The following is a 57671-nucleotide window of genomic DNA, read 5'->3' as shown; positions in this document are numbered from 1 at the left end:
GGGATGAGGTAGTGGATGAACGCCATGATGGCCACGGCACCCAAAAGGTTCGACCCGAGAACAGTGGCGCCATAGAGCGGCCACGCAGTTCCCCAGAGCCATGTCAGTGCCCGTGCCAATCGATTCATAGTCATTACTTTAATCAGTTGATCTCCGTTTCGGTGAGCTACGCTAGTTTGTCGTGAGCTCCGAAGTATTCAACCGCCTCGCTGGGGCGACGAGCGTGGCACGGGCGCTTGTCGACGCCGCCTCGCACCCCGAGCACATGACCCATGCGTGGCTCCTCACTGGCCCACCCGGATCTGGACGATCAGTGGCCGCGCGAGCTTTTGCCGCCGCGCTCGTCTGTGACACCCCCGGCGGCTATGGCTGTGGGCAGTGCGAGGGCTGCCGGATGGTATTCGCCGATACCCACCCCGATGTGTTCCACCTCGTGCCCGAGGGCGTGGTGATCCCCGTGGCCCAGGTCCGCGACCGCATCATCCCGCTGGCCAATACCTCGCCCACCCACGGGCGGTGGCGCGTGATCATCATCGAAGACGCCGACCGGCTCGGATCGGAGTCCTCCAATGCCTTGCTGAAGACTGTGGAGGAGCCGCCGGAGCGCACCGTCATGATCTTCTGCGCGCCCTCCACCGACCCCGAGGACTTCTCGGTGACGCTGCGCTCGCGCTGCCGCCACCTCTATATCCCCATGCCCAGCCCCGAGGACGTGGCCGAGCTACTGATGAGGGAAGGGGTGGCCAACGAGCAGGCCGCGCACCTGGCGGCGGCAGCCTCCAGCGGGCACATCGGCCGCGCCCGGCACCTCGCCACCGACACCCAGGCGCAGAAACGACGGGCACGAGTGCTGCAGCTCGCGGAACTCGTCAACCACGGCTCCAGTGCCTTCCAAGACGTGGCGGCGCTGGTGAAAGTGATCGAAGACGAAACCGAGAGCACCCTCGCCGCCCACAATGAAAAGGAAACAGACGAGCTGAAGCAGTCCCTCGGCATGGGCTCGCGGGGCAAGGGCACCGCCGCGGCGCTGCGGGGCAGCAGGGGTGAGCTGAAAGAGCTCGAAAAGCAGCAGAAGCGGCGCCGGACCCGCTCCACCCAGGATGCGCTCGATCTGGCTCTCACCGACCTCGCTGGACTGTATAGGGATGCGATCATTGTGGCGAGCGCGGCGTCGACAAGCCTGACGCACCCAGATTTTGCGGGGCTCTCGCGCGATCTCGCCGAACAGGTGGGGGTGGCGGGGCTGCTGCGCTGCATCGATGCGATTGCGGAATGCCGGGAGATGCTGACATTTAATGTTCGCCCCACGGTGGCGTTGGATGCGATGATCGGGAAATTCCGGCTGGCGTATGGGGTGGAGCAGTAGCCGACGGGCGGATTTAGGAATGTGCGCTGTGGTGCGCTACACTTCCAGTCGGTAATGGCGACGCCTCTGGCGTCGTGATACCGGCCGCCTTAGCTCAGTCGGTAGAGCATCTCACTCGTAATGAGAAGGTCGCGAGTTCGATTCTCGCAGGCGGCTCCACTGAAAAAGCAGGTCAGCCCCACTTTCTGGGAAAGGAAGGTGGGGCTTTTCCTTATGGCTGGTGGCTTTGATCTGCGGTGGTGGTCGTTTCTTGCCCCTCCTCCCAATCGCCCAAGGTCTGTCCTGTCTGCGTCTTCCACGCGATCCGCCCATTCGTGGATGCCCAGCCATTGACGATGGCCCCGGCGGCGGAGGGGGAGGTGAACACGACGTCTTTTTGCAGCTGGACTAGATCCGGCGTGGGGCCGGGCGTGGAGGCCTCCACGATCGTCGCATGCTGGGCCTGGCGCTTGGCGAATTGTTTCCTCGTCGTATCGGACCAAGCGGGGTTGTCCTTCATGGTCGCGGGGATGATGGAGCCTGCCAAGAGAGTGAACTCGCCATCGATGAGCTGTGCCTGGGCGTCGGCCCCTTTTTGGTTTTTGATGTAGAAGACGGGGCTGTCCGAAGACTCAGCGGCTTCATCAGTCGGCGAAGCAGCGACCGGGGCAGTGGATCCCTCAGCGGCGGGGAGTGGGGTGGTGCGGCCCCGGAAGATATCGAAGCCGAGAACCGGCATGAGAATCCGTATCTGGGAGATGAAGTACTGCATGTCGGATTGATCAGCCTCGGGCAGGTCAGCTCCGCCGCTCGGGGTATCGGCGTTGTAAAGGGAGATCCGACCGATGGACTTGGCGAGTGTGATCAGCTCCGACTCGAGGTACCTCACGTGGGCCTTGGTGAGGTTCATGTCCTTGGAGGTGATGATGACGACGTCTTCCCAGAAGTCCTTGCGGGCGTTGTGATTCTCCAGCCGTTTGATGACATTGTCGCTCTCTCCGATATAGGCGGCCGGCTCACCGTCCTTATTAGTGCCGAAGAGGACGTACACGCCAGTTCTTTGGGCTTGCTTGCGGCTTTTGAGCCGAGCGAGGTCCTTGCGGCGTGCCCGGTGCATGTGCCCAGTCCAGTTGAGAATCTCGGCGGTCATCAACCCGCCGACGGTGCCGTCGACGAGGTAGAGCCGAACTTGCTTGCCATTCATCGAAACATCCTCCGATTTTTATCCCAGCCGGATTCGGTACAGGCTCTCCAGGGGCTCTGCCGGGGCTGGGGTTGCGTACAGATCTGTTGTATAAGCCTATCGGGACGCGAAGCGGAGCGGACTCTTCTCCACCAGTGACAAGAGCCGATTTGATGGAGTGCCCAGTGGACAGAGGGCCGAGCTGAGCACAATCGCTGTGGCACAGGCGCAGGGGTTGCCAGCTTAGACTGGAGATACGTGGTGTCCGTGTGGCGGTGGGGTCTGTGGAGGAGATGTCATGGCGGTATCGCAGAAAGCTCTGAGGGCTGCTCTCGCTGTTCTGGGCGCACCGGAGGAGGCTGTATCCCCAGAGACCGTGTGGGAGCAGACAGTCCGCTTTTACCCCGCATCGTGGAAGAAGAAGTGGCCGGTGGAACTTCCCCTACCGTGGTTCTTGGAGAGAAAGGAGCCGGCTCTTTCGGTGTCTCGGCAGAGGCTGTTCGAGATCGGGCAACCCGTGGAGACCGAAGAGGACGCCGTGAACTTCTACGTCGCTGTGTGCTCCTGGGGTGCTGGGACGAGTGCTCTGCAGATTTCTCGAAGTGTTCGTCCCCTCCACGAGCCCGGCGCGCCCGGCAGGCTCGTGGAGGGGATCACAGCTGCGTCGACAGTGCCGGCGGCCGAGGGCTATGCACTGTTCTATCGTTCGGGGCCGGCAAAGATTACAGGGTTGGGGCCTAGCTTCTTCACCAAGCTGCTGTACTTCGCTGCGGGGCAGCCTAGCCCGAGCGATACCCGGCACCCGCTCATTCTCGATAGGAGGGTGGCGCAGTCCCTGGGGTGGACGACAACGACAGGCTGGACACCTGCTGGCTACACCTCATATCTCGATGTGGTGGAGGCAGCGCATGAACGATGGCGGCCGGATCTTCCTACTGACGTCATCGAGTTCACCCTTTTCCACGGGCATGCTTCCGAGACTCCCCCGTCCATATAACCGGTGCAGCCCCACGGGTGTGGCGCGCCATCTCTTGCGGGGCTAGGCGGCGCCCGCGGGTGTTTCTTGGTGGGTGTCTTTTCGGCAGCTACTGTGTATGACACGCTACTAGGTTGGGCGAGGGGGCTATATGGCGGAATCGCAATTGCGCAAGGGAGCTATCGAGCTGGTTGTGCTTGGGTTGCTGCAGGAACGAGCATCCTATGGCGGCGAGGTGCTCGAGCGGCTGCGCGTGGAGGCGGGCCTCGAGGTCTCCTCCGGCACGGTCTATCCGCTGCTCGCTCGACTCCGCAAAACCGGAATGGTGGGCACCTCGTGGGAGGAGTCTCCTCTAGGGCCGCCGCGCAAAATCTATGAGCTCACTACTTCTGGGCGCACCCGCCTCGCGCGGCTGGCAGAGGAATGGGAGCAGCTCGCGGCGGCGGTGGCGGCAACAACACGGAAGGCATGAGTGGTCACAATGAACTGGTGGACTCTTGACGAGGATGGGCAGAGGCGCGTGTGTGGGCTGCCGGTGTCCTCGTTCTGGGCGGGGGATCGAGATGCGGTGCTCGATAACTTCGAGCCGGAAAATCCGCGTCTATGTGTGCCCCGCACCTTGGGGTTGGGCTGGGATCTCAACCTCGGGGCGGTGGCGGTGAAGGCGGGCTGGATTCGCCCCGATGATTCCTTGCCGGATCTCGCCGAGCATATTCCTGCTCGGTGGCGTCGCGTGCTGCAGCTCGGGCCGCGTATCGGCGGTGTTGGCGTGGCTGCTGGTGCCCTCGCGGTGGCGAGTCTCAAGACGGCGCCCGTCCAATGGTCGCTGGGTGGGCAGCCGAAGAAGTGGGGGCCGGGGATCGTGGCGGCGGCCCTGCCGGCGGGGATCGTCGGTGTCATCGCAATGCTGCCTTATGTGACGCAGCGTCGTGGCTCGGAGGCACCCCAGGAGGCAGATCTCTCGCAGGCGTTCTCGGTGGCCTCGCGGGCGGAGCTATGTGGCGCACAAGCCATGGCACTGCTGGCGCTGCATGCCACGTTCTGGTCGGCGCTGCGGCCCGAGCGACGCCAGATTGTGGGGGCAGCCGCGCCGTGGGCGTGGCCGGTGATCAGCGGTGGGCTCAAGATCGCGTGTGTGCGCAGCGCCTTGACGGCGCTCGATGCCCAGCTGCGGGCGGCGGACTGAGCAGGGCTGAGCGAGGCTGAGCTGGGCTGAGCGCTCGGCCATCCATCCTGCCCCGCGTCGGCAGTGCCGAATGACGCCTAGGATGGCCCTATGAGTACTACACACACATCACAATCCACCCCTGACTCCACCGATCGCGCTGCACAGCAGCGGCGCACAGTGCGCGAGCTCATTCGCTCGGCGCGTTTTGCCATGGTCACCACCACGGATAGCGCTGGCTCGCTGGTGTCTCGTCCCATGACTGTCCAGGCGGTCCGCGACAACGGCGAGATCGTATTTATCCTGCCCCAGGAGGGCGATGCCGCCCAGCAGGCAGATGGGGCGCAGGTGAATCTGGCCTTCAACGATGACATGTCTTTCGTCTCCGTGGCGGGAGTGGGCGAGATTTCCCACGACACCGAGCTACTCGCCGAGCTCTGGGGCCCGGGCACCGATGCTTTTTCGGAGGAGGGCGAGCACCCCGAGAACACCGACAAGGTGGTTCTGATCGTGCGTGGCGAGTCCGCCCAGTACTGGGAAAGCCCCTCGCGCCCCTCCCTGATGGTGCAGACCTTTGCCGGTCTCGTCTCCGATGAGCGCCCCTCGGGCGATAGCGGCACCGTCGAGCTGTAGATTTCTTCCCCCAACCCTAGGAGCACACCGCCTATGACCACTTATGATGTCATCGTTATTGGCGCCGGCGTGGCCGGTTTGGCCGCGGCCCGCGCCGTGCAGGACAACGGCCACAGCGTCATCGTTCTCGAGGCGAGCGATCGCCTTGGCGGCCGCATCACGACCGAGGAGGTCGATGGCTTCCTGGTCGACCGCGGCTTCCAAATCCTCAACCCCGCCTACCGGCACCTGCGGGCGAGCATCGACACCACACGGCTCGGGCTGCGTTCTTTCCCCCGCGCGCTCCGGGTGCGCACCGGCTCCGACCTAGTGGAGCTCAACGATCCCACGCGCCGGCCGCAGACGCTGCCCGCCGTGCTGAAATCTGGCTTGGTGGCCAAGGAGGATCTCGCCGCGTTGCGCCTGCTGAAGGGGATTCCCAGCGCCGATACCACGCGCGCCGAGGCCTTCGATAAGGCCGGTTTTAGTGGCGCTTTACGACGCCACGTTCTCGATCCTTTCCTCGCTGGCGTGGTGGCAGAACGAGAGGGCAGTACCTCCTTTAGGCACACCGCGTGGCTGCTGTCGATGTTCATGGCCGGCACTCCTGGCCTGCCGAGCGGCGGCATGCGCACCCTGCCGCGCATCATGGCTGAGGGCCTCGATGTGCGGTTGAACCAGCCGGTGAGCCGAATTGATACCACCACGGCCACCGTGTGGGTGGGAGAGACAGAGCTGCACGCGCGCAGCATTGTGCTCGCTGCTGGACTGGAGTCCTCGGCTGAGTTGATGGGTACTGATACCCCGGCGATGCATGGCACGCGCACCTTCTGGTTCGCCGCCGATGAGGCCCCCAGTGATAGCGCTGCGGTGCATATCGACGGGCGCGGCACCTCCGGAGAATATGGGCCTGTGACCACGACCTGCGTGCTAAGCCATGTCGCGCCCGAGTATGCGCCGGCCGGCCAGCATCTCATTGCCGCGCTGACGCTCAGCGACGATACCGAGCCGAGCGAGGAGGATACGCGCCGCCACCTGGGTGAGATCTACGGGGTGGACACCACCGCGTGGCGCTGTGTGGCCACCCACGATGTGCCCGATACTCTGCCCGCCGTGGCCCCTGGCGAGCCGGGCGGCGACCGCGCGCTACGGCACGAATTGGTGGTGGCCTGCGGCGATCAATTCGGCAATGCGTCCACAGATGGCGCTATCGCCTCCGGCCAGGCGGCCGCGGAGATCGTGGAGGATATTCTCGCCGCTCAGTAGTGCGGAGCGGCGGGCTCGTGGCGTCGATAAGCGGCGTCGCGAACCTACCCCCAGAAATAATAAAGGGATCCCACGCACCCGTCAGAGCTCGCTGACCCTTGCTGCATTCCTGCCCTGGGGGAGTTCACAAGATGGACGCCGCGTGGAATCCGTGTACCACTGTAGCAATAGCCAGCCGCGAGAAGCAATAAGGCAGGCGATCTCGGCGGGCGCTGGGGAGGCTGGCGCGCCGGGCTGCTGTTTGAGCGGCGAAAAGAGGGCGGCTGACAAGGCGTTTTTGGCTTTGTGGTCGAGTGTGTGTAGTGTATCTACCGAACAGAGGCGCTCTGCGCTTGTGTTTGGCATGGAGGATTCGACTAGCGGCCTATGTCACACGCCTGGAACGCGTGCGGGGTTCACGCCCCTCGTGGGTTCAAATCCCACATCCTCCGCCACTGACAAATCTCCCGACGCATCCTGATAGATGCGCCGGGAGATTTTTTTATGTCCTGCAGAGGGGCGGCGCGGTGCTTAAGCGAGCTCGCAGCGGTTGAATCTGTAGATTCCCCACAGGAACACCACGAGTACTAGGCCCAGTGAGCTCCCCACGGGAATCAGCCAGGCCCCTACCGCGTCTTGGCTCGAGATCTCAGTGCTCAGGCGCGACAGGCCCAGTGGGCTATAGGCGGCAATTCTGTCGAATGTTCCGCCGATTGCAATTAGAAGATAGAGCCCGACTCCGGCCAGTACTGGGGCTCCGATACCCGGTTTTAGTGTGGTGGCGAGGAGCTGGACTGCGCTGATGAGCGTCATTTCTAGGCCCCACACCAGGCTGGCAACGAGGACTGGGAGATAGGGGGCATCAGAAAATACCAGTGCGGTGCCTGCCCAGGTGACTGTCGCCCCGATGAACGCATAAGCAAAGATGGCGCACCACGTAGAGATAGCCCCCGTCGCTAGGTAGTAGGAGCGGCGCAGGTTCTTCGTCAGAATAAAAGGAATATCGCCGTTGCTGCTCAGCTGCGCGTATCCGAGTGCGTTGATGGTGAGCAGCCCGAGCGTGATGATTTGTGCCAGGTTTTTCATCCATCCTGCATAGGCGTGGTGCCACGATGGTTCAGGCATCGTGGCGGCAAGAAGCTCGGTCATCTCTGGCCCGGCCAGACTGCTCATGATCTCGGGCAGGTGCGAGCTCATCACGCCTTGGGTGCCTGCCATCGCCACGATGAGCGCGAGCATCACCCACGTGCTGGTTGAGCGCAGTAGCCGCACACCGTGGTAGCGCCATAGGGGTAGTAGCTGCTGAGACGCCATCACTGCTCCTCCTTTCCCTTGGTGAGGCGGGCGTAGAAGTGCTCGAGTCCCTGGTGTTGCGGTTCGATGCGTGACTGCGGGTCGATTGCGTGAATGGCTGCGGTGATGCGCTCGGCGTGCTCGGCGCGGGTGCTGAGGGCAAAGTGCGCCCGCGGCATCCCGCGTGATTCGAGGAGCTCGTCGATCTGCCCCTGGGCGAGAAGCCGGCCGCGATGGAGCACTCCAAGGTGGGTGGATACTTTTTCGACATCCGCCAGAATGTGGGAGGAAAACATGATGGTTGCGTGCCCTCTGAGCTCCTGAATGATCGCCAGTACGTCCGCCCGCCCCATGGGGTCCAGGGCGCTGGTGGGCTCATCCATGATCAGCAGGCTCGGTGCAGTAATCAGTGCCGCGGCGATCCCTAGCCGTTGCTTCATTCCCCTCGAAAACGCGCCGACTGTGCCCGGCGCATGTGTCAGCCCTACGAGTTCTAGTAGCTCAGAAGCTCTGTGCGACGCCACCTCCGAGGGCACATTATCGAGGCGGGCAAGGGTGATGAGGGCGTCTGTGGCGCCGAGCCACGGACTGAGCTGTGGCACATCGGGAAGATATGAGACCCCTCCTCGTGGTGTGGGCGGCAACGTGCCGCGAGGAGTGCCCAGCACTGTGGCTTGGCCGCTGCTGGCAGCGGCAAGGCCTAATAAGATCCGGATTGTGGTGGTCTTTCCGGCCCCATTCGCCCCGACGAAGCCATAGACAGCGCCCCGTGGTACCCGCAGCTCCACGTCCGTGAGCACGCGGTGGCTGCCATAGCTCTTGCACAGCTTCGTCGTCGTTATAGCCCATTCCATGGTGGTTTATTCCTTATACATACCGTCGATCACAGACGAGACGTCCGTGCCGCGGCCACGTGGTTGCTGTTTCTGGGCGCGATGGAAACGCTTTTGCTCAGCCATCGCCCGCTCTTCCCTGATGTGCATGATGAGGAACACAACAGGGCCGAGAAGCTGTCCCATAAGGATGATGGCTGTCCAGATCGAGCGAGGCAGCCCGGCGATACGCTCGCGCTTATCTTTCCAGAGCCGGAGCAGGGCCCACGCCATCGCGCCGAGCTGGCACACGATGAGAAGGGCGAGAAGGACCAGCAGGTACGTGGGCAGATCCTGCACAGCGTCGAATGTGTTCATGATGTCCTCGATTGTTCTTCTGGGATGTACTTGCTGTACATAGTAGCTTGTAATACATACTAGCAGGCGGCAAAGGATCCGCACCGTGATTGTATGCGGCGCGCGGCGAGGCGATGATGGCATCTTTGCACCCGCGACGAGAAGCTCCCTGGCCCGAGACAGGACTAATCCCCCGCAGGATATGTCCTGCAGGGGATGGAAGGCCTCAGATTAACGCAGCGTCAACGGGGTGGTAGCGGTGCTGCCGTCGAAGTGGATGACCTGGATGCTGCCGTCGATGTTGGGGTAGGCGGCGCAGCCGGTGAGGGTCTGGAAGTCACCCGCGAAACCGGCCTGGCCATCGCAGACCACCGCGGTGGTGCCGTCGATCTTGACCATGGTGTCGGGGCCAGCGATGCCGATGGCGAGGCCCGGCTGAACGCCGTGGGCCTCTACTACTGCACCCTCGCCCACAGCGATAGCGGCGGGGCCGGAGAAGTTGGAGGCGTGGGCGGTGGCGGAGCCATTGAGCACGGAGATGCCGAGGGCGATGGCGTCATCAGCCTTGGCGTGCGCGTGGCCGTTCTCAACATCCCACTGGGGAAGAGCGCCAGCGACGTTAAAGCCCGGGAGGGCGGGCTGGAGGGCATCCTCGAGGGTGCCGGCCTGGGCCGCGGCCGGAGCGAGAATCATGGAGCCACCCAGTACGGTCATGGCGGCACATTTGGTGAAGCGTTTCATAGGGGTTTCTCCTTTGAGAGAGTAAAAAGTTAGTTGTTCGGGATCAGGACGGTATCGATGATGTAGACCCGAGCGTTCTCGGTGGGCACGTTTGCGCAGCCCACGGTGGCGTCGTTCACCATCATCGGCTCGCCGTCGGTGACGGTCAGCATGGAGCCTCCAACTGTGGTGTGCTCGCCTACGATCGCATCCATGCCGGCCTGGCCTTCCACGGCGTGGTAGGTAAGAATGCTGGTCAGCATGTTGGAGTTGGTCTTCAACTCCTCGATGGTCGCTGGGTCAAGCTTCTCGAAAGCGCCGTTGGTCGGGGCGAAAATGGTCCACTGCCCGCCCTCAATGGTGCTCACGAGATTGACGTCAGGGTTGAGCTCTCCGGTCAGTGCTGCGGTGAGCGTGGAGAGTTCCGGAATATTCGGCAGTGCCTCGACGATGTTCTGGCCGGCAATGACCTCGAGAGAGGCGGGGCCGTCCGGGTGGGCGTCGGCATATGCCTGGCACAGCGGGCCGCTCGGGGCCTCGGCTGCAGCTGCGGCCTCAGTCTCCTCTGTCTCAGTCTCGGACTCAGCCTCGCTGGAGGGGCTGTCTTCAGAGCTGGTCATGCTGGAGGTGCTGGACATGCTGTCCTTGGCCTCAGTGCTATCGGAATCATCAGCATTACAGCCGCTGAGTACAAGTCCGGTGGCGCCGAGAATGGCAGCTGCCGTGAAAATTGGGTGGCGATTAAGTCGCATGTATATCCACTTCGTTTGTTGAAAAACAGGCAACTATTTTGTTGCCCTCACAAAGTGTTCGGAGCCAAAGAAGGATCGGGTGGGTGCAGCTCGAAATATTATTTTCGTGTGTAGGCTTAGCCCTGTGCCTAACGTCAAATCTCACCTCGACGCTCTGCTCGAGGCCACCTCGCGGGGGGACGTACAGGCTTTTGAGCAACTTTTTACACTTCTGCATAAGCGCGTCTATGGATTAACGCTGCGCATTCTCACTGACCGTAATTTGGCGGAAGACGCCGCCCACGAAGCATGGCTATCGGTATGGGAAAACTCTTCGTCTTTCGATCCACATAAAGGATCTGCCGAGGGCTGGGTGCTGGCCATGGCCCATCGCCGGGCAGTTGATGTCGTACGCAGCAGAGAAGCCCACCATCGCCGCAGCGCTGAATATGCCCAGTCCATGAGCCTTACTGAGTCCGTGGATGCGGCAGATGCTCATCTGCTTCGTATTGATGAGCATGCAGAGTTAGCCGAGTGTTGTGAACAACTCACCGCAAAACAGCGTCAGGCACTTGCTCTGACCTATTTTGAGGGGCTGACCTATCAAGAAGTAGCTGATCGACTCGGAGTATCTCACTCTGCGATCAAAACCCGTCTACGAGATGCAATGAAAACCTTAAGGAGGTGTATGGACTCGTGACTACACAACAACCATCGCGGGAGGAACTCGAGGCGCTTGCCGCTCTCTCGGCCGTAGGGTCGCTGCCACTCGATGAGCAAAAAAATCTGGGCGTTGCAGATAATGACGAGTTCATTCATCTCCAGCAGCAGTACCGTGATGTCCTCGCCGGCCTCAGCGTCGATGTCGACATGCCTGATGCCCAGACTGCCTGGGAGCGTCTGCGCCGAGATATTGCCCCTGTGGCCACGGTGGACACCGTGGCGTCTCGACGGCGCCAGCTGCCGCTGTGGCTGGCGAGCGCCAGTGCCGTGGTGGTGCTGGCCAGCGGCGCTATTACCTTCACCACCATGAATGCCTCCTCCGATCGGGCAGAGACTGAGCAGGCCGAGGTGAGCACTAGTGAACGCCAGGTAGCTGGCGGCACGGTGACTGTGGAGCATGCCCCAGGCGCTGACACGGCGAAGGTGATGTTGCGCGATGTTCCCGCACCGCCACCGGATCAGGCCTATCAGATGTGGCTTGTGGAGGATTCCGGTCCCCGTTCCGTTGGCGTGATGGAATCCGCCGAGGTACTGCCCGAGATGGACGTGGAGATCGACGGCGTCGCGCAGGCGCAGTCAATCATGATTAGCCAAGAACCTGCGGGTGGATCGACGACCCCATCGACGTCGCTGCTCGACATTGCTTTGCCATAGTGCGCCTCGACGTTGTCGCGCGGGCGAGGATCAGACAGCCGGCTACCGCGCCCTGCAGGGCTAGAATCCGCTGCTCATCTGTGCGCGATCATAGAAAAACGACAGGCCGAGCAGTAGAGTAAGGGCGGAAATGATCGCCCATGACTATCACCTGTGGCGTGACTGACCACGAGAACAACCAGAAATACAGAAGGGCGGGTCGCGACGTGACCGAACTGAAGGATATGAATCAACAGGACTTCGAGGAGATTGCCGCCGATGCGCGCAATCGTTATGAGGAGCTCGTTCAGCGTGACCTGCAGCTGGATCTGACCCGCGGTAAGCCCTCCGCAGAGCAGCTGGACTTCGCGGAAGAGCTGCTGGCTCTGCCCGGGAAGGGCGACTATCGCACCGCCGATGGGGTCGATGTCCGCAACTACGGTGGCCTCAACGGCATCGTCGATATCCGTGAGATCTACGCCGAGCTGCTCGGACTCGATGTCTCCCAGGTATGCGCCGGCGATTCCTCCAGCCTCAACATCATGTTCGACATCATGAGCTGGACCCACACCTTCGGTAACTGTGATTCCCCGCGCCCGTGGTCGCAGGAGGAGAAACTGCGCTGGATCTGTGTGGTGCCCGGCTATGACCGCCACTTCTCCATCACCGAGCACTATGGCTTCGAGATGGTGACCGTGCCCATGCTCGAGGACGGCCCGGACATGGATGCCATTCGCGAGCTGGTGAAGGATCCGAGCGTGAAGGGCATGTGGGCGGTGCCGGTGTACTCCAACCCCACCGGCGTGACCTTCTCCGAGGAAGTGTGCCGTGAGCTCGCCGAGATGGAGACCGCGGCACCCGATTTCCGCATCATGTGGGACAACGCCTATGCGGTGCACGTATTCGATGAGTTCCCCGAGAACCACAATGTGCTCGAGATGGCCAAGAAGGCCGGCAACCCCAACCGCTTCTGGTATCTCACCTCCACCTCGAAGGTGACCTTCGCCGGTTCGGGCGTGGCTATCTTCGCCTCCTCCGCCGCCAACCTGGAGTGGTACGCCTCCCATGCGGGTATTCGCGGCATCGGCCCGAACAAGGTGAATCAGCTGGCCCACGCCCGCTATTTCGGCTCCGCTGACGGGGTGCGCGAGGTGATGCGCAAGCAGGCCGGTTCTTTGGCGCCGAAGTTCCACAGCGTGCTGGAGATCCTCGAGCAGCGCCTCGGCGGGCTCGGCATCGCCACCTGGACGAAGCCGGAGGGCGGCTACTTCATCTCCCTCGACGTGGTGGATGGCACCGCCTCTCGCGTGGTGGAACTGGCCAAGGAAGCCGGCATCAAGCTCACCGCCGCTGGATCGACCTTCCCGCTCAAGCAGGACCCCAACGACCGCAATATCCGCCTCGCCCCCTCGATGCCGCCGCTGAATGAGGTCGAGGTAGCCATGGATGGTGTGGCCACCTGTGTGCTGCTCGCCGCGGTAGAAAAGCTCGCGCAGTAAATCTTCCTCTTTTCAGGTACTCCCTCGTTCCCGCATCGCGCGGGGCGGGGGAGTTCTGCGCTGGGCAGCCGCCAGCAGCTGCGCTTATGCCCGTGCAGATGCCGGTTCGGCTGCGGTGGATGTGTCACACTGGAGGAATGAACACAGCAGAGATCAGTGTCTGGTTTGCGCAGCTCTTCCAGCTGGGCGAACAACCCGAATGGCAGGAATACAGCGTCGCCGGCCATCGCGCCGCCAGCTTTTCTTATGAGGACCGGGCCACCGCAGTCACCCTAGATATGTCCACGGTGGATACGGGCCTGCGGGCGGTGGCCCCGCCCGAGGCACAGAACCCGCTGAGCGAGGCAGATATTCGGGTGGAGCTGATTCTGCAGACCACGGAGGCCCACCGAGAGCAGTTGCCCGAGGCGCTGGGCCGCGCTCTAACGGCACTGAGTGATACCGACTCCCAGGTGGCACCCCAGCCGGGCGCTATCCTCGCCGATCTCATGCCGGAGCTGTCCACCCGCCACGGGCTTCTGGTCGCGCCGCAGCTATGGGAGAAGGGCGTGCCCCATCTGTGGGAAGAACCCGAGCAGACCGGACGCTCTCATGGCCAGCTCACCCTGCCATTGCAGCTGCTGCTGCTCACGCCGGAGGAGCTGGAATATGCGATCACATATTCGCCGGAGGAGCTGCAGGAGCAGATGCCGGCCCAAGGGATTGATGTGCATGAGTGGAACCGCTGATGCCCGTATCGCCGGTGCTGGCCGCTACGCGCCGTCGCCAAGCGGAGAACTGCACTTCGGTAATCTGCGCACCGCGCTGATCTCGTGGCTGGTGGCCCGCTCGCACGGGCTGCCTTTTCTGCTGCGCGTTGAGGATGTCGATACCCAGCGCAGCTCGCTGGAATCAGCGGCGGCGCAGCTGGAGGATCTCGCCCGCCTCGGCCTCGACTGGGACGGCGATGTGCTCTACCAGCACCAGCGCTTTTCCGCCTATGAGCAGGTGGTGGAGACCCTGCGCGGGCGGGGGCTGGTGTATGAGTGCTATTGCTCGCGCAAGGATATCGCGCACGCGGCCTCGGCACCGCACGCCATCCCCGGCCATTATCCGAGCACCTGCCGTGATCTGGATGAGGACCAGCGTCGTGCGAAGCGGGAGCAGCTCAGCGCCGCAGGTCGGCACCCCGCGCTGCGGCTGCGTAGCGACGCCACCTCCGCCACAGTGGAGGACTATTGGGCCGGCAACTATCGCGGCGATGTGGATGACTTCGTGCTGCGGCGTGGCGGCCAGGCCCCCGACTGGGCCTATAACCTCGCGGTTGTGGTCGACGATCACTACCAGGGCGTGGGCCATGTGGTGCGCGGCGATGATCTCTTGTCCTCTGCCCCGCGGCAGGCCTATCTCGCCAGGCTGCTCGGCTATGAGCCGCCGCTGTATCTGCATGTGCCCTTGGTGCTCAATGAGCAGGGCCAGCGGCTGGCGAAACGCGATGGCGCGGTGACTCTGCGTGAGATGGAGCAGCAGCGCTCTACCGCTGATGTGGTGCAGGCGCTCGGTGCATCGCTCGGGGTCCCTGGGGCCTGTTCCACGGCGGAGATTCTGGAGCGCTGGGAGTTGGAGCAGTTGCCTGCTGAGGCGGTTACTTTTCGCAGCTAGCGGCCTGCGCGGCCGCGGCTGTGGTGTGCTCGGGAAGGTGGCGGGCAAAGCGGTGGCTGAGGCGCTCGACCACGAGGCCTGAGACCACCCCCAGCACCATGCCGGAGACCAAGCCGATCAGCGGCTGCTCCCGAAATACCCAGCCGCCGAGATAGCCGAATAACGTGCCCTGGACCGACCAAATAATCACCCCGATGGCGTCGAAGAAGGCGAAGCGGGCGTGGGAGTAGTGGCCGGAGCCGAGCATCACGGTGACTACCCAGCGCGCCCCTGGGATGAAGCGGGCGATCACGATCACCGAGGCATCGCGGCGGTAGAGATTATCGTTCACCCAGGTGATGGCCTTCTGCAGGCGGCTGCGCTTGCGCAGATAGCCCATGGCGCTGGTGAGGCTGCGGCCTAAAACGAAGCAGATATTATCGCCGATGATCGCCCCGGCGGCGCAGCAGATCATGATGAGGATGAGATGCGGGAAGCCGAAGATACCGGAGTAGGCGCCGGCGAGGTTCATGGGCAGCTCGCCGGGGATCACCGGCACGATCGCATCGCCGAGGGTGACGCCCCCGAGCAGCAGATAGATCCAGGGGGAAGCCATCAGTGGCTCCAGCCACTGGAATACGATCTCTTCCACGGTAGGCTGCTCGCCCCCTTTCTCGGACTCGGTGCGCCAGCATGCGCGGGTGCGGTGGGCACCTCGCGTTCTCCTAGCGAGCTTAGCGCGTGAATAGATTGCCTCCTGCCACGAGGGCGGGCAGCTGCTGGCGGCGCTATCGCCTTTGCGCGCCGAAGAGTACTACGATTTTCAGCATGAACACTCTTGTTACTGGCGGCGCTGGCTTCATCGGCTCCCATTTGGTGGATGCGCTCGTGGCCCGCGGCGATACCGTGGTTGTGGTGGATAATCTCTCCCATGGCCGACGGGACAACCTGCGCGATGCGCTGGAGACGGGGCAGGTGACACTGCTCGAAGATGACGTGCTCAGCTGTGATTTTCTTGCTGTGTGCAGGGAGTATCGTCCCGAGGTGATCTTCCACTTGGCGGCGCAGATCGACGTGCGTTCCTCGGTGGCTGATCCGGTATTCGATGCCGAGATGAACACCATTTCTACGATCCGGATTGCTGAGGCGGCGCGCCAGACCGGGGTGCGCAAGGTGGTCTACACCTCCTCGGGCGGTGCTATCTATGGCCGCCCGGAGTCTTTCCCCGTCAGCGAGGAGGAGCCGGTGCGCCCGATGTCTCCCTATGCGGCCTCGAAGGTGGGCGGCGAAACCTATTTGAACATGTATCGCCGCCTCTATGGGCTGGACTGCACGCATATCGCCCCGGCGAATGTCTACGGCCCGCGGCAGGATCCCCACGGCGAGGCCGGGGTGGTGGCGATCTTCAGCAAGAATCTGCTGGCCGGTGCCCCCACCGTGGTATTCGGCGAGGGCAGCAACACCCGCGACTATGTGTATGTGGGCGATCTGGTGCGCGCCTTCGTGGCCGCCTCCGGGGAGCAGGGCTCGGGCATGCGCTTCAATATCGGCACCGGGGTAGAAACCACCGACCGTGCCCTGCATAGCCTCGTGGCCCAGGCGGTGGGCGTGGCGGATGAACCCCGCTTCGAGCCGGCCCGGGTGGGCGATGTGCCCCGCTCCTGCCTCGATTCCAGCCGTGCCCAGGCGGTGCTCGGCTGGCGGCCCGAGGTGGATGTGGCCGAGGGTATCGCCCGCACGGTGGAGTATTTCCGCAGCCGCTAAGGCCGGGGCCTATGCGTGACGACGCCACCCTCTATTCCCCTGAAACGCTGGGGCGAGGGTGGCGTCGATAAGCATGCGAAGCGCGGTTACTCGCTGTTCTTGGCGGGAACCCGCACGGATTTATAGGCCAGCACCATAGCGACGATGCTGAGGATGAACAGCAGCACCATGGCGCCATTGATATTCATCAGCAGCGTGGCCACGCGCAGCTGGATGGCGGACTGGGTCTCGGTGGAGAGCAGCCCGCCGAGGCTCGTGGTGGCGTTGGTGGCCATGTAGAGCACGCCGAGGATGATGAAGAACACCCCGGCGAGCATATTGGTGGAGTTCAGCGTGAGCGGGCCGAGCTGTACCTGCGTGCCCCGCAGCCAGGAGGCCTCGCCGATGTTGAATTTCTCCCACAGTGCGGCCAGCAGGAATAGCGGCAGGGTCATGCCGAAGGCATAGGCGGCCATGATGGCCAAGCCATAGAGCACGCTGGAGCTGACGAAGGCGGTGGTGAGCACCGCCCCCAACATGGGGCCGGCGCAGAACCCGGCGAAGCCATAGACTGCGCCGAGCAGGAAGGTGGGGACCCATCCCGCGGCGCTCATGCCCACCCTGCCCGCGAGGGAGGACAGGCCCGGGATCTGGAAGCCGCCGCCGAAGAAGATGAATACGCCCAGCGCAATCATGATGATGCCGCCGACCATGATGAGGGTGCCGCGTTCGCTGCTGAGCCACTGTCCCAGCGCACCGGCGCCCGCCCCGATGGGGGCGAGGACGGCGACGAGGCCGAGGAAGAACACGACGGTGCGGGTGATCAGCTCCGTGCGGGAGCTAAATGCGTAGGCGAAAAACGCCGGAAGCAACAGCGCCGAGCAGGGGCTGAGAATAGAGAGCGCCCCGGCGACGATGGCGCCGAAGAGTCCGATAGAGATCATTGCGGAACGCTCACCTCGCCGGCAGCCACCTTGGCTAGCTCCACATTGATGACCTCAACGAAGGTCTCAGTGGGCTGGGCGCCAGACACAAAGCGGGTGCCCACCACGAAGCTCGGGGTGCCTTGGATCCCCAAACCAGTGGCGTAGCTCTGGGCCTGTGCCACCGGCTCGGCGTAGGTGTCATTGTCTAAAGCCTCGGTGAAGGCGTCCATGTCCTCCACCCCGGCCTCCTTGGCGAAGCGGATATAGTCCTCCCGGCCGAACTCGGGGTGGCCGGTGATATCCTTCGACGCGGTATAGAGCGCATGCTTGAAGGCGAAGAACTTGCCTTGGGCGGCCGCGGCACGTCCCGCCTGGGCGGCGCTGACGGCGTGGGGGCCGTTGATGGCATAGTCATTCCACTCGATGCGCACCAAGCCATCCTTGACGTACTGGTCAATGAGTTCCGGCTCGGTGGTATTGGCGTAGCGGGAGCAGAAGGGGCACTCGAAATCCGAGAACTCCGAGATCACCACGGGGGCATCCACGGCGCCATAGGCGAAGGGATCGGCCGCATCGCGGCGAGCCACCTTCACGATGTCCGCCACGGACTGAATCTCCCCACCGGGGCCGTAGATGGTGGCGTCGAAGGAGCCGTCCTCGGACTCCGCGTCGAGAGAGCCCGTCCCTGGCTTCACCTGGGCCACCAGCTCCGCGATCTCCTCCTTGCTCAACTTCTCCACCGCAGACTCCTCTGGGGCGGCGGCAGTACCCGAGTCCTGCTGCGCGGAGGAGGGCGCGGCCTGGGTGGCGGCGCTATCGGTGGTCTGCGTGCCCACGAGGTAGCCGCCGAGACCGGCGATCACCAGCAGCACGCTAAACAGGGCCCACACCACGGTGGGCACCTGGGAGATCGGGGAGGCGGCTGTAGCCTCGGCGTCCTCGGCATCCTCGGTAGTCTCGGCTGCTGCAGTGTCCGCAGTGGCTGCGGAATCAGTCGCGGAATCGGCCGTGGAGTCGGCGTCGACACGCGTCGCGTCGGCAGCGTCGGCAGCGTCGGGCGCCGCGGGAGTCACGGCCTCGGCGTCCTCGGGGTTGGGGGTGTGGTCCGGTCCGTTTTTCGGGGCCTTAGGCATAAATGTCGTCGTCTCACTTTTCTGCACGGCCGCTGGCCGTGGGGTCGGTGCCATCGCGGGATGGATCAGGTGTCTCGGGTCGGATCGCCGTTTGTAGGGCGACGGCGCGAGCTAGCCTAGCGTAGCGCAGTTCCTGCTCGCGGAAGCGAATGTAGCTCGAGATCGTGGTGAACATGAAGGCCACCACCAACAGGTAGAGCAGCAGATCCGTGCCGCGGGACACCCCGAGCCAATTGGCCACCACGGTGAGGTCATCGGGGCGCACAATCGCCCAGATGCAGGAGATAAAGAACACCACAAAGCCGAGTTTCACCCAAGCCTTGGCGCGGGCCTTTTTGCGCTTGCTCACAAAAAAGATGGCCAAACCGATGGTGGCGAGCAGCAGCACCACCTGAATAATGCTTTGTCCCGAACTCATGACAGGTTCCTCGCTATAAATCCATCGGCCAGAATATTGACTCCATTAAAGAGAGATTGGCCCTTGCTCATCGAATACTCGGTGTAGAGAATATCCACCGGCTGCTCGCTCACTCGCCAATTATTGGTGTCCATGAGCGTGACAAATTCGCTGGCATGGCTCATGCCATTCATGCGGAGATTCAGCTGCTCGGCCACCGTGCGATTGAATACGCGCAAACCATTATGGGCGTCGGTGAGCCCCAGCTTGCGGGTGCGCCGCGAGAGCAGCACCACCGTTTTCAGCACGATGCGTTTGATCAGTGGCACCTGATCATCGGCGGCGCGGGGCCGGCCAAAACGGGTGCCCACGATGATGTCCACCTCTTCGCTGCGCAGCCGGTCGATCATGGCCACCACGTCTTTGACCTGGTGCTGGCCATCGGCGTCGAAGGTGACAAAGTTCTGCGCGCCGGGTTGAGCGCGGGCGTATTCCACACCGGTTTGAATGGCGGCGCCTTGGCCAAGATTCACGGGGTGATTCACCAGATGCGCGCCGGCGGCGTGGATAGCTGCAGCGGAGTCATCCTTCGAACCGTCATTAACCGCCACGATATTGGGAAAAGTCTGGCGGGCATGTCGGATCACATCACCGATGACGGGTCCCTCATTAAAACACGGGATCACCAACCACGTATCCGCATAGTCGCCGGGGTGACGGCAGGCGTCATCGGCGGGGCGGGGAGTATCAACAACGGGCATGCCTGTCATGCTAGTAACTTCTCGGACAGACACAGCGGCAGCCACGCGCGGCAGACAGTGAATGAAAATCGGCGCCCGTGCCCAGCGCATGCGTGACGACGCCGCCCTCGCGTCCCGTCGACCCAGCTAGCGGCGGTGGAACAGGAGGCGATAGACCCGCCCGAGCAGGCGCTTGGGGAGCAGCCGGTAGAGGGAGCGAAGAAGGAAATTGCCCACCGCGCGAAACGCGCCGACGGTCCCATAGTCCACCAGGTTGCGCTGCATGCTCAGCTCGGCGCGGATCATATCCAGCCCCGTACGCCGCGATAGCTGCTCCTCGCCGACCCGGAAATACACCAGCTGCTCCGGCATATTGGCCAGCACTTTGTCTCCAGCCACGAGCCGTGCCATGAGGTCATAATCCTCCATCAAGTGCACCGGCTGATAGCCGCCGACCTCACGGATGGCCTCTACCCGGGCCATGATTGTCGGGTGGTTGATGGGGTTATTGATGGTGAGATAGCGGTTGATCTCCGCGGGGCTTTCCGGCAGCGTGCGCACGCCCACCGGCTCGTCCGGGGAGTGAACAAACTCCGTCATGGCCGAGCCCACCAGATCCACCCGAGGATGCTCGGCGAGGAAGGCGAGCTGGCGCTCGAAGCGCTCTGGATAAGAGATATCGTCGCTGTCCTGGCGGGCATAGAACTCGGTGGTGAGGGTGGCAAACCCGGCGGCCGTGGCCACCGCATTGCCCTCGTTCTTCTCTCGCCGCAGCACCCGCACCTCGGGGCGGGTGGCCTCGGCAGTGCTGAGGATGGCCGCCACATCCTCGCCAATGGGGCCATCCTGGATCAGCAGGATCTCCTCCGCTGGCCGAGTCTGGTCGTAGAGGCTCTCCAAAGCCTGGCTTATGTGCGTCGCGGTTGTCCCGTGATACACCGTCATCAGCACCGTCAGGCTTGGACCAGTCACCGTGAGTACACCTTTCAGCTCGGAAGAATTCAGCGGCCCTAAGCCTAGCCTGCTGGGCTGAGAACTAGCTGTGATCCATCCAGAACTTCAGTGTGTCTGAACTCAAGGAGGAAAAAGCGAAGACGCAGGGGTCGGCGTGGGCCCGTAGCTCCTCGCGCGGTTGGGCGCGCAGCCAGGTGAGATACTCCTCCTTGAAGAAGGACTCATCCAGCCCGGACTCTTCGCGCTCCTCGGGGCTGAGGCTCTCTAGCTGGGCGGCGGTAGCCACGCCCAGGAACTGGCAGGCATCGCCGTCCGCGCTTTGCCACTGCTCCTCCTGGAAGGAGGCGAAGGAGGGGGTGCGCTTGATGAGCTCCTCCGCGCGCTCCGGCGGCATGCCCTCGGGAGCGGTGGGGACAAAGCGGGCATCGTATTTCTCGGCGGCGGCACCCGAGGCGATGCACCACGGGCACAGATTCTCCACGCGCTCCAGCGCATAGGGGCGATACACATAGGCCCAGCCAGTCGTGCGTTCACAGCAGGGGCACTCGGCCTCCTCATTGCGCACGATGGCGCCCGTGATCACCGGGTCGGGGTGGTAGCGGAAGACGGGGAGTTCCTCGTGGGCCGGTTCTACCTTCGCCTGGGACTGAGCCGCAGACTCGGTGATGGGGGTGCTCACCGTGGCGATATCGGGAAGGATGGGGCGATCGATGCGGTACTGCAGACCAGCCATGAGTGAGGGGAACTCGTGGGGCAGCACCGAGTACACCAAGGCATCGTCCACATTGCCATCGCCCAGGCGCGAGGCACTACGTAGCGTGCCTTCATAGCGCAGATCCGCCTTTTCCGCGGCGCGCCGGGCCTGAATATTGGTGCGCGGCACCACCATGGAGAAGCGCTGGGCGCCGAGGGTATCGAAGCTATAGGCGATCAGCAGCGCCAAGATTTCCGGGAAGACGCGGGTGGACTGGGCGCCACGGGTGACCCAGGTGTGGCTCAGTGTGACGGTGGGAACATCGGGGTTATCGATGGTCAATCCGGTGACTCCCACAGCGCGGTTATCGCTATTCAACCGCACCAACAGCGGCAGGGAACGACCGGTATCGGCCGTCGCGCAGAGACGCTCCAGATACGCGGGTATGCCCTCCTGCTCAGGCACCCCCGACCAGTACTGTTTGTGCAGGTCCACGGCGGCGCTGGCGAGGATTTCTGCGTGGTCGGTACTCAGCGGCGTCAGGGAGATAACGCTGCCTTCTAGGGTGACTGAGGAATCAAACATAAGAACTATCTTAAGAAAATTCGAAGGTGTGCGCAGGTTCTGGGTCCGCCCCAGCACTAGCTCTGCCACTAGCGCGCGTTAATGAAAAACAGCACCGCTAGCTGTTGTTTTGTAGCGTGGGCGGCATGACATTTCGCGTGAAAGCTGTGCAAAAGACCGCCCCTGATTCCCCCTTCGAGATCGCCGAGATCACGCGCCGTGATCCGCGCCCCGATGATGTGGTGATCGATATCACCGCGGCCGGTATCTGCCATAGCGATATCCACACCATTCGCAATGAGTGGGGTGAGGCCCACTTTCCGCTCACGGTGGGCCATGAGATTGCCGGTGTGGTCTCCCAGGTGGGGTCCGAGGTTACGGAGTTCACCCCTGGTGAGCGCGTAGGCGTGGGGTGCATGGTGAACTCCTGTGGCGAGTGCGAACAGTGCCGCAACCATCAGGAGCAGGACTGTCTCCAGGGCGCCGTGGGTACCTATAACGCGCAGGATGTGGACGGTAGCATCACCCAAGGTGGGTACTCCCAAAAAGTGGTGGTGAACAAGAATTTCGTCTGCCGCATCCCCGATAGCATCGATGATGCGCACGCGGCCCCGCTGCTGTGCGCAGGAATTACCACCTATGCCCCCATCGATCGCTGGGGCGTGAAGGAGGGCGATCGTGTGGCGGTGCTCGGGCTCGGCGGGCTGGGGCACATGGCGGTCCAGATCGCCGCTGCCAAGGGGGCGCGGGTGACGGTGCTCTCGCGCAGTCTGCGCAAGCAGGAGCAGGCCCGCGAACTAGGCGCGGAGCGCACGCTCGCCACCACCGAGGAGGGATTCTTTGCAGAGCATCGCGGCGAGTTCGACTTCATCCTCAACACCATTAGCGCCGATATTGACGTCAATGCCTATCTCGGGCTGCTCAAGCCGCACGGAGTGATGGTGGTTGTGGGGCTGCCGCCGAACCAGCAGCCGCTCCACTTCGGCTCCATTATTGGCGGGGCGAAGGTGCTCGCCGGATCCAATATCGGCGGCATCAAGCAGACCCAAGAGATGCTGGATTTTTGTGCCGAGCACGGCATTCGTGCCCGCATCGAGAAGGTCTCAGTGCACGAGGTGGATGAGGCCTATGAGCGGGTGGTCAATGGCGAGGTGCAGTTCCGCTGCGTGATCGACACCGCCAGCTTCGAGCAGGCCTAAGCCGCCGCAGCGGCTAGTGCTCGTGGCCGAAGACGGTGTGGGAGATGAGCTCGGCGCGGGTGCGTACCTCGCCGAGGATCTCGCGGGGGTCCACTGGGCAGTCGATATGGAACGACACCGCGAGGGCCGCCGCCGGCTGGCCGAGGTGGTCCAGGATGGGGGCGGAAAAGGAGCGGTGGGCGCGGTCGATGCGCTCATTCTCCTCGGCCCAGCCTCGCTCACGGATAATGGCCAGTTGCTCAATCACCTCGCGAAAGCTCATGTGATTCGGCACCGGGGAGGTGGAGTAGGTGGCCTTGACCTGCTGCTCTGAGCGGAGCGAGAGCATGGCCATGCCGGAGGCTGTAATGAAGGCCGGAATGCGCACCCCGGCATCGAAGAGCAGGCTATTGGCGTTTTTGCTGCGCTCTTCCAAAATGTAGAGCACATCGCTGCCCGAAAGTTTGGAGATATGGGCGCTGCCGCCGATGAGCTCGGCGAGGAACTTGGCGTGGCGGGCACCGACGCGCACCAGCGGCTGCTGGGTGGTATATGCCGAGGCCATGGCATAGGCGGCCACGCCCAGCCCATAGGTCTTTTCCTCGGGCAGCCGCACCACATAGCCGGCATCCTCCATCACTGTGAGCAGGTGATAGACCGTGGAGCGTGGAAGATCCAGCTCGGTGTAGATGCGGGCGGCGGAGACGGGCACATCGATACTGGTCAGCAGCGTGAGAATGCGCAGGACGTTGGTGGCTGCTGGGACCCGCGAAGAATGTCGTCGGGTATGCTCGCTCACTTTTTTCACGTCCTCCTTCTGCTCGGGGTCTAGCGCTGCATGGCCGCACAATGCGGGTGTTCCTTAAAACTATACCGAGGAACTAACGGTTCGGTAGCTTAGCCTGCGTTCTCGGGGGCTAATCACGAGGATATATCGGCGCTAAGAGACGAAAAACCGCCCCGCGCACAAGGGCGTCGGGGCGGTGGTGCTGCGCGGGGGCAGCGACGCATTAGCGGTTGGGCTCGTCCCAGCCGGTGGTGGTGTTGGTGTTGTTGATATCCGAGCTATCGAAGGCCGTGGTCTCGGCATCGAAGCTGGAGGTCGTGCCCGCGGCGGGTGCCGTGGTGGCCGTGGTTGCCGTGGTGGTGGCCGGGGCATAAGCGGCGGAGGTGGCGTCCTCATCGGCCGCGTCCTTGCGGTTACGGAAGGGGCGCACCAAGAGGTGGTCCAGCGAGACGCGACCAGCGCCGGCAGCGGCGAGCAGCAGACCGGCAGCGCCGATCACACCGGCGAGCTCCCAGCCGCCATCGGAGACGAACACGCCGCCATCGCGGTGGGCGAACCAGACGGCGCCGGCCATCAGGGCAAAGAGAACCGGGCCGACGAAGCGGACCAGCAGGCCGAGCACGATGGCGATGCCGCCAGCAAACTCGAAGTAGGAGGTAAATTGGGCAGCGAGCTCAGGGTTGGGCACACCCAAGTTGCTGAACATGTCGGTCACACCAGAGATGGTGATGTCGTTGATTTTCTGCCAGCCATGCGCGATGAGCACGGTGCCGAGAATAATGCGGGCAATGAGTTGGAAAATATCCTTAATTACAGTCACGCCTACACACCCTACATAAAGGTTCGATTCAGCAAAACACGGAAGTACGTGAAAATAATAAGAATATCGACCGGAAATACTATTTAATGAACGCGCCGCACATGTGCGCCAAGCAAAGAATAGACGTGCACCGCCATGCCGATGAGCGGGCCGAGAATCAATGCGGCGCAGACCGCAGTGGTGAGCGAGAAGGGCAGTAGCAGCACGCCGAAGGCGCTGGCGGTGGCCACCACCCAGCCGAGCACGTACACGCTATGGCGCTCGTGACTCAGGGCGGCACAGCCGGTGATCATCAGCGAGCCCGTGCAGGCGGAGGCGAAGGTGAGCACAGCCAGTAGCCAGCCGGGCAGCACATAGCTGGCGGGCAAGAAGAGCCCGAGGATCCACGGTCCGAGCAGCCACGCCAGGCCTGCCCCGGCAACGCCCACGGCGCCGACCACGGCCAGCGGAATCAGCAGGGCGGATAGGAGGCGCTCCCGCCGATCCACGAAGTACACCACGAGGGCGGACTGGAAACGTTGGGTGGGCACCAGGATCGGGGCGCGGGTCAGGAGCACCGCCATGATGATGGCGGCCACGCTCACGCCATCCACGGAGCTATCTCCGGTGCCGTGGGTGATGCGCACCAGCGGCGGGAAGCCGGTAATCAGGGCGGCCGATGCCCCGGTGGCGGCCATGGCGGAGACAACGCCGCGTCGATAAGCGGCGGAGGTGACATCGACCGGGGCCTGGAGCGCGGCGCGGGCCTGCGGGGAGAAGGCGATGATGAGCAGCCAGGTGGCGGCACCCATGACGGTAATGAGGAGGAAGGCGCCGATACCCCAGCCCTGCCACCACGCGCATGCCGCGGCCAGCATGCGCACCCCAGAGTCGATGGCCACCAACCAGGCATAAGCGCCCCAGTGCTTGAGCCCAGAGAGCACGCCCGAGAGCAGCGCCTGGAACACATAGGAAGATAAGCCGATGGCAAAGAGCGCGATCGCCGCGGGATGGGGGTGGTGCAGCAGGAATCCCATCCACACCCCGCCGGTGGCGAGAATACTGATCCCGGCGATAAGCGCCACCACCCCGGCCAGCCGTACCGGCCGTGCCGAGCGGGGGCTGGCCCCGGCGCGTACCGCGGAGGTTGCGCGGGTGGTTTCCTGCGTGATGCCGTCGATAAGCCCCGCGAGTGCAAAGAAGAGACCCCAATAGGCCTGGAAGTCGGCGTTGATGGTCTCGGGCAGGGCCCAAGAGGCGACGATGACCACCACGAACCCCGAGAGGGCCGCGAAAATAGTGGCGAGAGACAGCGCGCGCATGGCAGTGGTCCTAGGCGGTGGGGAAGGGCGGAAGTGGCAGGGCGAGCAGCCAGGCGGAGCGCAGCTCATCCAATTCGGCGTGCCGCTCGGGGGCGAGGTGGGCGCGCAGAATATTGAAGAGATCCACCGGCTCCACCACGCCGTGGCGGTCGCGGCGGGCATAGTCGCGCAGCGCGGCGAAGAAGTCCGCATCGCCGAGCAGCAGCCGCAGGGCGTGCACAAAGACGGCGCCGCGCTTATAGAGGCGATCGTCGAACATGTGCTGCGGGCCCGGATCGGCGAGGAGCAGGTCCTGCGGTTTCTGCTGGAGGCCGCGATAGTGCTCGCGGGCGTAGTGCTCGGCGGGGGTGCCGGTGGAGTGCTCGAACCACAGCCACTCGCAGTAGCAGGCGAAGCCCTCGTTGAGCCAAATATCGTCCCACTGCGCCACGCCGAGGGAATTACCGAACCACTGGTGAGAAAGTTCGTGGGCGATCAGCCGTTCCCAGGTCCTGCGGCCGTCGGCGTGATTGGCGCCGAAGATCGACAGCCCATGGGCCTCGAGGGGGATCTCGAGCTGATCGGCGGTGATGACCACCCGGTAGGCGGGGAAGGGATAGGGGCCGAAGAGCTCGGCGTAGAACTCGAGCATGCGGGCCTGGTCGGCGAAGTCATGCAGCACCCGCTGGCGCAGGGCGGCCGGGGCATAGGCGGTGACGGGCACGCCCGCCGCGGAGCCGAGGGGGATGGTGCTGAACTCGCCGATCTGTACCGAGGCGAGATAGGTGGCCATCGGCTCCTGCACCCGGTAGTGCCATAAGGTGGTGGAATTGTTTCGCTGGGTATCCACCAGCTCCCCGGTGCAGATCACGCTGAAGGGATTATCGGCGGTGATCCGAATGTCATAGCGGGCCTTCTCATCGGGTGTGTCATCGCAGGGGAACCAGCTATGGGCGCCATGCGGCTGGCTGGCGACGAGCGCCCCGGCATCGGTTTCCTCCCAGCCGATCTCACCCCAGCGGGAGGTGATGGGCTGCGGATTGCCGGAGTAGCTGATGGCCAGGCTGAACTCGGTATCCGCGGGGATCTCGCGGTCGAAGAGCACCACCACTTTGTTATCGCCGCGGTGGCGGAACTTTTTCACCTTCACCTGCGCGCCGCCCACACCCTGGGCGGTGATACGCCGCACGGTGAGGGTGCGGGCGAAGTCGAGGGTGAGCTGCTGCAGCGGGAGGTAGCTGAGCACGTCCAGTGTCGCCGTGCCACTGAGGTGGTTGGGCATGACCCGATAGGTGAGGTCGAGGTCGTAGTGACGGATGTGGAATCCAAGGTTGAAGTCCACACCCGTGTAGCGGTCCCGGGTGCCGGGGATCTCGGTGGTGCGCAGGCGTGTAAAGGAACTCATCGCGGCTAAGTCTAGTCCGCGCAGCGCTGCGCCTCCGCGCCCGCCGCCGCGAGCTGCTGCTCCAGCCAGGTAAATACGATGGCCTGCTTCCATGCGATCTGATCATTATCGGCGGCCCCGGCGTGCCCGCCTTCGGAGTTTTCTACATAGTCCACCGGCTGGCCGGCGGCGGCGAGGGCGGCGGCGAACCAGCGCGCATGGGCGGGGTGGACCCGATCGTCTCGCGTGGAGGTGGTGATCAGCGCCGGCGGATAGGGTTTGTCCGCGGCGGCGACCACGCGCTGCAAGGGCGAGTAGCTTTCGATCACTGCCCGCTCCTCGGGGTTATCGGGGTGGCCATATTCCGCCACCCACGAGGCCCCCGCGAGCAGGGTGTGATAGCGCAGCATATCGATCAGCGGCACCTCGCTCACCACCGCGCCAAGACGCTCGGGATAGCTGGTGAGGGCCACCGCGGTGAGCAGGCCACCATTGGAGCCGCCGCGCACCGCGAGCTGCTCGCGGGTGGTGATCCCGCGCTCCACGAGATCATTGAGCACCGCCTGATGATCCTCAAATACCTTCCGGCGCTGCAGCTTTGTGGCCTGGGAGTGCCAGCGCGGGCCGAACTCACTGCCGCCGCGCAGATTCGCCTGCACCAGCAGATGCCCCTTTTCTAGCCACGCGATGCCGTTCACCGCGGAGTAGTAGGGCAGGAGGGAAATCTCGAAACCGCCATAGGCGTGTACCACGCAGGGCTTCGGAGTGGGGGTGGCGCCGTCCTCGTGCAGGCGGCCGGTGAGGAAGTAGGGGATCTTGGTGCCATCGGCGGAGGTGGCCCAGTACTGCCGGGTGCTCATCCCAGAGGCATCGAATTGCTCGGGCGCGCTTTTGACCACCGTGGAAAAACTCTCCGGGTCGCGGGCGTCGGCGCGCAGCAGCCTATCCGGGGTGGTGAAGCTGGAGGAGTAGAGCCATACTTCCTCGCCGATCTCTGGATCCTCCGAGAGCGGTGCCGTCGCCACGACGCTGGTGCTCGCCAGCTCCGGCAGGGCCACCCGCACGCACTCCTCCGGTGCATCGAGGCGCACCCGGTAGAGGGTGGTGGTGACATTCTCCAGCACCTGGATCAGCGCATAGCTGCGGGTGAAGTGCAGCGTCTCCAGCGATTGATACTCGGTGGGGGCAAAGATCACCTGCACCTCGGTACTCGCGGGATCCGCCACAAAGCTCTCGCAGTCGGCCACTCCCACGCCGCCGGCGGGCACCCCGTAGACATCCGTGCGGGGAAGCAGGAAGATCTGGGCGCGGTGAATGATGATTTCGCAATCCACCGGCACTTCAATGCGCACCGGCTCCGAGCCGCGCAGCAGGTAATTCTCGGCGGTGAACATATCCAGCCGCCGCTCAATGAGCACCCGCTCGAACCCGGGCGTGCGATCCGCCCACCCGCCGGAGGCGATATCGCTGCGCTCGCCGCTGAACAGCAGCTCGGCCTCGCGCGGGTCGGTGCCGCGGTGCCAGCGATACACCCGCGCCGGGTAGCCAGACTCCGTGAGGGAGTTCTCGCCCACATTGGTGCCAAGGATGAGGGTATCGAGGCTCTCCCACGACACATCGGATTTATCCTCCGGCAGAGTAAAAGGCCTATCCTCCACGAAGCTGCAGCTAGTGATGTCGAACTCGCGGATCACAGTGGCGTCACTGCCGCCGCGGGATAGCCGCAGCAGGGCCCGGTCGTATTCCGGTTCGCGCACATGCGCGCCCTTCCACACCCAGCTTTCCCCATCGGCCGCGGCGAGGGCGTCCACGTCGAGCAGGATCTCCCACTCCGGCGACTCGCTGCAATAGGACTCATAGCGGGTGCGCCGCCACAGACCCCGCGGATGCTCGCTATCGCGCCAAAAGTTATAGAGATAGTCGCCGCGCCGAGTCACATAGGGCACCCGCGCATCGGTATCGAGAGCCGCGCGCAGCCGCTGCTGCAGAGCGGTGCGGTGGCCGCCATGGCTATCGATGTTCTCGATGGTGGAGGCCGTCCACTCCTGCGCCCACCCAAGGGCCGTGGGGGAGCCGATAATTTCAAGCTCGCTTGACGGCGGCGTCTGTGCTGGTGCGGTAGTGCTCATAGTGCCGCCGATTATACGGATACTACCCCCGGTGCACCAGTGTTAGTGCAGCTCATTGGCAGTTTTCTGGCTGGTGGTGGGAGTTAAACTCGGCGGCTCTTGTGTTGGCGCTTATCGACGCCACCCCGCAGCACAGAAGCACCGCCGCAGCAGAAGGGCCGCGGCGGTGCTGAGCAGGGGATGGCTAGAAATCGATGGGCGGATGCAGCTTCTTCATGGTCCACGTTCTATCGCGCCGGGCACCGAGGGCGGTGCCTACGAGGAAGATCGTGAGGAAGAGGCAGAGCGCGATTATTGCTTGCAGCATGCGGCCGTCGAAGTCGCCGTAGAGCGTCTGGCGGAAGCCGTTGACGGTGTAGGTCATGGGCAAGAAGGGGTGAATCCAACTCCAGAAGTCCGGCTCCGTTTCCACGGGGTAGAGCCCGCCGGAGCCCAAGAGCTGCACCATGAGCAGCGCCATACTGGCCACTCGGCCGGGGCCGGACCCAAGGAGAACGATGAGCACTTGGTTCATCGCGGCAAAGACCAGCGCGGTGAGCATCATGAACACGGTGAGGCCGAAGAATGTGGCCGGATCCAGCGGCACCGCCAACACGGTGGCGGTAGCGACCACGATGGCCTGGATCATGGCGATCAGGCCGGCTGGGGCCAGACCGTCGATAGCGGCGCGCAGCGGGGAGATGCCGGCGGCCACGGCGCGGGCCTGCAGCGGGCGCAGCAGCAGGAAGCTCACGAGGCTACCGATATAGAGCGCCAGCGAGAAGAAGAAGGGGGCCAGACCGGCACCGAAGGTGTTCTCCCCGCCGGAGTTGGACTGGTTGATCTCTACCGGCCCGCCGATGGTCTCCGCCATGGTGGTGCGGTGATCGGGCGACCAGTCCGGGGCCTCGCCCGCGGCCTGCCCGAGCTTGGTGGCCAGCTCATTGCTGCCTGCGGAGAGCTTGCTGGAGCCGTCCTTGGCCTCGGTGAGAGCGGAATCAAGTTTGCGGCCGCCGTCGAGCAGCTGGGTGGCGCCGTCATTGAGCTTATTGGCGCCATCATCGAGCCGGGTGACACCCGAGCCGAGCTCGCCGATACCGGCGTTGAGGCGGTGGGCGCCATCGTTGAGGGCCTGGGCGCCGTCATTGAGCTGATTGACACCGCCCACGAGCTCGCCGAGTTTGCCGGGCAGATTGCCCTGGTCGATGTCCGCGGCAATGCCATTGATCCGGTCGAGATCCTGCTTCAGCGGGGAGTGGGGGCCAACGCCCTCGGTGTCCACGCGGTGCGCAATATGATCCACCTGGCCGGCGGTCTGCTGCGCCAGCGGATCGGGGATCTGGCGGATCGCCGCGGCAAGATCGCGCAGATCCTGGGCGAGGGAGCCCTGGATCTCGGAGGCTTCGCTGGCGGTGGCGTGATAGTGGTGCACCTCGCCGGTGAGGCTCTGGAGTTTGCCGATGGCTTGGTCGATCCCGCCACTGAGCTGGTTGGTGCCCTCCACTAGGCGCTCCGTGCCATTGGCGAGCTCGCCCGAGCCGGCCTGCAGCTTATCGGCGCCTTCACGAAGCCGGCCGGTGCCCTCGACCAGCTGGGTGGTGCCTTCCTTATTGCGCTCGAGGCCGGAAACGAGATCGCCGGCGCCCTGCTGGATCTTGCCCAGCCCGGAGTCGAGCTTGGTGGCGCCATCATCCAGTTGAGCGGCGCCATCGGCGGCCCGTTGAATGCCCTCGCTGGCGTTGACCACGCCCACCAGCAGCTTATCCACGGCCTCGGTGCCGATTTTGTCGGAGACCACGGCGAGCACCTGGCGCATGGCGTTTTGGCCGATGAGCGTGGAGAGCCAGCCATTGGCGTCATTGTAGTGCGTGACAATGCGGGCCTTCTCCGGTTTCTCGGAGGTAGGAGAGGCCACTGCCTGGGAGAAGTTCTCCGGCAGGGTCACCGCAAAGTAGTATTCGCCGGTTTTTACGCCCTCGAGGGCGTCCTGTTCGGTCACGGTGATCCAGTCCAGGGACTGATCCTCGAGCAGGCCCTCTTCGATCTGCTTGCCGGCGTCGATACGCTGGCCATCGACCTCGGCGCCGGCGTCCTCATTGACGAGCGCGACGGGCATGCGGTCGAGACGGCCGAAGGGATCCCAGAAGCTCCACAGATAGAGCGTGGAGTAGAGCAGCGGAAGCAGGCAGATGGCCACGATGGCGATCTTGCCCAGCTTGGCTCGCCCGAAGCGGCGAAGCTCGCTGCCGATATGAAATGTGGCAAGCATTTACTGCTCCTCCTTGGTGGTAGTGGGCTCGGTGGTGGTCGACGCTGTATCGCTCTTGGCGTGGCGCGGTTGGGGATGATCGCCCTGGCGCAGCGCGGTCCAGCGCGCCAGCAGGTCCTCGAGGTGCTGGTCGGTGGCGCCGCTACTCTCGGGGGCGATGTGTCCGCGGTCGGTGAAGAGCTCAATCACCTGCGAGCCTGGCAGCGTTGCCGCGCTCGGCGGATTCACGGAGTTCACCAGCACGGTCATCTCCGTGGAGAGGCGGTTGAGCACGCTGAGCAAAATGGCGCGGTCGCTGAGCTCTCGCACCTGCTCGAGATCGTCCAGGATGAGCAGGCGAATCTTCTCATCGTGGGCGGGGTGCAGGGCCATGCCGATGCGGATGAGAATGCGATCCAGTGCGGGGATCTGGCTGACATATTGGTTCAGATCCGGCAGCGAGCGGCTGCCGTAGACTTTCGACAGGATCTCCTCGCGGTAGGCGTCATCGGCTTTGGGCACCCAGCCGAACCAGCCATGGCACCACGCGCGGTGGTCGGTGAGCACATCGCGCACCCGCACATCGCGGTCGAGGGCATCAATAACGTCCACCCCGGCAATGGCGACGGTATCGCGAATATCTTTGAGCTGGTCATGGCCGAAGACAGTGAGGGTGCCATCGGTGGGCTTCATCCGTCCCGCCAAGGTGAGGGCGAGCGCGGTACGGCCCGAGCCGCCCCGGCCGGAGAGGAACACGAGGGTGTTATCGGGCACGCGCAGGTCAATGGGCCCGAACACCGGACCTTCCTCGCCCACCACGGATAGCCCATCGGCCACGAGCACATAGTCGTCCGCGGCCGCCGCCTCTGGAGGTGGTGCGGTGTCGGTATCCGTAGCAGCGCTGGCGGGTGCAACGGGGAACTGGCGGGTGCTCTCCGCGGGTTCCTCGCTCTGCGTGTGGATCTCCCTGTCTGACATGCTCTCTCCTCAGCACTGTGTATCCCCGACTGGCTTCAACGCCAGTCTGTCTGCGCCCGGCACTTCGGGTGGGTGATACGTCGCCACGGCGCTGCGCTCTCCCTCCGCGGTGGCTGCCGGTTGCGGCGCCGCCGGAAGACACGGAGGCCTCAGCCGTGGTGCATATCATTAATTCTGCCGGCACACACGAAGCTATGGGCGGACAACCACGGCGGCGAGGGGCGCCACGGGCTACTGCGCCTAGCACAGCAGGGCCGGCGCTGCTGGTACGAGGACGAGGTGGTGTCGAGACGATTCATCGCTCGCGTGCCTCGCAGTATCCGCGCCGTAGTATCCACAACCCTTAACGCAACGGGTGTAGCTTAAGTTCCTTAATGAGTCTTTGATTCTAGCCATAAAGTGGCATCTACCTGCAACGCGGCCGGTGATCCGCCCTCGCTGGCCCGTAGATGGAACCCACACCACCATGTGTCGCGATGTGGGCAGTGGGGGTAGTAAATGGGAGTGAGCTGGGAGTGTGGGGGATGTGGGTGAACCGATTATGGGAGGCGGTTCAGCTGGGCAGCGTTTGCCCCATCCGAAAGGGGGTGTTCCACTTAGTGTGGATATGTGCCCCTGTGGCGCCGCTTCGGCGGGCATGTTCGCATGTGTGATTGTGCCCACACGCGTGCAGGCAGTGGGCGTCGATGCGCATCTGTATGCGCTTGTTGACGCCCACTGCCTGGTTCGGCGTTGTGCCGGGGTGGATCGTTAGTAGCGGATGGCCATGCGGCCATCGACGCCGCCGTGGCGCAGCTTCTCAAAGACATCGTTGACGTCCTCGAGACTGCACTCGCTCACGGTGGGGTGAATATAGCCGCGGGCGTAGAAGTCGAGTGCTTCTGCGAGGTCCTGGCGGGTGCCCACCAGGGAGCCGCGGATGGTCAGACCCTTGAAGACGATGTCGAAGATCGGGGCGGGGAAGTCTCCCGGGGGCAGGCCATTGAAGATGATGGTGCCACCCTTGCGCGCCATGTGAATGGCCTGGCCGAAGGCTGCTTCATGCACGGCGGTGACGAGCACACCATGCGCGCCGCCCTTGGTGTAGTCCAGCACGGCCTCGCCGGGGTCGGTCTCGCGGGCATTGACGGTGAACTCCGCGCCGTGCTTGGTCGCTAGCTCCAGCTTGTCCTCCGCAATATCGACGGCAATCACGCGCATGCCCATCGCGACCGCGTACTGGACGGCGATATGGCCGAGGCCGCCCACGCCGGAGATCACCACGAACTGGCCGGGGCGGGTTTCGGTTTCCTTCAGGCCCTTGTACACCGTGACGCCGGCGCAGAGCACGGGTGCCACCTCGAGGAGGTCGGCGCCCTCGGGGATGCGGGCGCAGTAGCGGGTATCGACCAGCATGTACTGGCCGAAGGAGCCGTCGACGGTGTAGCCGCCGTACTCGGCATTGGGGCAGTAGGTTTCGCGGCCGGTGCGACAGAACTCGCAGGTGCCGCAGGCGGACCAGAGCCACACATTGCCCACCATGGAGCCGACCTCAATATCGGCGTGATCGCCCTCGCCGAGGGCGACTACTTCGCCCACGCCCTCATGGCCGGGAACGAAGGGCAGGCCGGGCTTGACCGGCCAGTCGCCTTCGGCGGCGTGGAGATCGGTGTGGCAAATGCCAGAGGTGTGGAGCTTGACCAGTGCCTCATTGCGGCCTGGGCTGGGTAGATCGATCTCGCTGATGGTGAGGTTGGGGCCAAACTCGGTGGCTACTGCGGCGGTGAATGTATCGGACATATCAACCACTCCTTGGGGGTTGGGCGCGCCTGATCGAGGGGCATCGGTGCTGGCCTCGGCCACAACGCGGCGGGGTGTGAGGCCCACCAAACCACTAGGGGCAGTGTGTCTGCCATAACTGTGAATCGTTATGTGCGGACTCTCAGGAACACTTGACAGTGCCAATTTTCATTAAGGAGTCCTTGCTGAACATGGCTGAGTTAGCAAAGTTTGCGAAGGCTGCCCTTAGCTAGGCTTCTCAGGTTAGCCACCCCCGTGCGGCACCCCCGTGCGGCGACAGGGGCAGTGGCGGTCGGTCGTATTCGTGGCTGTGGCGTCTCGCGGACAGCGGCGCATCCGTCGCAGCGGGAACGATCGGAAAATGTGGGCAGCTGGGGTGGCGTGAGGCAAGGAAAAAGTAGTGCGCTAGAGAGCAATCTGGGAAAGCAGACAAGTGCACGACTCGGTTATGTGCAGAGGACTGCGTGGGGTAGGTGCCCCGCTGCGCTGGGCATAAAGGTATGCCATGGCTATCCATGGCTACGCATGAGTATGTGTGCGTGGGTGCAGCGAAAGAAAAGGGGTTTGCTTCACATTTTTAGCTGTGGTTATGGTTAGCCTACATTTATCCGTTATGTTTTCGTGACCTATGAAAGGGACAGCGTGGCCGAACAGCTCAGCTCCTTTAGTCGTCGTCATTTCCTCACCTCTCTCGGGCTCGGTGCCGCCGGGCTTGGTGCCGGCACCGTGCTGGCAGCCTGCTCGGATGATTCGGGCGTGACCCCTGCGGAGGAGGCAGGCTCCGACTCCTCGGCCCAGGGCAGCGATGCGCAGACCCGCACCTTCACCGATGATGTGGGGCGAGAGATCGCCATCCCGCAGGACCCGCAGCGCCTCGTGTCCACCAAGGGCATCACCTCGATGGTGGCGCTGGGCATCACTCCCGTGGGTATTGCCAACATGGAAGTCGATCTCTACTCCTATCCGGATGTGTTGAGCCGGCTGCAGGAGGAGAATGTCGTCGACCTCAATGAGCGCGAGCTCAATATTGAGAAGGTCATGTCTCTCGAGCCTGATGTGATCATCGCCGCCACTCCCCGCGATGATGACTACCGCGAGACCCTCGCCGCGATCGCGCCGACCGTGGTGATCACCTCCGGCGATGAGCGCAAGCATCGCTGGGATGACACCTTGCGCTTTTTCGCCCGCGTGATGAATAAGGAAGACAAAGCCGAGGAGCTATTGGACGACTATCACGAGAGGGTGGATGCCTTCCGAGAAAAGCACGGCGAGTACCTCAAGGATAAAACGGTCTCGGTGCTCCGCATTCGCAACGATAATCTCATCATCTACACCAAGAGCTCCTTTGCCGGTGGCGTGCTCGATGATGTGGGAATTCAGCGCCCCGACAACCAAGACCTTGATCTCGCGGCGACGAAGGCGGCCACCAATGGCGAATCCATTGAGGCCTTCCCGCTCTCGCCGGAGCGGCTGCAGGAAGCGGACGCCGACATCATGTTCGTGGTGGTGCAGGTGCACGAGGATCCTGCGGAACAGGACGATCGAGACAAGGCCACCCTGGCGAATGTCGAGCAGGTGAAGAACCACCCGCTGTGGAATCAGCTGGAGGCGGTGAAGAATAACCAGACCTTCTTCGTGGGCTCGGTGTGGAATGGCGAGTCCGTGATGGAGGCGAACTCCATGCTGGATGACCTCGACGAGCACATCGGCTCCCTCGATCAGTGACGGCTGAACCAGTGACGCTCGCGCAGCGCTCGCCGTCCTCGCCGGCGCCTACCCCCACGCCCAGCGCGGGCCGGCGTCGGGGTCTCGCCCTGCTCGCAGTGCTGCTCATCACGGCCGTGATTGCCGTGCTCAGCGTGAGTATGGGCTCGGTGGCGATCACCCCGGCGGAGATTATTGCGGCCTTTACCGCCCACGATGCCCGCGACTATAACCACACGGTGGTCACGGATATGCGTATTCCGCGCACCATCATTGCGTTGCTGGTGGGCGCCACTCTCGGGGTGGCGGGGGCGGTGATGCAGGCGGTGACGCGCAACCCTTTGGCGGATCCTTTCGTGCTCGGCGTGTCCTCGGGAGCGGGCTGTGGCATCACCGCGGCAGTGTTCTTTTTTGGCGCCGATAGTCCACAGCAGTTCACCGTCATGGCCATTGCGGGCGCACTCGCCTCTGGTCTGCTGGTGATCCTCATCGGCCAGGGCACCCGCGGGCAGTCCTCCCCAGTGCGTCTCGTGCTCGCGGGCATGATCGGCGGGACGGTGATGACCACGTGGACTTCGATCATGGTGTTCAGCGATGAACGCACCCGCGAAACGGTGCGCTACATCATGGTCGGTGGCGTCGGCGGCCGCCGCTTGCAGGACTTTCCGCTGGCGATCGTGCTGTGCCTGGTGGGCATCGTGGTGTGTCTGCTGCTCTCGCGCAGTATCGGCATGCTGGCCATGGGCGAGGATGTCGCCTCCGCCGCAGGTGTGCACACCGCCCGCACCCGGCTGATCGCCTCCATCGTGGTGGTGATGATGGCCGGGGCGAGCGTCGCTATCTGCGGCCCCATCGGTTTCGTCGGCTTCGCGGTCCCCCATATCGTCCGCCCCTTGGTGCGCGGCTCTGTGGAATGGGGCATTGCGCTCTCGGCGGGCGTGGGCGGCTGCCTGCTCACCGCCGCCGATATTGTGGGCCGCTTCGCGCTGTTTCCCGCTGAGCTCGAAGCCAGCATCGTGATGGGCGCGCTCGGCGCCCCCTTCTTCATCCTGATCGCTCGTCAATCTTCGAAGGTGGCGTCATGACAGCACCTACTCGCACCCGCGGCCCCTGGCGGGCGTGGCGGGGCCCGTGGTGGAGCATGCGCATCCACCTGCCCACCCTGATCATCCTCGAGGTGAGCGCTGTGCTCGGCCTCGGCGTGGGAATCGTGGCCATGACCCTCGGCGATATGCCCCTTGCGCTCAACGATGTGGCCACGGCGCTGTGGTCTCGCGCGGATCCCCAAACAGAATTTGTGGTCTTCCAGCTCCGCCTGCCGCGGCTCTTGCTCGGATTCTTGGTGGGCGCCGCCCTGGCTATGTCGGGCGCGGTTTTCCAAGGGGTGACCCGCAATGATCTCGTGGCCCCAGACATTATTGGCGTGACCTCCGGCGCGGGGGCGGCGGGCTTTGTGTGGATTCTGCTCACCCACAACGTTTCTGGCCTGCCTTTTGCCGTGTTCAGCGGCGCCGTGCTCACCACGGCGGTGGTGTATCTGCTGGCGAAGCGGGAGCGGCTTGATCCCAACCGCATGGTGCTGGTGGGAATCGGCGTGCAGACCTTCCTCACCGCCGTGGAGGCCTATATGGTGCGGCGTTTCCCCATCAAGGACGTCATCTGGGCCGATAATCTCCTCATTGGTTCGCTCTCGCGCGCCCGGTGGTCCGATGTCTCGCTCATTGCCTTCGGTCTTGCGGTGGCTGTGCCCTTCGTACTCTGGTACAGCCGCTCGGTGCGCATTATCGCGCTCGGGGAGGATTGTGCGGCCACCAGTGGCGTGCATGTGGGCCGGGTGCGCATCATTCTCATCGCCCTGGGGTGCTGGCTGGCGGCCCTCGCGGTCACCGTCGCCGGGCTCATTGGCTTTGTGGCGCTGGTGGTGCCGCATATCGTGCGCCTGATGGTGGGGCAGATTACCGGGCTCTCGCTGCTTCTTACCGGCGTGTGCGGGGGAGTGCTCACGATGCTTGCCGACGTTGTCGGCGCGAATTTCTTCCCCGTCGCTGTGCCCGTGAGCGTAATCATCGCCGCCATCGGCGCCCCCTACTTCCTCATTGTGTTCACTCTCGTGCAAAGGAAGCGCGCATGAAGCACCACGACCCCAGCTCTGAGCAGCCCATGGAGGCGGGTATCCGGGCCGAGGATCTCACCGTACGCTATAACCGCCGCGGCGAGGCCGTGATCGAGGGCCTTAACCTGCGTATTGGTGATGGCGTCACAGCGCTGATCGGGCCGAATGGTTGCGGCAAGTCCACGCTATTGCGCACGCTATCGCGGCTGCTACGCCCCAGTGGTGGCGCCGTGTGGATCGACGGGAACGATATCGCCCGCATGTCCAAGAAGGCCACGGCCCGGCAGGTGGCGGTCTTGGGCCAGCACGGCGTTCCCACCAGCGGTATGAGTGTGCGCGATGTGGTGGCCAAGGGGCGTTTTCCCTATCAGGGGCTATTTCAGCCGCACACCGACGCGGATATGCAGGCCGTGGACGATGCGCTCGAACAGTGTGGCATCACCCAGCTGGCGGATCACCTTATGGAGGAGCTCTCCGGCGGCCAGCAGCAGCGGGCCTGGATCGCCATGACGCTTGCCCAAACCACCCCGATCGTATTTTTGGACGAGCCCACCAGTTATCTCGATATTGGTGGCGAGCAGCGCGTTCTTGAGCTCATATCGGCGATCGCCGCGCGCGGTATCCGGGTGATTGTGGTGCTTCACGACGTCGACTCCGCCGCCCATGTGGCCGATTCTGTGGTGGTGATGCGTGCTGGGCGGATTGTCGCCTCGGGGCCGTGCGCTGAGGTGCTCAACCGCGAGCTGCACCACGAGGTTTTCGGCCTCGATTGCCATTTCCTTGCTGGGCGGGAGCGCACCGTGCTGGTACCGCATCTGGGGTGTGGGGTGACGGCTCCGAGCGAGAGCGCCCCGCCGCCGGCGCTCAAGGCCAGCAATATCCGCACCGGATATGCCGAGACCACCGTCTCGGAGGATCTTTCCCTGGCGATACCGCAGGGCATGATCACCGGGGTGATCGGGCCCAATGGCTGCGGCAAATCCACGCTCGTGCGTACCCTCACGGGCATTATGGCCCCGCAGGCCGGAACTGTGGATCTGACGCTGGACGGCGCCGCCGAGGCTGCTGCGGTACGCACCGTACATGACTTGAGCCCGCAGCAGCGGGGCCGGCGTATCGCGGTGTTGTCGCAGCAGTCGGCGGCTTTGGAGGGGTTTTCCGTGGAGGATGTGGTGATTGCTGGGCGTCATCCGCACCGCCGCGGCCTGCACTCGTGGAGTAGGGAGGATGAAGAGGCTGTGGAGGGCGCGCTTGCGCTGGCTGATGTCACGGCTTTGCGGCAGCGACCGCTCGGACAGTTATCTGGTGGTCAGCGCCAGCGTGTGTGGCTTGCCCGCGCGCTGGCCCAGGACACTCCGCTGCTGGTGTTGGATGAGCCGACTACCTATCTCGACCGGACGCATCAAGTGGCCCTGATGGAGGCGGTAGCGCAGCGGAATGCGAGTACCGGCCTGACCGTGGTGATGGTGCTGCATGACATCAATCTCGCGGCCCGCTACTGTCACCGCATGATTGCTATGCACGAGGGGGACATCGTGGCCACGGGAACCCCTTCTGAGGTGCTTACCTCTGAGCGTATAGGCGAGCTCTACGGGGCGCGGGTAGATATCCATCATGTGGATGGTTCCCCGGTGGTGGTATCGACAGCCGGCGCGAGGAACTGAGGCGGGTAGGGGGAGCGAGCGCAGCTGAGCGACCCGCCGTGAGCAGGCACTATATTCGCGAGCGACGCATATATCCGAGGCTATCTCGCATGGTAGAAAATGCATCTCTTATAGTGAGAACATGCGTGCACAGGACAAGGATGTAGATCACTATGGCGTAGGGGCTCAGGCGATGGCCGCAGAGGAGCGCTCTGCAGCCATTGCGGTGTGGGCGTTCCCTGCCTTCATCTTGGCAGGCGCGGTGCTTGCCTTTTTCTTTCCCGAGCCGGTGATGCCGATTGCCGCCTATATCACCCCGGCGCTGATTTTCATCATGTTCTGCATGGGGCTGACCCTGACTATCCCCGACCTCAAAGAAGTGGTGCGTCGGCCGTGGCCCATCGCGATCGGGGTGGTGGCGCAATTTGTCATCATGCCGCTGATCGCGGTGGCTGTGGCTCGGCTCCTGGGGCTGAATCCGGCGCTGTCCGTGGGGCTGTTGATGCTGGGTTCGGTGCCCGGCGGCACGGCCTCCAATGTGGTCGCCTACTTGGCAAAGGGGGATGTGGCGCTGTCGGTGGCGATGACATCGGTGTCGACGCTGCTGTCTCCGCTCGTCACGCCCATCATCATGCTGACTCTGGCCCATGCCGAGACACCCGTGGATGGCCCCAGCATTGCGTGGATGCTCGCCCAAACCGTGCTCTTTCCCGTTGTCGGCGGGCTGCTCATTCGCTTCTTCTTTAATAGCTTCGTGGATCGCATCCTGCCGGCGCTGCCCTGGCTATCGATTCTCGGCATTGGCGTGGTGGTATTTCCCTCGGTGGCAAAGGCCTCCGAGAAGCTCGTGGATGTGGGCGTGATTGTGTTCGTGGCCGTGGTGCTGCACAACCTGCTGGGCTATATTCTCGGCTACCTCTCGGCGCGGGTACTAAAGATGCCGGAGCCAGCCTGCCGCACCACCGCCATCGAGGTCGCCACACAGTCCGCAGGGCTGGCCTCGGGCATGTCGGCGAAGTTCTTTTCTCCCGAGGCGGCCATCCCCGGTGCGATCGCCGCCGTGTGGCACAACGTCGCGGGCGCACTTTTTGCCTTCATGGCTCGGAAATTCACAGCCGCGAGCAGATAAGGCACCCATCCTCCGCCATTGCGTGCGGCGAGGGGGCGGGGCCGCGAGGACTGCGTCGATAAGCGTGAGCGGGTAGCGGGGCAGGAGAGTGGGCATGAACACATGCATAAAACGGCACTGGGGTGGCCCTCTCTGACATGCTGAGATGTCCACAAGCGGCGGGGTGCTGCCGGCGTAGATATGTGCAACCTTCCCAACACTTTTAGGCAGGAACGCCTTGCCTAGGTTATTTTAGGGTTAACTGAGAACGAGCTGGGTGCCTCTCTTATGCACCAGCGCCTCGCCCTGCGCCGATCGAGGGGTGGCGCGGACAGGGGCACGGTGGAAGGAGATCTTGTGTCCCTCGCACGCACTGCGCCGCTGCTGGAAGGAGTGGCTGGATCGTATCGGCCTAGTGATATCGCCCTGCGCACGAGTTCCGGCGAGCTCACCTATCGGGAGCTTGAGGAGGCGACGCAGCGGCGTGCGGATGAATTCCTGCAGCGCTATGAGCCCGGCACGCTGCTGCACCTGTCCTTCCGCCCCACCCGCGAGGCTGTGGTGTCATATCTCGCGGCGCTGGCGGCGAAGATGCCGATCCTGCTCACCGCAGACACAGCGGGGACAAGCGCCGATGCTGATGATGGCCCCTATGCGGAGATCCTGCGCACCTATTGCCCCGCGGCCAGCATCGATCCGGCCACAGGCCAGCTGCTGCCGCGCCAGGAACAGCCGGGCGAACCCCTGCACCCCGATATCGCGGTGCTCTTGTCTACCTCGGGTTCCACGGGGGCGAAAAAGCTCGTGAAATTGAGCCTGGAGAACCTGCGGGCGAATGCCCACGCCATCGTGCAGGGGCTGGGGCTGCAGTCCGAGGACTGCGCGATCACCCTGCTGCCGCTGCACTACTCCTTCGGGCTGTCCGTGCTGAACTCCCATCTCTTCTGCGGGGCGAGTATCGCCGTGGAGGAGTGCTCGGTGGCGGATCCGGACTTCGCTGCGGCGCTGCAGCGCTATGGGGTGAGCAATGTGGGCGTGGTGCCGCACATGCTGCAGGTGCTGCGCACCGCCGATGGCGGCGAGAGCTTGACTCAACTGCGTCTGGTGTACCAGGCCGGCGGCAAGCTGGATACATCCGATGTGCAATGGTGGCACAGCTTTTTGGCCGAACATGACACGGATTTCCGGGTGATGTACGGCCAAACCGAGGCCACCGCCCGCATGAGTATCATGCCGCCGGAGCTTATGGCCGACTATCCAGAGGCGGCCGGCGCGCCACTGGTCGGGCACACCATGCGGATCAGCGAATCCGGCGAGCTCATCTTTAGCGGCCCCTCGGTCATGCTCGGCTACGCCGAATGCCCAGAGGATTTGCGCACCGGCCGCACCATTGAGGAACTTCATACTGGGGATCTGGGAGAGCTGGTGCAGGTGGACTCGCCCACAACAGAGGAGATCCTGCGCATCACTGGGCGCTCCTCGGACTTTGTGAAACTCGCGGGCCTGCGCATCTCCTGCGAGCAGGTGCGTGGCTGGCTCGCCGATGCGGGCCTCGCCGCCTGCGTGACCGGCGATGATACCGCCCTGCGCGTGGCAGTCGATGAACAAACCTCGCAGGAAGAACCCGATGCCGCAGAGGTCGAAAGGGAGCTCTGCGCCCGCACTGGACTCACCCCGGCCTTCGTCCGCGTGGTGGTTGTGCCCACCTTCCCCCTGATCGATAATGGCAAACTTGATCGCCGCCGCTGCGCCGAGCTAGCCGATGCTGCCGCCGGCGCCGACCAGGACACTGAAACACAGCCCGCTGCCGGCGCCGGTGCGCGCAGCGCCGCGGGCGTGGAGTCGGTGATTGAGGCCATCGCCCAGGCCCTCGGCACCGTGCCGAGCGCCGTGCGCCGCGACCTCTCCTTCGTGGACAATGGCGGCAGTTCCATGAGCTTTGTGCCGGTGGCGATGGCCTTTGCCCGCGCCGGGGTGGAATTGCCCACTGGCTGGCACCATATTCCCCTCGCGGAGCTGCTCGATAATGCAGAGTCTCAGCACAGCTCAGCAACGGCCGCAGGCGCGCGGCGTGGAGCTGAGGGCCAGGCTCCGTCCTCGCTGATCTGGCTTGATTCTTCGCTGGTGCTGCGCGCCATCTGCGCCATAACCATCGTGCTGGGCCACGCCACCACCTTTACCTTCTTGATGGGCGGCGCCCACTCCCTCTTGGTGATCGCCGGTGCGGCCTTGGGCAGCTTTGGCCTGACTATGCTGAGCTCGACCACGCGCCTGCGCGCCACGGCCCGCTCCCTCCTAGCGGTGGTGCTGCCCACAGTGCTGTTGGTGCTGGTGGGCATGGCGACCACGGGCAGATATGGGCTGAGTAACCTGCTCTTTATCCACTGGTTATTCCCCAGTGAAGGCGCCAGTGGGTCCTTGTGGTTTATCGAGACCTATGTGCTGGGCTTGATTCTGATCATGGGGCTGTTGGCCATTCCTGCGGTGTATCGCCGCTACCGGCATGAGCCCTTCGTCACCGCCTGTGTGCTCACCGGACTGTTTCTCATCGTGCGTTTCGCCGTCGGGGCGTGGGATATCGTCCAGACCCGATTCGAGCCGCCGGGAGCGATCTGGTTCATTGCTGCCGGCATCATGATCTCGCAGGCGCGCAGTCGCCGGCAGAAGCTCATCGCTGCGGTCATTCTCGTGGCCGGCTCAGTGACGCTATTCGAGTACGTCACCCAGTGGGTATATGTGATGGTGGTGAGCGCGATTTTGCTCTCCGAGGTGCGTCTGCCGGTACCGCGCGCGATTGTGCGCCCAGTGGGGTTGATTGCCTCGGCCTCGCTGTATATCTATCTGATCCAGTTCGATATTCTGGCTCAGCCCTTAAGCGAGTTCCTCACGGTGCCGCTCTGCTTCCTCGCGGGCATTGTGCTGTGGAAGGCGTCGACAAGCGTGGTGGCGTGGCTTGCGCAGCGGCGGATGGTCTAAGGCCACCACGCCGCTTATCGACGCCTCCCTGAAGGCTTAGCTCCCCACGGGCGTCATGCGTACCGTGTGCTGGGCGAGACGGGCAGAGTCTTGCTCGTCGTGGGTGACCAACACGCTGGTGACGCTGTACTGCTCGATGATGGCGGCCACCTCATCGCGCACCTGGCCGCGGAGGGCGGTGTCGAGATTAGAGAAGGGCTCATCCAAGAGCAGCACCCGCGGCGAGGGGGCGAGGGCACGCGCCAGCGCCACGCGCTGCTGCTGCCCACCAGAAAGCTCGTGCGGGTAGCGCTTGTCATAGCCTTCAAGGCCGACCGCAGCGAGCATGGCCTGCACCCGGTCCTTGGTGTCTGCGCGGTTCATCTTGCGCAGACCGAAAGCAATATTGGCGCGCACCGTGAGGTGCGGAAAGAGCGCATAGTCTTGGAATACCAAGCCAATGGCGCGCTTTTCCGGGGGCACAAATACCCCCGGGCCCGCCAGCAGAGTCTCATCCATATATACCGATCCCGAGCTGGGCTGCTCGAGGCCCGCGATCAGGCGCAGCGCCGTTGTTTTGGCGCAGCCACTGGGCCCTAGGAGCGCAGTGCATTCCCCAGCGGGGGCTTCGAGGTTGAAATTATCCAACTGCCGAGTCTCAGACCCGGGATAGCTGAAGCACACATCGCGCAGCGTAATCGTGGGGCAGGAGGAAGTATTAGTCATGGGTAGACCCTTCAAGCTTTGCGGAAGAAGCGGAGCTGTCGTCCTCGCTGGTCGTAGTGGTGGTTTTTTGTCGCCACAACAACACCAGCAGCGGCAAGGCGGCGATGAGAACAATCATGAGCGAGGCCAGAGAGCTCTCCGGGATCTTCTCATCATTGGCGTATTCAAAGACGCGCGTGGCGAGGGTAGAGAAGTTGAAGGGGCGCAGGATCAGCACGATCGCCAGCTCCTTCACCATGTCAATGAACGCCAAGAGGAAGGCTCCCACCAAGGCGGTGGAGATCATGGGCATGTCCACGCGGAAGAATGCTCGCGTCGGGCCGGTGCCCAGCATGCGGGCGGATTCGTGGAAGCGCACGCCGGTGCGCTCGAAACCGGATTCCACCGATTGCATACTTACCGCCAGGTAGCGGATCACATAGGCCACAATCACGATCGTCGGCGAGAGCATGAGCTGTAGCGGCGAGTGGGAGTCGATCCACAGTGCCACCGACAGGATCGCTAGGGCGATCACTGTGGAGGGCACCGAGTAGCCCATCACCGTGATGCGGGCCAAAAAGCGTGAGGTCCGCGAGGGCCACAGCCGCTGGTTATTCGCCACAATGACAGCGAATACCGTGGTCAGTGCCGCGCCGATGCCGGCGACCCACACGGTGGTGATCGCATCCTCGAGCATCCCCTCGGTGCGGATATTGGGCAGCGAGAGAATGGCCCAATAGGTCATCTGTGCCACCGGGATGAGCAGGGCAAACGCCAATGTTCCCCAGCTCAGCAGCATGACCAGCCATTTGCTGGGGCCCTGCAGGGTGCGGCGAGTAATGGGCGTGACTCGGCCCGAAGAATAGGCAGCAGAGCGGGAACCGCGCATTACCTTCTCGCCGACGCTGATGATTGTGACCACCAGCAGCAGAATGCCCGCGAGTTTCAGCGCCGAATTCACGTCCTGAAAACCCAGCCAGCTCTTAAAGATGGCGGTGGTAAAGACATTCAGCCCGAAGTATTGCGAGAGGCCATAGTCCGAGAGCACCTCGAAGGCCACCAGGGTGGCACCCGCGATCACCGCATTGCGGGTGAGCGGCAGAATGATCTGAAAATAGGTGCGAATGGGGCCCGCGCCCAGCACGCGGCTGGCCTCGATGAGTCCACCGGCTTGACGATCCAAGAAGGCTCGCACCACCAGATACACATAGGGGTAGAGGAAGAGCGAGAACATCACGATGGCGCCGGGGACATTTTGAATGTCCATCAGCGAGGGCGGGATATCAATGCCCAGTCTTTCGCGGGCAAAGACCTGAATGGTGCCCGTGTAGCTGGTCATGGCCACATAGGTGTAGCCACCGATATAGGGCGGGATTGCCAGCGGCACCACGAGGGCGATGCTGAGGAACCTCCGGCCGGGGAACTCAGTGGCAGTGATAAACCACGCGAGCGCGGAGGCCAGCGAGCAGGTGATCGCCAGCACGCCGATGACCACGATGGTGGTTTCTTTGATATAGCCCAGCAGCAGCGTGTTCTGAATATGCCGCCAGGTGTCGGAAACAGGGGAAAGTAGGCCTGACAAAATGCCAAGAAGCGGTAGTAGCATGAGCGCTACTACCGTCAGACTCAGCACGAGCCAGGGTGCCTGCCCGCGGGCAGGCACTAAACGTTTGGCCGTCACTTACTCCGGCTTTCTATCTACAGGAGTGGATAGGCGGAACACTACTGCCAGCCAACCTCATCGAAAATGCGGGTGGCGACGGGGCGCTCCTTGCCGAAGGTAGCGAAGTCGAGATCCTGCGGGGTGAACTCGCCCCAGGATGCCTGGATCTCAGGAAGCTTAGCCTCCGGGTTCATCGGGAACTCGCCGTTCTCCTCAGCGATCAGTTCCTGGATTTCCGGGCTGGCCAGGAACTCGAGGAAGGTCTTGGCGTTGTCCGCGTGCTTCGCACCCTCGAGGACTGCAGCGTAGCTGATGTTCAGGTGAGTGTTCTCGGGGAAAGCAAGCCCGATCTGCTCCGAGACCTTGCGCTCCTCGGGATCGGAGGAACGGTTCATCAGTGCCCAGTAGTAGGAGTTCATGATGGCGACGTCGCCCTCGCCTGCAACCACTGCCTTGGCCTGGTCGCGGTCATTGCCCTTGGGGTCGCGAGCGAAGTTGTCCACTACGCCCTGTGCCCACTCCTTGGCCTCATCCTCGCCGTTCAGGGCGACGAAGGAGGACAGCAGAGCCTGGTTATAGGAAGAGCTGGAGGAGCGTGCGAGCACCTTGCCCTCGAACTTCGGCTCGGTGATCGCATCGTAGGAGTTGAGCTCCTCCGGATCCACGGTCTCCTTGTTGTAGGCGAGCACGCGGGCACGAGAAACAATGCCCATCCAGTTGTCGCCGCGGAAGTTCTCGGGGATCGACTTCTCGATCTCGGGGGTCATGGAGTCGCCAAGAATGCCCTCCTCGTTGAGGGGGTAGATGGACTCGGCGCCCACAGTGAGGAACACGTCCGCTGCGGGGTTGGACTTCTCACGCTTGACGCGCTCGATCAGCTCGTCAGCTTTGCCCTCGACAACGTTGATTTCGATGCCGGTGTCCTTTTCGAAGCGATCGTAGATCTCCTTGTCCACGTCATAGTGACGGGAGGAGTAGACATTCACAACATCGGGAGAGTCCTTATCGAACTCCTCGGGGGCGTCACCTCCGCTGGAGCAGCTGGCCAGAGAGAGGCCCACTGCAGCGGCGACGATGGTGGCGGTTAAACGGCGCATATGGTCGTTCCTTAGGGTTGTGCGCTCAGCGTGTCCATGTGACGATTTTGGTCACACTGAATAGGCTGGCGCGCGGCGTACAAAATGTGGGATCTATAAGAGTCCCACATGGGCGTCTTAGATAATAGCAAAGGCTTGCCATATTCCCTGCCAGAGAGATCGTTAGCCTAAGCACATAGGACGTGTGCGTTGAAAATACTGTGCGCGCCAGAAATATTTGTGCTGGTGGCGAGGTTAGGCATGCGTATGTGTGTTTTTTGCCACTCTATGCTGCGCGGGGCGTTCTAGGGGCTCCGAAGTGCTGCCATACGGGGGTAGGTGAGGGCGAGAAAAACAATAGGGACATGTCCCCAATGCGGCTAAGTGTATGGACGGAATGCGCCATCTGGGGTGATGTATCGCGCTGGAAGTTATTCCTGACTCTGTGGTGGGTAGTTACTTCCGCGGTGTGCGCGGGAAATAATCACGCTGTATGCGGGCATATGCCGGCCCAGGGTCTTAAGCTGAAATCATGCTGAGTATTTCTTCTGTCTGGAAAAGCATCCTTGGCGGCGGTACCGCGCTCATGCTTATAGCCGGCTGCTCCGCTCTGCCGTCCTCTTCTGAAGACTCGACTGCCTCCGAGGCGGCCTCCGGGACGGCCTCCGAGTCCGCGTCTGAGTCCGTGTCCGAGGCTGTCACCGTCACGGAAACCATCACCGAAACGAGTGTTCGTAGCCGCAGCTCTGCCGCACCGGCCAGCACTAGTGCGCAGCAGGAGGCGGAACGCGAACCTACTATCTCTCTTGCGCAGAGGTGTGACATGGACAAGCTACGCGCAGACGTGGACTGGGTAGGGGGTCTGAGCGTGCTGTATTGCGATGAGAGTTTTGCCCGTTATGGGAGGCCCAACACGGGGTCTGTGCACATTGCCCACTGGAGCGGGGACTCGTGGCACACGATCAACCCAGATGGCAAGGACACTAATGACTTCAGCTGTTATAGCCGTGCACATCTGGAGGACCTGGGCTTAACGGCGGAGCAGATCCAGCGTGCGCACCTATGCGAGGGGGCGTAAATACGTATAGCGAAGGTGAGGTATGAGCCGCCGGCACGCCGCTGTGGCTGTGCCGTCCGTGTGCCTATGGCAAGGAATAATTCACCCAGTCATCCGATGCTATCGGGCCTACGGTCGGCAACTAGAGCACTGATAAGAACTCCCAGATAGATCGATAGCGGAGACATGCTGAGGAAAAGAAGGAGCTGTATTCTCCGCGAAGAACCCGATGGTCATGTAGGCATATCCCACACAGTGCATGAGCTACACCGTTGTAGTCCATTGGTGGTGTACTCCCACGATGGTTGATTATTAAGTCCGACTTCCTCCGGTGGCATAGTGCGAATGTCCAAGCTGCGTGCTGGAAATTCAGTCGTCACACTAATTTCTTCGATCCGTCCTACTGCGGTGCATTCTTTCGGTGGGTTCGGGCGAACACCCTCTACGATTGCCACCTCGAGAGAATCCTGAGATTCCTTCACTGCGCTTCGAAGTCCAAAACATTTCGGATCGCCGGTGGTGACAGTGAAAGTCACCTCATTCGCCCCTGTGACCTCATACTTCGTCCAGTCGACGATCTTTTCAGAGTGCATAGGAGCATCGTTATTCGCACAGCCGCACACCATAGCAACGGCACCGAGGAGGATGATCAGCCGTCCTCTTAGTTGTCTCAATGAGGGCCATGTCATCGTGTCCTGCATCATCGTTCCTCACCCATGTGTGGAGTAATCTGCGCCGGAGGCGTGATGATACATCTAGGCTACATAGTCACCACGATAGGCGAGCTAGTTTAATGTCGAGGAAGCCGCGATCGCCGCCATCACCTCGCGTCAGCCGACCCGGCTACGGAACCTGCGCTTTAGTGTCGAGTCTGGGATTCTCTTCATCGAATTACCCTCCGGCAGGCGGCTTGCTTACGTGCAGCCCCGTCTTGGTGAGAATCGTTGGGGCGGCACCCCCATCACCAACACCGGAACGACCACAGCACGCCGCTGGGGACAACTCGAAACCTACGGCAGAAAACTCACGGAGAACATCGTCCAAGCCATCGCCCGCGACCTGCTCGTCACCGGTATACGCACAGTGGTGAAGGCTGGGCATCGGATTGTGATGCATGTGCATGACGAAACCGTCATCCACGAACCCAGAGACTCCAGCTTCATGGTGACTGATGTCTGCGAGCTGATGTCCACACTCCCAGGTTGGCCAAGGACCTACCGTTGGATGGGGACGGCTACGAGTGTGCCTATTACCGCAAGGACTAAATCTCTGGATCTTCGCGATTGGATGGCTCAGGGGTCAACCCGAGATACTGATTTGATGGATTGAGCATGCTCGCGAGGTTTGCAAGCGATCCGTCTTCTAGAAGCGCTGGGCTCTTTACCATCTCGGTGATCAGAGCTTGCAGCTGCTCAGAAGGAATCTGCGCGAGAGCTTGTTCAATTTCTGCGTACTCTTCAACATCGAGAATTTGCGCCGATTTAACCATGCGTAGCTGTTCGTCGCTGTACGCCTTTGCTGCTAATCCTGCGATAGTCCGCGCCATTGCTTCTTGGCGGGACATGATCTGTCGTTGATCTCGTTCAATGGCGTCATGCTCGTCGTGTGCTGGATCGAGCCCCTGAGCCTCAGGCGCATCAGACTTCTTCTTTCGTCCGGGGATACGAATCCGCCGTGCTCGACTGTTGACGTTAGGCCACGCTTTTTCCTTCCACCACTGTTTGACGTGAGGAGCTGCCGTGGCTACCCCCGCAATCGTAGCGACGACAATAAGGCCGGCGATAGCTTTGGCGAGCTCATTCGATTCTTCAGAATCGCGGCGAGAGTCAGAGGTGACAAACGTGTTCTCATACGATTGTTCGTCTGCCAGATCGAGTTGATCTTCATCGGGGACGAACCGCGCGTGACCAGTCAACACTCCATCCTCGTTGTAGAGGTTCTGATGAAGTGAACCATCGTCTCTGTGTCCAGGGATGCCAACCGTCTCGTCCCACTCGTAGTGGCCGTGGATACTTTGCATGACACAATTCTAAGCTAGTTTCGTTTTAAAAAACAGACATTTCTATTGCCAAGGTGAGTTGACGGGCACGAACCAAACGGAACTGGCCAGCGCCGCTTCTAGTCGTCGCCAAGAAGGGCGTTCGGATCGGTTGTCATGAACTCGCGCAGATACGCACCAATCTGCTGGTTCGCAGCGGAGGGTGCTGGGTCGTTGTCGAGGTCTCGTAGGTAATTAACGAAGGCGAATAGGCGGATGTTTTCGCCATCGCCCACACCGCGGCTTTATCAATCTCACTCATACCATCCATGCTCGCTCGTACATCCCCAATTTGTCTGCGGGGTATACCCAGCACAGATTTAACACTTCGGTTTTGTCGGCAGTGGGGTGAGGCCCTTAACCTTTGTGCCGCTCGGCACGATTCTTCTCGACGGGGTCTCGGGAAGGAACCCTGCCATGGGAAACCAGATTCAATTATTCACAAACGACGTGTTCGGCACCATCCGCACCATAACCAACGATGGTCAAATCCTTTTCTGCGGGAAGGATGTCGCCACTGCGCTCGGCTACCAGGATCCGACGAATGCCGTAAAGCTTCACTGCCGTGGGGCAGCAAATTACCATCCCATCGAAGATGCGCTCGGCAGAACCCAAAACGCCCGCTTCGTTACCGAAGGTGACCTTTACCGCCTTATCATCTTCTCCAAGCTCTCGGCAGCGCAAAAGTTCGAAACATGGGTGTTTGACGAGATGCTGCCGACGATTCGCCGCCACGGCATGTACGCATACGATGAACCCCTCGCCGATGATGAGGTCCTCGAGCATGCCATCGCCACGTTGCGTACTGAGCGGACCAAGCGCCTCGCTGCAGAGCAAGCCTTGCTCCAAGCAGCACCGAAAGTGTCCTACTACGACGTCGTGTTGCAGTCCGATTCGCTACTGACAACGACCGCGATCGCAAAGGACTACGGGATGAGTGCGAAGAAGCTCAACCGGATCCTGCGCGAAGAAGGCGTGCAGTTCTATCAGTCGGGCCGGTGGTTCCTTTACGCCAAGTACGCAGAGCAGGGCTACACGCAGTCCAAGACTCACGAATACGGATACGGCCAGACCCGCACCCACATGTACTGGACGCAGAAGGGTCGCTTGTTCATCTACGACCTGTTGAAGAACCAGCTCGGCATTCTGTCCGTGATTGAGCGTGAAGGTCAGGTACAAGCATGAGCATATGTCGCGAATGCGAACGGCGTTCAGAACAACAACTACGACCCGAATCAGCACCTAGTTGCTGACGTGGCATAACTGAGCGCGGCAGCTTCGTTTGGTCATGTGGCGGCCACGTATGCGAATAACCGTCGATCGAGCGAAGCCTTCGTGGCGTCGGATTGCGTGGTTATGGATATCGACAATGATCACACCGAGGCCCAAACCGACGGGGGCTCCAGGGCGCTTGGGTGAGCTGATGGCGGGTGTGGAGTTCATGACCGCCACCTCTCGTAATCATATGAAGCCGAAGGGTGTGCTCTCGGCGCGGCCGCGTTTCATGCCTATTTCCCAATCCGCGAAGTACAAGGCGCTGAAGAATACGCAGAATTGGAGCATCGCCTTACGTCACGGTGGATGAGGGCGATCAGCTCCTCGACGTGTGGCTGGACGCGGCTGATGAGATCGACGTGTTTGCCACCTTGGAGCCGATGACGGGAATCGAACCCGCGTATTCAGCTTGGGAAGCTGATGTTCTACCATTGAACTACATCGGCAGTGCTGCTCAGCGGGGGTAGGGCATAGCGTGCATCTCGGCCACATAGGGGCCGCGCATCTGCCTTCCCGCATCTGAGTTGCAAGGTCACAGTGTAGCACCACGTTTTATGGTTCTACCAACTGCCGTGGCCGGGACGGTCCGCTCTTTTTCTTACCTCTATGCCGCGTACCCGCTACACTTGCGAACGTGCTTCTTTCTGACCATGACATTCGCGCCGCCATCGATTCGCAGGCATTGGGAATTATCCCCTATGACGAGACGCTGGTTCAGCCCTCGTCCATTGACGTGCGCATGGACCGTTTCTTCCGTGTGTTCAATAACTCGCGGTACACGCACATCGACCCAAAAATGCAGCAGGATGAGCTGACGAGTTTGGTCGAGGTCGAAGAGGATGAGCCCTTCGTGCTGCACCCCAGCGAGTTTGTGCTGGGTGCCACGCTGGAGCGTTTCCGGCTACCGAGCGATCTCGCGGGCCGCCTCGAAGGAAAGTCCTCCTTGGGCCGGCTAGGTTTGCTCACCCACTCCACCGCCGGCTTCATTGACCCCGGTTTCGATGGCCACATCACTCTCGAGCTGTCCAATGTGGCCAATCTGCCGATCATGCTGTGGCCGGGAATGAAAGTGGGACAGCTAGCGCTATTTAAGATGACCTCGCCCGCCGATGTGCCCTATGGTTCGAGCGCGCTCGGCTCCAAATATCAGGGGCAACGCGGACCGACGCCGTCCAAGGCGTACTTAAACTTCCGCTAGGCCGCGCCCACCCGGCGCGTGCGCTAGCACGAGGATTCTATGATCACGTTCGAGAACGTCACGAAAACCTACCCAGCCCGTGAGGGGGATAACACCGCCCCCGCGGTCAGTAACTTCTCGCTATCGATCCCGAGCGGCAAAACCACCGTTTTTGTGGGCTCCTCCGGCTCTGGAAAAACGACCCTGCTGCGCATGATTAATCGCATGGTCACGCCCACCAGCGGCCGCGTGCTTATCGACGGCAACTCGGTGGCAGATCGTGACCCTGTTGAGCTGCGCCGCTCTATTGGTTATGTCATGCAGGCCTCGGGTCTGCTCCCCCACCGCACGATTGCGGAGAATATCGCCACGGTGCCGCGCCTCGAGGGGGCGTCGAAAAGCGAAGGGCGCGAACTCGCTGCACCGCTGATGACGCTGCTCGGGCTGGACACGGGATTGCTTGATCGTTACCCGAGTGAGCTCTCGGGCGGCCAGGCGCAGCGCGTCGGGGTGGCGCGGGCGCTGGCCCACGACCCCGCTATTTTGCTCATGGATGAGCCTTTCGGCGCTGTGGATCCGCTGGTGCGGCGGGAGTTGCAAGACCAGTTGCTTGATCTCCAGCACCGCCTGCACAAGACAATTGTGCTGGTCACCCACGATATGCAGGAGGCTATTGCGCTGGGCGATCAGGTGGTCGTGCTGCGTACCTCCGCGGAGATCGCGCAGGTGGGCACCCCCACGGAGATCGTGCGCGAGCCCGCCGATGAGTTCGTGAAGAAATTCCTGGGCATGCACACCAACACGGTGCACATTGAGCAGCGTGATGGGCAGCAGATCGTGGTGGATCACCTCGGCCGGGTCCAAGGGATCGTGGGATAGATGAATCTGTCATGGATAGCGGACAACCTGGGCTATATCGCGGGTCTCGCCGGCCAGCACGCGATGCTGGCGGTGCCGGCGATCGTGGCGAGCTTCGTGTTGGCCTTGCCTTTTGGCTTTTGGCAGCGGTCCTATCCCACCGCGCGGGAGCTACTCATCGGTGCGGTGGGCTTGCTCTATGCGGTGCCCAGTTTGGCGCTTTTTATCGTGATGCCCCTGCTCTTGGGAACCTCGGTGCTCTCGCCAATAAACGTGGTGGTGGCGATGATTCTTTATGGGCTGGCCCTGCAGATTCGCAGTACCACGGATGCTTTCGCCTCGGTGCCGCAGGCGCCGGTGCAGGCCGCAGAGGCCATGGGGTATAGCCGCTGGCAGCGCCTGTTGCAGGTGGAGTTTCCCCTGGCTTTGCCGGTGCTGATCGCCGGACTGCGGGTGGTATCGGCGTCGACAATTTCGCTGATCTCGGTCGGGGCGCTCATCGGCGTGCAGTCTCTCGGCACCTTGTTTACCAATGGTTTCCAGCGGGCCTTTCCCACCGAGATTCTGGCGGGGGTGCTCGGCACCGTGGTGCTGGCCGTGGTCTTTGATCTCATCATCGTGGCTATCGGTCGGATGTGTACGCCCTGGGTGCGTGCCTCCCAGCAAGGGGGTGTGGGCTGATGAGTCCTGTAGCAGAGGCTTTGCAACAGATCACGAGCGCTGAGTATTGGACTGGATCCGCTGGTTTTGGCGCGCGCGTGCTCGAGCACATGGAGCTCACCCTGCTTACCATGGTGTTCACGCTCGCGATTGGTTTGCCTGTGGGTATCTGGTTGGGAGTGCGCGCCCACCGTACCGGCCGGAGTGGCACCAGCATCGTCGCCGCCTTGGGGGCGTTGCGGGCGCTGCCCACGCTGGGACTTGTCACCTGGCTGACCTTGATTATTCCTCTGGGCATCTCTATGCCCACGATTCCCGCGGTGATCGTGCTGGTGATTCTCGCGGTGCCGCCGGTGGTGGCGGGCGCCTACTCAGGTATCGCCGCCATCGAGCACAGTGTGGTGGATGCGGCGGTCGCCATGGGGCATTCTCCCTGGCAGGCGCTGCGGGCGGTCCATCTGCCGCTGGCGCTGCCCACAATCATCGGTGGCATACGCTCCGCCACCGTGCAGGTCCTCGCCACCGCCACGGTCGCGGCCTATATCGGATTGGGCGGGCTCGGCCGTCCGCTTATCGACGGCTTGGCCCTGCGGGATTATCCCCAGATGCTCGCAGGAGCCATTCTGGTGATTGCACTGGCGTGGATAGTGGACATGCTTCTCGCCGTGGCTCAACGCGCCGCCCGCCCGCGCACCTAGACCGCCACCTCGGTGTTCCCGGGCGGGGCCGTCGTGCCCCCATCGCGCGTCTGCACTGTTCAGCAGTATTTTCTCTAACAATAAAACTCAGCGGCTGTTAAACTAAGCAGTTGTGCTGCAGCGTGCCGAGCGCCGGAATTGCCCTGTCACCGGCTATTAGCAGGGGGCGTGGCGTCGCTGTCTCTGTCACCGATATTCCCGTGGATAGAGAGATCCATATGTGCACGCAGTCGGTGGACGCCGGGTATCCCGGTGTGATCCTCGGCGCGGCTGTATCGCGTGTTTATCCCTTATGTGCAGGGGCCATCACTCAGGTGAACTCAGTACTGTGGAGGTAGTGAGTATGTCCCAAGAGAATTATTAGAGAAAGTAGAGCAGATGAACATCAATTCCCGTCTTGCGAGCATGACTGCGGTCGTGAGCGTGAGCGCCCTCGTACTGTCCGGCTGCGGAGCCGGCAATGATCCCCTCGATGGACAGGGCTCGGATAGCGAGAAGAACTCGGACCGGGACCGTGGCACCATCGTTATTGGTACGGCGAACTTCCCCGAGTCCGAGCTGATCGGTCAGCTCTGGGCGGAGGCGCTGCGCACGCAGAGCATCGATGTCGAGGTGAAGTCCGGCATTGGCTCCCGCGAGGTGTATATCAAGGCTATCGAGGAAGGCTCGATCGACCTGGTGCCCGAGTACTCCGGAAACCTGGCGATGTACTTGGCTGGCGATGAGGATGCGGTGACCGTGGGCATGTCCAGCGAGGAGGTGCTCGACGCGTTGAAGGAGGTAACTCCCAAGAATCTCGCTGTGGGCGAGGCCGCCGAGGCGCAGTCGAAGGATTCCTATCGCGTCACCCCCGAGGTGGCCCAAGAATATGATCTGAAGAGCCTCGAGGATCTCCGTTCTGTCCCAGAGATTATTGTCGCGGGCAACCCTGAGCTCGCCGAGCGCCCCTATGGCCCGAAGGGGCTGAGCGAGTTCTATGGCGTGGAGGAATCCTCCATGGAATTCAAGGCCATCTCTGATGGTGGTGGCCCGCTCACGGTGAAGGCGTTGACCGATGGGGCGGCCACGATCGCCGATATTTACACCACCTCTCCGGTGCTCAATAGCGAGGGCGAGGAGATCAATCTGGTGATGCTTGATGATCCCAAGGGGATGATCCTGCCGCAGAATATTGTGCCGCTGATGGCCAAGGGCCGGCTGGGCCGCGAGGCGCGAGAGACCATTGCCTGGGTCAACCGCACGCTCACCACGGAGAAACTCACTGAGCTGAATAAGCGCAATGTGGGCCCCGATAAGGAAGATCCCGCGAAGATCGCCCGTGAGTACACCCAGGAAGTGTTCTAGACACGCACCATTCCTGCCTGAGACCCTGCCCCGCCACACGGGGTGGGGTCTTTGTGCTGTGACATGGGGGAATACGCTTGTAAGCAAGCATTCATGCGCGGGCTAGCGCTCGGTCAGCGGTGGTTTACCCACCTGAGCTAGGAATAACACTCATGAACATTTCAGTACTGGGCACCGGGTATCTCGGGGCAACGCACGCGGCATGCATGGCAGAGCTTGGCTTTTCCGTGGTGGGCGTGGACATCGATGAAGACAAGATCGCGGCGCTATCGGCGGGGCGAGCGCCCTTTTATGAGCCGGGGCTCGGCGCTATTCTGCGCCGCGCCATCGACAATGATCGACTCCGCTTTTCCACCGACATGAGCGCGGCGGCCCAGGCAAACGTTCATTTCATCGCAGTAGGCACCCCGCAGGCCAAGGGCTCCTTCGCCGCTGATACCTCAGCAGTGGAGGGGGTGCTGCGTGAGCTGGTGCCGCATCTCGAGGGCGAGCATGTGGTGATTGGGAAATCCACCGTGCCAGTGGGTACTGCGGCGCGCCTGCAAAAAATGGCCGATGACCTCGCCGGAGACCGCGCCCGCGTGGAGGTGTGCTGGAATCCAGAGTTTTTGCGAGAAGGCTATGCGGTGCACGACACCATCACCCCGGATCGCATTGTGCTCGGTATGGCGCGCCCTGATTCCTCGGCTCGCGCCGTGGTGGAGAACATCTATGCCCAGGCCCTCGAGGCGGGCACCCCGTTGATTGTGACGGATCTGGCGACGGCGGAATTGGTAAAGGTAGCGGCAAATGCTTTCCTGGCTACCAAGATTTCCTTTATCAACGCCGTCTCTGAGGTATGTGAGGTTGCGGGCGCGGACATCACCGACGTGGCCGATGCGCTGGGCTACGATAACCGCATTGGCCGGCGCTTTTTGAACGCCGGTTTGGGATTTGGCGGCGGCTGCCTGCCGAAGGATATTCGCGCTTT

Annotated in this window: 52 protein-coding genes, 3 tRNA genes and 1 other RNA gene (2 of these 56 running past the window's edge); 28 read left to right on the top strand and 28 right to left on the bottom strand. The window is 62.7% G+C overall.

All coding sequences use genetic code 11. The features are described 5' to 3' along the window. Positions 1–128: the beginning of an adenylate/guanylate cyclase domain-containing protein gene (locus tag KRX12_RS06110; protein ID WP_218364946.1), read on the bottom strand. The gene continues 1399 nt to the left of window position 1, outside the view; only the first 128 of its 1527 coding nucleotides appear in the window; it begins with the start codon at positions 126–128; the stop codon falls past the left edge of the window. A 53-nt stretch (positions 129–181) separates the two neighbouring features. Here KRX12_RS06110 and KRX12_RS06105 point away from each other — a divergent pair, with 53 nt between their 5' ends. Beyond that, positions 182–1366 (top strand): DNA polymerase III subunit delta', encoded by a 1185-nt coding sequence (locus KRX12_RS06105; protein ID WP_218364947.1) that lies wholly within the window; start codon positions 182–184, stop codon positions 1364–1366. Between the two features lie 83 nt (positions 1367–1449). Further along, positions 1450–1525, top strand: a tRNA-Thr gene (locus KRX12_RS06100). 52 nt (positions 1526–1577) lie between these two features. On the opposite strand, the gene KRX12_RS06095 is transcribed toward KRX12_RS06100, so the two are convergent. After that, positions 1578–2549, bottom strand: coding sequence for a GIY-YIG nuclease family protein (locus KRX12_RS06095; protein ID WP_218366070.1), 972 nt, complete (start codon positions 2547–2549; stop codon positions 1578–1580). Positions 2550–2826: 277 nt separating this feature from the next. On the opposite strand from KRX12_RS06095, the gene KRX12_RS06090 reads away from it, so the two are divergent. The 5 genes from KRX12_RS06090 to KRX12_RS06070 all read left to right on the top strand — a co-directional run bounded on the left by KRX12_RS06090 (position 2827) and on the right by KRX12_RS06070 (position 6547). Then, positions 2827–3525: a hypothetical protein gene (locus KRX12_RS06090; RefSeq protein ID WP_218366069.1), complete on the top strand. Its 699-nt coding sequence runs from the start codon at positions 2827–2829 to the stop codon at positions 3523–3525. 130 nt (positions 3526–3655) lie between these two features. Further along, the gene (locus tag KRX12_RS06085; protein WP_218366068.1) at positions 3656–3976 is read left to right on the top strand and encodes a PadR family transcriptional regulator; all 321 of its coding nucleotides are present in this window, start codon (positions 3656–3658) and stop codon (positions 3974–3976) included. A gap of 9 nt (positions 3977–3985) precedes the next feature. Beyond that, the gene (locus KRX12_RS06080) at positions 3986–4690 is read left to right on the top strand and encodes a DUF5808 domain-containing protein (protein ID WP_218366067.1); all 705 of its coding nucleotides are present in this window, start codon (positions 3986–3988) and stop codon (positions 4688–4690) included. 90 nt (positions 4691–4780) lie between these two features. Further along, the gene (locus KRX12_RS06075) at positions 4781–5302 is read left to right on the top strand and encodes a pyridoxamine 5'-phosphate oxidase family protein (protein ID WP_218366066.1); all 522 of its coding nucleotides are present in this window, start codon (positions 4781–4783) and stop codon (positions 5300–5302) included. Between the two features lie 33 nt (positions 5303–5335). Beyond that, entirely contained in the window at positions 5336–6547 is a 1212-nt protein-coding gene (locus KRX12_RS06070; RefSeq protein ID WP_218366065.1) for an FAD-dependent oxidoreductase, read from the top strand. Positions 6548–6606: 59 nt separating this feature from the next. Here KRX12_RS06070 and ffs read toward each other — a convergent pair. Next, positions 6607–6701, bottom strand: an RNA gene (gene ffs / locus KRX12_RS06065) — signal recognition particle sRNA small type. Between the two features lie 191 nt (positions 6702–6892). On the opposite strand from ffs, the gene KRX12_RS06060 reads away from it, so the two are divergent. Continuing rightward, a tRNA-Ser gene (locus tag KRX12_RS06060) sits at positions 6893–6981 on the top strand. A gap of 76 nt (positions 6982–7057) precedes the next feature. Here KRX12_RS06060 and KRX12_RS06055 read toward each other — a convergent pair. From KRX12_RS06055 to KRX12_RS06035, 5 genes are all read right to left on the bottom strand, one after another. After that, positions 7058–7840: an ABC transporter permease gene (locus tag KRX12_RS06055; RefSeq protein WP_218366064.1), complete on the bottom strand. Its 783-nt coding sequence runs from the start codon at positions 7838–7840 to the stop codon at positions 7058–7060. Next, positions 7840–8673 carry an ABC transporter ATP-binding protein gene (locus KRX12_RS06050; RefSeq protein ID WP_218366063.1) on the bottom strand — a complete coding sequence of 278 codons (834 nt, stop codon included), beginning with the start codon at positions 8671–8673 and terminating at the stop codon, positions 7840–7842. Before KRX12_RS06050 ends, KRX12_RS06055 begins: the two co-directional genes overlap by 1 nt. Before the next feature lie 6 nt (positions 8674–8679). Continuing rightward, positions 8680–9009 (bottom strand): hypothetical protein, encoded by a 330-nt coding sequence (locus KRX12_RS06045; protein WP_218366062.1) that lies wholly within the window; start codon positions 9007–9009, stop codon positions 8680–8682. Between the two features lie 210 nt (positions 9010–9219). Continuing rightward, positions 9220–9729, bottom strand: a complete 510-nt coding sequence (locus KRX12_RS06040; protein WP_218364957.1) for a hypothetical protein — start codon at positions 9727–9729, stop codon at positions 9220–9222. 29 nt (positions 9730–9758) lie between these two features. Beyond that, positions 9759–10460 (bottom strand): fasciclin domain-containing protein, encoded by a 702-nt coding sequence (locus tag KRX12_RS06035; RefSeq protein ID WP_218366061.1) that lies wholly within the window; start codon positions 10458–10460, stop codon positions 9759–9761. Positions 10461–10584: 124 nt separating this feature from the next. Between KRX12_RS06035 and KRX12_RS06030 the strand changes: the two genes are divergently transcribed. From KRX12_RS06030 to gluQRS, 5 genes are all read left to right on the top strand, one after another. Next, the gene (locus KRX12_RS06030; protein WP_218366060.1) at positions 10585–11139 is read left to right on the top strand and encodes a sigma-70 family RNA polymerase sigma factor; all 555 of its coding nucleotides are present in this window, start codon (positions 10585–10587) and stop codon (positions 11137–11139) included. Continuing rightward, on the top strand, positions 11136–11816 hold the full coding sequence (locus KRX12_RS06025; RefSeq protein ID WP_218366059.1) for an anti-sigma factor: 681 nt from the start codon (positions 11136–11138) through the stop codon (positions 11814–11816). Before KRX12_RS06030 ends, KRX12_RS06025 begins: the two co-directional genes overlap by 4 nt. A 224-nt stretch (positions 11817–12040) precedes the next feature. Next, positions 12041–13294 carry an aminotransferase class I/II-fold pyridoxal phosphate-dependent enzyme gene (locus tag KRX12_RS06020; protein ID WP_218365154.1) on the top strand — a complete coding sequence of 418 codons (1254 nt, stop codon included), beginning with the start codon at positions 12041–12043 and terminating at the stop codon, positions 13292–13294. A 137-nt stretch (positions 13295–13431) separates the two neighbouring features. Then, positions 13432–14022, top strand: a complete 591-nt coding sequence (locus KRX12_RS06015) for a hypothetical protein (protein ID WP_218366058.1) — start codon at positions 13432–13434, stop codon at positions 14020–14022. Beyond that, positions 14000–14935 (top strand): tRNA glutamyl-Q(34) synthetase GluQRS, encoded by a 936-nt coding sequence (gene gluQRS, locus KRX12_RS06010; RefSeq protein ID WP_218366057.1) that lies wholly within the window; start codon positions 14000–14002, stop codon positions 14933–14935. The genes KRX12_RS06015 and gluQRS overlap by 23 nt, the downstream gene beginning before the upstream one ends. Here the strand turns inward: gluQRS and KRX12_RS06005 are convergent. Further along, complete coding sequence (locus KRX12_RS06005) at positions 14919–15566, bottom strand: DedA family protein (RefSeq protein ID WP_218364963.1); 648 nt, start codon at positions 15564–15566, stop codon at positions 14919–14921. The two genes, gluQRS and KRX12_RS06005, sit on opposite strands and share 17 nt — an antisense overlap. 176 nt (positions 15567–15742) lie before the next feature. On the opposite strand from KRX12_RS06005, the gene KRX12_RS06000 reads away from it, so the two are divergent. Then, positions 15743–16678, top strand: coding sequence for a GDP-mannose 4,6-dehydratase (locus KRX12_RS06000; RefSeq protein ID WP_218364964.1), 936 nt, complete (start codon positions 15743–15745; stop codon positions 16676–16678). Positions 16679–16764: 86 nt separating this feature from the next. Here the strand turns inward: KRX12_RS06000 and KRX12_RS05995 are convergent, their stop codons facing one another. The 6 genes from KRX12_RS05995 to KRX12_RS05970 all read right to left on the bottom strand — a co-directional run bounded on the left by KRX12_RS05995 (position 16765) and on the right by KRX12_RS05970 (position 22086). Beyond that, on the bottom strand, positions 16765–17601 hold the full coding sequence (locus tag KRX12_RS05995; RefSeq protein ID WP_218364965.1) for a cytochrome c biogenesis CcdA family protein: 837 nt from the start codon (positions 17599–17601) through the stop codon (positions 16765–16767). Further along, positions 17598–18494 (bottom strand): thioredoxin domain-containing protein, encoded by an 897-nt coding sequence (locus KRX12_RS05990; protein WP_218366103.1) that lies wholly within the window; start codon positions 18492–18494, stop codon positions 17598–17600. The genes KRX12_RS05995 and KRX12_RS05990 overlap by 4 nt, the downstream gene beginning before the upstream one ends. 235 nt (positions 18495–18729) lie before the next feature. Then, complete coding sequence (locus KRX12_RS05985; protein WP_151529364.1) at positions 18730–19134, bottom strand: DUF2304 domain-containing protein; 405 nt, start codon at positions 19132–19134, stop codon at positions 18730–18732. Further along, positions 19131–19874 (bottom strand): glycosyltransferase family 2 protein, encoded by a 744-nt coding sequence (locus tag KRX12_RS05980; RefSeq protein ID WP_218366056.1) that lies wholly within the window; start codon positions 19872–19874, stop codon positions 19131–19133. Before KRX12_RS05980 ends, KRX12_RS05985 begins: the two co-directional genes overlap by 4 nt. A 126-nt stretch (positions 19875–20000) precedes the next feature. Beyond that, positions 20001–20825, bottom strand: a complete 825-nt coding sequence (locus KRX12_RS05975; RefSeq protein WP_370625552.1) for a glycosyltransferase — start codon at positions 20823–20825, stop codon at positions 20001–20003. A 64-nt stretch (positions 20826–20889) separates the two neighbouring features. After that, positions 20890–22086, bottom strand: coding sequence for a CbrC family protein (locus KRX12_RS05970; RefSeq protein ID WP_218366055.1), 1197 nt, complete (start codon positions 22084–22086; stop codon positions 20890–20892). Positions 22087–22211: 125 nt separating this feature from the next. Between KRX12_RS05970 and KRX12_RS05965 the strand changes: the two genes are divergently transcribed. Then, positions 22212–23264 (top strand): NAD(P)-dependent alcohol dehydrogenase, encoded by a 1053-nt coding sequence (locus tag KRX12_RS05965; protein ID WP_218366054.1) that lies wholly within the window; start codon positions 22212–22214, stop codon positions 23262–23264. 13 nt (positions 23265–23277) lie between these two features. On the opposite strand, the gene KRX12_RS05960 is transcribed toward KRX12_RS05965, so the two are convergent. From KRX12_RS05960 to KRX12_RS05925, 8 genes are all read right to left on the bottom strand, one after another. After that, complete coding sequence (locus KRX12_RS05960; RefSeq protein WP_151529361.1) at positions 23278–24042, bottom strand: IclR family transcriptional regulator; 765 nt, start codon at positions 24040–24042, stop codon at positions 23278–23280. 211 nt (positions 24043–24253) lie between these two features. After that, entirely contained in the window at positions 24254–24850 is a 597-nt protein-coding gene (locus KRX12_RS05955) for a DoxX family protein (RefSeq protein ID WP_218366053.1), read from the bottom strand. An 83-nt stretch (positions 24851–24933) separates the two neighbouring features. Further along, entirely contained in the window at positions 24934–26151 is a 1218-nt protein-coding gene (locus tag KRX12_RS05950) for a hypothetical protein (protein WP_151549644.1), read from the bottom strand. 10 nt (positions 26152–26161) lie between these two features. Continuing rightward, on the bottom strand, positions 26162–27535 hold the full coding sequence (locus KRX12_RS05945) for a M1 family metallopeptidase (protein ID WP_218366052.1): 1374 nt from the start codon (positions 27533–27535) through the stop codon (positions 26162–26164). Between the two features lie 11 nt (positions 27536–27546). Next, positions 27547–29643, bottom strand: coding sequence for a prolyl oligopeptidase family protein (locus tag KRX12_RS05940; RefSeq protein ID WP_218366051.1), 2097 nt, complete (start codon positions 29641–29643; stop codon positions 27547–27549). A gap of 184 nt (positions 29644–29827) precedes the next feature. Continuing rightward, complete coding sequence (locus KRX12_RS05935; protein WP_218366050.1) at positions 29828–31891, bottom strand: YhgE/Pip domain-containing protein; 2064 nt, start codon at positions 31889–31891, stop codon at positions 29828–29830. After that, positions 31892–32848, bottom strand: coding sequence for an ATP-binding cassette domain-containing protein (locus tag KRX12_RS05930; protein WP_218366049.1), 957 nt, complete (start codon positions 32846–32848; stop codon positions 31892–31894). Positions 32849–33598: 750 nt separating this feature from the next. Beyond that, entirely contained in the window at positions 33599–34627 is a 1029-nt protein-coding gene (locus tag KRX12_RS05925) for a zinc-dependent alcohol dehydrogenase (RefSeq protein ID WP_218366048.1), read from the bottom strand. A gap of 621 nt (positions 34628–35248) precedes the next feature. Between KRX12_RS05925 and KRX12_RS05920 the strand changes: the two genes are divergently transcribed. The 6 genes from KRX12_RS05920 to KRX12_RS05895 all read left to right on the top strand — a co-directional run bounded on the left by KRX12_RS05920 (position 35249) and on the right by KRX12_RS05895 (position 44171). Then, entirely contained in the window at positions 35249–36352 is a 1104-nt protein-coding gene (locus tag KRX12_RS05920; RefSeq protein WP_218366047.1) for an iron-siderophore ABC transporter substrate-binding protein, read from the top strand. Continuing rightward, positions 36349–37416 carry an iron ABC transporter permease gene (locus KRX12_RS05915; RefSeq protein ID WP_218366046.1) on the top strand — a complete coding sequence of 356 codons (1068 nt, stop codon included), beginning with the start codon at positions 36349–36351 and terminating at the stop codon, positions 37414–37416. The genes KRX12_RS05920 and KRX12_RS05915 overlap by 4 nt, the downstream gene beginning before the upstream one ends. Beyond that, positions 37413–38462, top strand: coding sequence for an iron chelate uptake ABC transporter family permease subunit (locus KRX12_RS05910; RefSeq protein ID WP_218366045.1), 1050 nt, complete (start codon positions 37413–37415; stop codon positions 38460–38462). Before KRX12_RS05915 ends, KRX12_RS05910 begins: the two co-directional genes overlap by 4 nt. Continuing rightward, positions 38459–40108 carry an ABC transporter ATP-binding protein gene (locus KRX12_RS05905; protein ID WP_218366044.1) on the top strand — a complete coding sequence of 550 codons (1650 nt, stop codon included), beginning with the start codon at positions 38459–38461 and terminating at the stop codon, positions 40106–40108. Before KRX12_RS05910 ends, KRX12_RS05905 begins: the two co-directional genes overlap by 4 nt. 121 nt (positions 40109–40229) lie before the next feature. Further along, positions 40230–41216 carry a bile acid:sodium symporter family protein gene (locus KRX12_RS05900; protein ID WP_218366043.1) on the top strand — a complete coding sequence of 329 codons (987 nt, stop codon included), beginning with the start codon at positions 40230–40232 and terminating at the stop codon, positions 41214–41216. A 336-nt stretch (positions 41217–41552) separates the two neighbouring features. Further along, positions 41553–44171, top strand: coding sequence for an AMP-binding protein (locus tag KRX12_RS05895; RefSeq protein WP_218366042.1), 2619 nt, complete (start codon positions 41553–41555; stop codon positions 44169–44171). Between the two features lie 36 nt (positions 44172–44207). Here KRX12_RS05895 and KRX12_RS05890 read toward each other — a convergent pair whose 3' ends face one another. The 4 genes from KRX12_RS05890 to KRX12_RS05875 all read right to left on the bottom strand — a co-directional run bounded on the left by KRX12_RS05890 (position 44208) and on the right by KRX12_RS05875 (position 50671). Continuing rightward, positions 44208–44876 (bottom strand): ABC transporter ATP-binding protein, encoded by a 669-nt coding sequence (locus tag KRX12_RS05890; RefSeq protein ID WP_151549635.1) that lies wholly within the window; start codon positions 44874–44876, stop codon positions 44208–44210. Next, positions 44869–46437 carry an iron ABC transporter permease gene (locus KRX12_RS05885; RefSeq protein ID WP_255549242.1) on the bottom strand — a complete coding sequence of 523 codons (1569 nt, stop codon included), beginning with the start codon at positions 46435–46437 and terminating at the stop codon, positions 44869–44871. Before KRX12_RS05885 ends, KRX12_RS05890 begins: the two co-directional genes overlap by 8 nt. A gap of 140 nt (positions 46438–46577) precedes the next feature. Then, on the bottom strand, positions 46578–47615 hold the full coding sequence (locus KRX12_RS05880) for an extracellular solute-binding protein (RefSeq protein ID WP_218364983.1): 1038 nt from the start codon (positions 47613–47615) through the stop codon (positions 46578–46580). A 2297-nt stretch (positions 47616–49912) separates the two neighbouring features. Next, positions 49913–50671, bottom strand: a complete 759-nt coding sequence (locus KRX12_RS05875; RefSeq protein ID WP_218366041.1) for a hypothetical protein — start codon at positions 50669–50671, stop codon at positions 49913–49915. Positions 50672–51106: 435 nt separating this feature from the next. Here KRX12_RS05875 and KRX12_RS05870 point away from each other — a divergent pair, with 435 nt between their 5' ends. Next, the gene (locus KRX12_RS05870) at positions 51107–51874 is read left to right on the top strand and encodes a phage antirepressor KilAC domain-containing protein (protein WP_218366040.1); all 768 of its coding nucleotides are present in this window, start codon (positions 51107–51109) and stop codon (positions 51872–51874) included. A gap of 462 nt (positions 51875–52336) precedes the next feature. Here KRX12_RS05870 and KRX12_RS05865 read toward each other — a convergent pair. Beyond that, positions 52337–52410, bottom strand: a tRNA-Gly gene (locus KRX12_RS05865). A gap of 188 nt (positions 52411–52598) precedes the next feature. On the opposite strand from KRX12_RS05865, the gene dcd reads away from it, so the two are divergent. The 6 genes from dcd to KRX12_RS05835 all read left to right on the top strand — a co-directional run. Further along, positions 52599–53162: a dCTP deaminase gene (gene dcd / locus KRX12_RS05860; protein ID WP_218366039.1), complete on the top strand. Its 564-nt coding sequence runs from the start codon at positions 52599–52601 to the stop codon at positions 53160–53162. A 39-nt stretch (positions 53163–53201) separates the two neighbouring features. Then, the gene (locus KRX12_RS05855) at positions 53202–54020 is read left to right on the top strand and encodes an ABC transporter ATP-binding protein (RefSeq protein WP_218366038.1); all 819 of its coding nucleotides are present in this window, start codon (positions 53202–53204) and stop codon (positions 54018–54020) included. Beyond that, a complete protein-coding gene (locus tag KRX12_RS05850) occupies positions 54021–54680 on the top strand; it encodes an ABC transporter permease (protein WP_218364985.1) in 660 nt (219 codons plus the stop codon). Beyond that, entirely contained in the window at positions 54680–55357 is a 678-nt protein-coding gene (locus tag KRX12_RS05845) for an ABC transporter permease (RefSeq protein WP_218366037.1), read from the top strand. Before KRX12_RS05850 ends, KRX12_RS05845 begins: the two co-directional genes overlap by 1 nt. Positions 55358–55735: 378 nt before the next feature. Continuing rightward, positions 55736–56701: an ABC transporter substrate-binding protein gene (locus KRX12_RS05840; protein WP_255550106.1), complete on the top strand. Its 966-nt coding sequence runs from the start codon at positions 55736–55738 to the stop codon at positions 56699–56701. 152 nt (positions 56702–56853) lie between these two features. Beyond that, positions 56854–57671: the 5' portion of a UDP-glucose/GDP-mannose dehydrogenase family protein gene (locus KRX12_RS05835; protein WP_218366036.1), read on the top strand. The gene runs 520 nt beyond the window's last position; only the first 818 of its 1338 coding nucleotides appear in the window; it begins with the start codon at positions 56854–56856; its stop codon lies off the right edge, out of view.

This window comes from Corynebacterium sp. TAE3-ERU2 (assembly GCF_019209955.1).
Taxonomy (GTDB): domain Bacteria; phylum Actinomycetota; class Actinomycetes; order Mycobacteriales; family Mycobacteriaceae; genus Corynebacterium; species Corynebacterium megadyptis.
Note: the sequence above shows the minus strand (reverse complement) of the source record. Positions and strands in the feature narration are given on the sequence as shown.

Bases quoted from the DNA above. Each gene is read 5' to 3' on its own strand.
- KRX12_RS06095 (WP_218366070.1), bottom strand. From the start codon at position 2,549: ATGAATGGCAAGCAAGTTCGGCTCTACCTCGTCGACGGCACCGTCGGC.
- KRX12_RS06090 (WP_218366069.1), top strand. From the start codon at position 2,827: ATGGCGGTATCGCAGAAAGCTCTGAGGGCTGCTCTCGCTGTTCTGGGC.
- KRX12_RS06085 (WP_218366068.1), top strand. From the start codon at position 3,656: ATGGCGGAATCGCAATTGCGCAAGGGAGCTATCGAGCTGGTTGTGCTT.
- KRX12_RS06080 (WP_218366067.1), top strand. From the start codon at position 3,986: ATGAACTGGTGGACTCTTGACGAGGATGGGCAGAGGCGCGTGTGTGGG.
- KRX12_RS06075 (WP_218366066.1), top strand. From the start codon at position 4,781: ATGAGTACTACACACACATCACAATCCACCCCTGACTCCACCGATCGC.
- KRX12_RS06070 (WP_218366065.1), top strand. From the start codon at position 5,336: ATGACCACTTATGATGTCATCGTTATTGGCGCCGGCGTGGCCGGTTTG.
- KRX12_RS06055 (WP_218366064.1), bottom strand. From the start codon at position 7,840: ATGGCGTCTCAGCAGCTACTACCCCTATGGCGCTACCACGGTGTGCGG.
- KRX12_RS06050 (WP_218366063.1), bottom strand. From the start codon at position 8,673: ATGGAATGGGCTATAACGACGACGAAGCTGTGCAAGAGCTATGGCAGC.
- KRX12_RS06045 (WP_218366062.1), bottom strand. From the start codon at position 9,009: ATGAACACATTCGACGCTGTGCAGGATCTGCCCACGTACCTGCTGGTC.
- KRX12_RS06040 (WP_218364957.1), bottom strand. From the start codon at position 9,729: ATGAAACGCTTCACCAAATGTGCCGCCATGACCGTACTGGGTGGCTCC.
- KRX12_RS06035 (WP_218366061.1), bottom strand. From the start codon at position 10,460: ATGCGACTTAATCGCCACCCAATTTTCACGGCAGCTGCCATTCTCGGC.
- KRX12_RS06020 (WP_218365154.1), top strand. From the start codon at position 12,041: ATGAATCAACAGGACTTCGAGGAGATTGCCGCCGATGCGCGCAATCGT.
- KRX12_RS06015 (WP_218366058.1), top strand. From the start codon at position 13,432: ATGAACACAGCAGAGATCAGTGTCTGGTTTGCGCAGCTCTTCCAGCTG.
- gluQRS (WP_218366057.1), top strand. From the start codon at position 14,000: ATGTGCATGAGTGGAACCGCTGATGCCCGTATCGCCGGTGCTGGCCGC.
- KRX12_RS06000 (WP_218364964.1), top strand. From the start codon at position 15,743: ATGAACACTCTTGTTACTGGCGGCGCTGGCTTCATCGGCTCCCATTTG.
- KRX12_RS05995 (WP_218364965.1), bottom strand. From the start codon at position 17,601: ATGATCTCTATCGGACTCTTCGGCGCCATCGTCGCCGGGGCGCTCTCT.
- KRX12_RS05985 (WP_151529364.1), bottom strand. From the start codon at position 19,134: ATGAGTTCGGGACAAAGCATTATTCAGGTGGTGCTGCTGCTCGCCACC.
- KRX12_RS05980 (WP_218366056.1), bottom strand. From the start codon at position 19,874: ATGCCCGTTGTTGATACTCCCCGCCCCGCCGATGACGCCTGCCGTCAC.
- KRX12_RS05970 (WP_218366055.1), bottom strand. From the start codon at position 22,086: ATGTTTGATTCCTCAGTCACCCTAGAAGGCAGCGTTATCTCCCTGACG.
- KRX12_RS05965 (WP_218366054.1), top strand. From the start codon at position 22,212: ATGACATTTCGCGTGAAAGCTGTGCAAAAGACCGCCCCTGATTCCCCC.
- KRX12_RS05950 (WP_151549644.1), bottom strand. From the start codon at position 26,151: ATGCGCGCGCTGTCTCTCGCCACTATTTTCGCGGCCCTCTCGGGGTTC.
- KRX12_RS05945 (WP_218366052.1), bottom strand. From the start codon at position 27,535: ATGAGTTCCTTTACACGCCTGCGCACCACCGAGATCCCCGGCACCCGG.
- KRX12_RS05940 (WP_218366051.1), bottom strand. From the start codon at position 29,643: ATGAGCACTACCGCACCAGCACAGACGCCGCCGTCAAGCGAGCTTGAA.
- KRX12_RS05935 (WP_218366050.1), bottom strand. From the start codon at position 31,891: ATGCTTGCCACATTTCATATCGGCAGCGAGCTTCGCCGCTTCGGGCGA.
- KRX12_RS05930 (WP_218366049.1), bottom strand. From the start codon at position 32,848: ATGTCAGACAGGGAGATCCACACGCAGAGCGAGGAACCCGCGGAGAGC.
- KRX12_RS05925 (WP_218366048.1), bottom strand. From the start codon at position 34,627: ATGTCCGATACATTCACCGCCGCAGTAGCCACCGAGTTTGGCCCCAAC.
- KRX12_RS05910 (WP_218366045.1), top strand. From the start codon at position 37,413: ATGACAGCACCTACTCGCACCCGCGGCCCCTGGCGGGCGTGGCGGGGC.
- KRX12_RS05905 (WP_218366044.1), top strand. From the start codon at position 38,459: ATGAAGCACCACGACCCCAGCTCTGAGCAGCCCATGGAGGCGGGTATC.
- KRX12_RS05900 (WP_218366043.1), top strand. From the start codon at position 40,230: ATGCGTGCACAGGACAAGGATGTAGATCACTATGGCGTAGGGGCTCAG.
- KRX12_RS05890 (WP_151549635.1), bottom strand. From the start codon at position 44,876: ATGACTAATACTTCCTCCTGCCCCACGATTACGCTGCGCGATGTGTGC.
- KRX12_RS05880 (WP_218364983.1), bottom strand. From the start codon at position 47,615: ATGCGCCGTTTAACCGCCACCATCGTCGCCGCTGCAGTGGGCCTCTCT.
- KRX12_RS05875 (WP_218366041.1), bottom strand. From the start codon at position 50,671: ATGCAAAGTATCCACGGCCACTACGAGTGGGACGAGACGGTTGGCATC.
- KRX12_RS05870 (WP_218366040.1), top strand. From the start codon at position 51,107: ATGGGAAACCAGATTCAATTATTCACAAACGACGTGTTCGGCACCATC.
- KRX12_RS05855 (WP_218366038.1), top strand. From the start codon at position 53,202: ATGATCACGTTCGAGAACGTCACGAAAACCTACCCAGCCCGTGAGGGG.
- KRX12_RS05850 (WP_218364985.1), top strand. From the start codon at position 54,021: ATGAATCTGTCATGGATAGCGGACAACCTGGGCTATATCGCGGGTCTC.
- KRX12_RS05845 (WP_218366037.1), top strand. From the start codon at position 54,680: ATGAGTCCTGTAGCAGAGGCTTTGCAACAGATCACGAGCGCTGAGTAT.
- KRX12_RS05840 (WP_255550106.1), top strand. From the start codon at position 55,736: ATGAACATCAATTCCCGTCTTGCGAGCATGACTGCGGTCGTGAGCGTG.